Origin of the sequence: Streptomyces sp. NPDC005774 (assembly GCF_042871645.1) — a bacterium.
Classification (GTDB): domain Bacteria; phylum Actinomycetota; class Actinomycetes; order Streptomycetales; family Streptomycetaceae; genus Streptomyces; species Streptomyces pratens.
The window spans coordinates 1-56,546 of the sequence record NZ_JBIAIV010000039.1 but is presented as its reverse complement, the minus strand read 5'-3'; the positions used below and the strand labels follow the sequence as shown (position 1 = coordinate 56,546).

Annotated in this window: 51 protein-coding genes and 3 pseudogenes (1 of these 54 running past the window's edge); 26 read left to right on the top strand and 28 right to left on the bottom strand. The window is 71.4% G+C overall.

The genetic code is table 11. The features are described from left to right. The 7 genes and pseudogenes from ACFYQA_RS28455 to ACFYQA_RS28425 all read left to right on the top strand — a co-directional run. Positions 1 to 87 carry the end of a PQQ-binding-like beta-propeller repeat protein gene (locus tag ACFYQA_RS28455; RefSeq protein ID WP_388923641.1) on the top strand. The gene continues 2,052 nt to the left of window position 1, outside the view, so only the last 87 of its 2,139 coding nucleotides appear in the window; the start codon falls outside the window, past its left edge; it ends in the stop codon at positions 85 to 87. 265 nt (positions 88 to 352) lie between these two features. Then, positions 353 to 2,626 (top strand): hypothetical protein, encoded by a 2,274-nt coding sequence (locus tag ACFYQA_RS28450; RefSeq protein WP_388923638.1) that lies wholly within the window; start codon positions 353 to 355, stop codon positions 2,624 to 2,626. Continuing rightward, a complete protein-coding gene (locus ACFYQA_RS28445) occupies positions 2,619 to 3,704 on the top strand; it encodes a hypothetical protein (RefSeq protein WP_388923635.1) in 1,086 nt (361 codons plus the stop codon). The genes ACFYQA_RS28450 and ACFYQA_RS28445 overlap by 8 nt, the downstream gene beginning before the upstream one ends. Beyond that, positions 3,701 to 6,676, top strand: a complete 2,976-nt coding sequence (locus tag ACFYQA_RS28440; protein WP_388923632.1) for a hypothetical protein — start codon at positions 3,701 to 3,703, stop codon at positions 6,674 to 6,676. The genes ACFYQA_RS28445 and ACFYQA_RS28440 overlap by 4 nt, the downstream gene beginning before the upstream one ends. Further along, the gene (locus ACFYQA_RS28435; RefSeq protein WP_388923629.1) at positions 6,673 to 8,211 is read left to right on the top strand and encodes a vWA domain-containing protein; all 1,539 of its coding nucleotides are present in this window, start codon (positions 6,673 to 6,675) and stop codon (positions 8,209 to 8,211) included. The genes ACFYQA_RS28440 and ACFYQA_RS28435 overlap by 4 nt, the downstream gene beginning before the upstream one ends. Before the next feature lie 140 nt (positions 8,212 to 8,351). Beyond that, positions 8,352 to 9,413: a nitrous oxide reductase family maturation protein NosD gene (locus tag ACFYQA_RS28430; protein ID WP_388923627.1), complete on the top strand. Its 1,062-nt coding sequence runs from the start codon at positions 8,352 to 8,354 to the stop codon at positions 9,411 to 9,413. A gap of 97 nt (positions 9,414 to 9,510) precedes the next feature. Beyond that, a pseudogene (locus tag ACFYQA_RS28425) lies at positions 9,511 to 10,428 on the top strand (methyltransferase). Between the two features lie 113 nt (positions 10,429 to 10,541). Here the strand turns inward: ACFYQA_RS28425 and ACFYQA_RS28420 are convergent. From ACFYQA_RS28420 to ACFYQA_RS28390, 7 genes are all read right to left on the bottom strand, one after another. After that, positions 10,542 to 10,877, bottom strand: a complete 336-nt coding sequence (locus ACFYQA_RS28420; RefSeq protein WP_388923625.1) for a TcmI family type II polyketide cyclase — start codon at positions 10,875 to 10,877, stop codon at positions 10,542 to 10,544. Between the two features lie 28 nt (positions 10,878 to 10,905). Next, complete coding sequence (locus tag ACFYQA_RS28415) at positions 10,906 to 11,388, bottom strand: SRPBCC family protein (protein WP_388923622.1); 483 nt, start codon at positions 11,386 to 11,388, stop codon at positions 10,906 to 10,908. Positions 11,389 to 11,390: 2 nt separating this feature from the next. Then, positions 11,391 to 11,651, bottom strand: coding sequence for an acyl carrier protein (locus ACFYQA_RS28410; protein ID WP_386391888.1), 261 nt, complete (start codon positions 11,649 to 11,651; stop codon positions 11,391 to 11,393). Positions 11,652 to 11,678: 27 nt separating this feature from the next. Further along, on the bottom strand, positions 11,679 to 12,926 hold the full coding sequence (locus ACFYQA_RS28405) for a ketosynthase chain-length factor (RefSeq protein ID WP_388923619.1): 1,248 nt from the start codon (positions 12,924 to 12,926) through the stop codon (positions 11,679 to 11,681). Beyond that, on the bottom strand, positions 12,923 to 14,191 hold the full coding sequence (locus ACFYQA_RS28400; protein WP_388923616.1) for a beta-ketoacyl-[acyl-carrier-protein] synthase family protein: 1,269 nt from the start codon (positions 14,189 to 14,191) through the stop codon (positions 12,923 to 12,925). Before ACFYQA_RS28400 ends, ACFYQA_RS28405 begins: the two co-directional genes overlap by 4 nt. After that, on the bottom strand, positions 14,188 to 14,670 hold the full coding sequence (locus ACFYQA_RS28395) for a cupin domain-containing protein (protein ID WP_388923614.1): 483 nt from the start codon (positions 14,668 to 14,670) through the stop codon (positions 14,188 to 14,190). Before ACFYQA_RS28395 ends, ACFYQA_RS28400 begins: the two co-directional genes overlap by 4 nt. 69 nt (positions 14,671 to 14,739) lie before the next feature. Next, positions 14,740 to 15,879 carry a SchA/CurD-like domain-containing protein gene (locus tag ACFYQA_RS28390; RefSeq protein WP_388923612.1) on the bottom strand — a complete coding sequence of 380 codons (1,140 nt, stop codon included), beginning with the start codon at positions 15,877 to 15,879 and terminating at the stop codon, positions 14,740 to 14,742. 245 nt (positions 15,880 to 16,124) lie between these two features. Here ACFYQA_RS28390 and ACFYQA_RS28385 point away from each other — a divergent pair, with 245 nt between their 5' ends. Next, positions 16,125 to 17,786, top strand: coding sequence for an FAD-dependent oxidoreductase (locus tag ACFYQA_RS28385; protein ID WP_388923609.1), 1,662 nt, complete (start codon positions 16,125 to 16,127; stop codon positions 17,784 to 17,786). A gap of 22 nt (positions 17,787 to 17,808) precedes the next feature. Here the strand turns inward: ACFYQA_RS28385 and ACFYQA_RS28380 are convergent, their stop codons facing one another. Both ACFYQA_RS28380 and ACFYQA_RS28375 read right to left on the bottom strand, forming a co-directional pair. Then, the gene (locus ACFYQA_RS28380; RefSeq protein ID WP_388923606.1) at positions 17,809 to 18,783 is read right to left on the bottom strand and encodes a hypothetical protein; all 975 of its coding nucleotides are present in this window, start codon (positions 18,781 to 18,783) and stop codon (positions 17,809 to 17,811) included. A 242-nt stretch (positions 18,784 to 19,025) separates the two neighbouring features. Beyond that, entirely contained in the window at positions 19,026 to 20,471 is a 1,446-nt protein-coding gene (locus ACFYQA_RS28375) for a glyceraldehyde-3-phosphate dehydrogenase (RefSeq protein WP_388923603.1), read from the bottom strand. A gap of 284 nt (positions 20,472 to 20,755) precedes the next feature. Between ACFYQA_RS28375 and ACFYQA_RS28370 the strand changes: the two genes are divergently transcribed. Beyond that, positions 20,756 to 21,157: an SseB family protein gene (locus tag ACFYQA_RS28370; protein WP_388923600.1), complete on the top strand. Its 402-nt coding sequence runs from the start codon at positions 20,756 to 20,758 to the stop codon at positions 21,155 to 21,157. 97 nt (positions 21,158 to 21,254) lie between these two features. Here the strand turns inward: ACFYQA_RS28370 and ACFYQA_RS28365 are convergent, their stop codons facing one another. The 5 genes from ACFYQA_RS28365 to ACFYQA_RS28345 all read right to left on the bottom strand — a co-directional run bounded on the left by ACFYQA_RS28365 (position 21,255) and on the right by ACFYQA_RS28345 (position 25,959). After that, positions 21,255 to 21,644, bottom strand: coding sequence for a MarR family winged helix-turn-helix transcriptional regulator (locus tag ACFYQA_RS28365; protein WP_388923597.1), 390 nt, complete (start codon positions 21,642 to 21,644; stop codon positions 21,255 to 21,257). Positions 21,645 to 21,732: 88 nt separating this feature from the next. After that, the gene (locus tag ACFYQA_RS28360) at positions 21,733 to 22,764 is read right to left on the bottom strand and encodes a LacI family DNA-binding transcriptional regulator (RefSeq protein WP_388923594.1); all 1,032 of its coding nucleotides are present in this window, start codon (positions 22,762 to 22,764) and stop codon (positions 21,733 to 21,735) included. Next, positions 22,761 to 23,666, bottom strand: coding sequence for a carbohydrate ABC transporter permease (locus tag ACFYQA_RS28355; RefSeq protein ID WP_388923591.1), 906 nt, complete (start codon positions 23,664 to 23,666; stop codon positions 22,761 to 22,763). The genes ACFYQA_RS28360 and ACFYQA_RS28355 overlap by 4 nt, the downstream gene beginning before the upstream one ends. Then, entirely contained in the window at positions 23,663 to 24,640 is a 978-nt protein-coding gene (locus ACFYQA_RS28350) for a carbohydrate ABC transporter permease (protein ID WP_388923588.1), read from the bottom strand. The genes ACFYQA_RS28355 and ACFYQA_RS28350 overlap by 4 nt, the downstream gene beginning before the upstream one ends. After that, a complete protein-coding gene (locus ACFYQA_RS28345) occupies positions 24,637 to 25,959 on the bottom strand; it encodes an ABC transporter substrate-binding protein (protein ID WP_388923585.1) in 1,323 nt (440 codons plus the stop codon). Before ACFYQA_RS28345 ends, ACFYQA_RS28350 begins: the two co-directional genes overlap by 4 nt. A 217-nt stretch (positions 25,960 to 26,176) precedes the next feature. On the opposite strand from ACFYQA_RS28345, the gene ACFYQA_RS28340 reads away from it, so the two are divergent. The 6 genes from ACFYQA_RS28340 (at position 26,177) to crcB (ending at position 31,810) form a co-directional block, all read left to right on the top strand. Next, positions 26,177 to 28,198 (top strand): beta-galactosidase, encoded by a 2,022-nt coding sequence (locus ACFYQA_RS28340; protein WP_388923582.1) that lies wholly within the window; start codon positions 26,177 to 26,179, stop codon positions 28,196 to 28,198. 116 nt (positions 28,199 to 28,314) lie between these two features. After that, positions 28,315 to 29,898, top strand: coding sequence for an arabinogalactan endo-beta-1,4-galactanase (locus tag ACFYQA_RS28335; RefSeq protein WP_388923579.1), 1,584 nt, complete (start codon positions 28,315 to 28,317; stop codon positions 29,896 to 29,898). A gap of 255 nt (positions 29,899 to 30,153) precedes the next feature. Then, on the top strand, positions 30,154 to 30,411 hold the full coding sequence (locus ACFYQA_RS28330; protein WP_388923576.1) for an ArsR family transcriptional regulator: 258 nt from the start codon (positions 30,154 to 30,156) through the stop codon (positions 30,409 to 30,411). A 183-nt stretch (positions 30,412 to 30,594) separates the two neighbouring features. Continuing rightward, the gene (locus ACFYQA_RS28325; RefSeq protein ID WP_388923573.1) at positions 30,595 to 31,038 is read left to right on the top strand and encodes a CrcB family protein; all 444 of its coding nucleotides are present in this window, start codon (positions 30,595 to 30,597) and stop codon (positions 31,036 to 31,038) included. Beyond that, the gene (locus ACFYQA_RS28320) at positions 31,035 to 31,439 is read left to right on the top strand and encodes a DUF190 domain-containing protein (protein ID WP_388923570.1); all 405 of its coding nucleotides are present in this window, start codon (positions 31,035 to 31,037) and stop codon (positions 31,437 to 31,439) included. Before ACFYQA_RS28325 ends, ACFYQA_RS28320 begins: the two co-directional genes overlap by 4 nt. Beyond that, positions 31,436 to 31,810, top strand: coding sequence for a fluoride efflux transporter CrcB (crcB, locus tag ACFYQA_RS28315; protein WP_388923567.1), 375 nt, complete (start codon positions 31,436 to 31,438; stop codon positions 31,808 to 31,810). Before ACFYQA_RS28320 ends, crcB begins: the two co-directional genes overlap by 4 nt. Positions 31,811 to 31,858: 48 nt before the next feature. Here the strand turns inward: crcB and ACFYQA_RS28310 are convergent, their stop codons facing one another. Beyond that, a complete protein-coding gene (locus ACFYQA_RS28310) occupies positions 31,859 to 32,920 on the bottom strand; it encodes a fatty acid desaturase family protein (RefSeq protein ID WP_388923564.1) in 1,062 nt (353 codons plus the stop codon). A 134-nt stretch (positions 32,921 to 33,054) separates the two neighbouring features. Between ACFYQA_RS28310 and ACFYQA_RS28305 the strand changes: the two genes are divergently transcribed. Both ACFYQA_RS28305 and ACFYQA_RS28300 read left to right on the top strand, forming a co-directional pair. Then, complete coding sequence (locus tag ACFYQA_RS28305) at positions 33,055 to 33,843, top strand: FadR/GntR family transcriptional regulator (RefSeq protein ID WP_388923561.1); 789 nt, start codon at positions 33,055 to 33,057, stop codon at positions 33,841 to 33,843. Further along, entirely contained in the window at positions 33,840 to 34,859 is a 1,020-nt protein-coding gene (locus ACFYQA_RS28300) for an asparaginase (RefSeq protein ID WP_388923558.1), read from the top strand. The genes ACFYQA_RS28305 and ACFYQA_RS28300 overlap by 4 nt, the downstream gene beginning before the upstream one ends. Positions 34,860 to 34,928: 69 nt before the next feature. Here the strand turns inward: ACFYQA_RS28300 and ACFYQA_RS28295 are convergent, their stop codons facing one another. The 3 genes from ACFYQA_RS28295 to ACFYQA_RS28285 form a co-directional block, all read right to left on the bottom strand. Continuing rightward, positions 34,929 to 36,128 (bottom strand): D-alanyl-D-alanine carboxypeptidase family protein, encoded by a 1,200-nt coding sequence (locus tag ACFYQA_RS28295; RefSeq protein ID WP_388923555.1) that lies wholly within the window; start codon positions 36,126 to 36,128, stop codon positions 34,929 to 34,931. Positions 36,129 to 36,275: 147 nt separating this feature from the next. Continuing rightward, on the bottom strand, positions 36,276 to 37,415 hold the full coding sequence (gene rho, locus ACFYQA_RS28290; protein WP_388923552.1) for a transcription termination factor Rho: 1,140 nt from the start codon (positions 37,413 to 37,415) through the stop codon (positions 36,276 to 36,278). Between the two features lie 360 nt (positions 37,416 to 37,775). Continuing rightward, complete coding sequence (locus ACFYQA_RS28285) at positions 37,776 to 38,174, bottom strand: nuclear transport factor 2 family protein (protein WP_388923549.1); 399 nt, start codon at positions 38,172 to 38,174, stop codon at positions 37,776 to 37,778. Positions 38,175 to 38,252: 78 nt separating this feature from the next. Between ACFYQA_RS28285 and ACFYQA_RS28280 the strand changes: the two genes are divergently transcribed. Next, positions 38,253 to 39,035 (top strand): class I SAM-dependent methyltransferase, encoded by a 783-nt coding sequence (locus ACFYQA_RS28280; RefSeq protein WP_388923546.1) that lies wholly within the window; start codon positions 38,253 to 38,255, stop codon positions 39,033 to 39,035. Here ACFYQA_RS28280 and ACFYQA_RS28275 read toward each other — a convergent pair. The 4 genes from ACFYQA_RS28275 to ACFYQA_RS28260 form a co-directional block, all read right to left on the bottom strand. Then, on the bottom strand, positions 39,013 to 39,816 hold the full coding sequence (locus tag ACFYQA_RS28275) for a GntR family transcriptional regulator (RefSeq protein ID WP_388923543.1): 804 nt from the start codon (positions 39,814 to 39,816) through the stop codon (positions 39,013 to 39,015). The genes ACFYQA_RS28280 and ACFYQA_RS28275 overlap by 23 nt on opposite strands. A gap of 252 nt (positions 39,817 to 40,068) precedes the next feature. Further along, the gene (locus tag ACFYQA_RS28270; protein ID WP_388923540.1) at positions 40,069 to 41,037 is read right to left on the bottom strand and encodes an acetylxylan esterase; all 969 of its coding nucleotides are present in this window, start codon (positions 41,035 to 41,037) and stop codon (positions 40,069 to 40,071) included. A 238-nt stretch (positions 41,038 to 41,275) separates the two neighbouring features. Next, the gene (locus ACFYQA_RS28265; RefSeq protein WP_388923676.1) at positions 41,276 to 42,031 is read right to left on the bottom strand and encodes a ferredoxin reductase; all 756 of its coding nucleotides are present in this window, start codon (positions 42,029 to 42,031) and stop codon (positions 41,276 to 41,278) included. A 55-nt stretch (positions 42,032 to 42,086) separates the two neighbouring features. Beyond that, positions 42,087 to 42,710 (bottom strand): sulfite oxidase-like oxidoreductase, encoded by a 624-nt coding sequence (locus tag ACFYQA_RS28260; RefSeq protein ID WP_388923537.1) that lies wholly within the window; start codon positions 42,708 to 42,710, stop codon positions 42,087 to 42,089. Positions 42,711 to 43,041: 331 nt separating this feature from the next. Between ACFYQA_RS28260 and ACFYQA_RS28255 the strand changes: the two genes are divergently transcribed. Next, complete coding sequence (locus ACFYQA_RS28255; RefSeq protein ID WP_386391951.1) at positions 43,042 to 43,860, top strand: putative protein N(5)-glutamine methyltransferase; 819 nt, start codon at positions 43,042 to 43,044, stop codon at positions 43,858 to 43,860. Here ACFYQA_RS28255 and ACFYQA_RS28250 read toward each other — a convergent pair. Further along, entirely contained in the window at positions 43,850 to 45,988 is a 2,139-nt protein-coding gene (locus tag ACFYQA_RS28250) for a SpoIIE family protein phosphatase (protein WP_388923533.1), read from the bottom strand. The genes ACFYQA_RS28255 and ACFYQA_RS28250 overlap by 11 nt on opposite strands. Positions 45,989 to 46,297: 309 nt before the next feature. Between ACFYQA_RS28250 and ACFYQA_RS28245 the strand changes: the two genes are divergently transcribed. The 3 genes and pseudogenes from ACFYQA_RS28245 to ACFYQA_RS28235 form a co-directional block, all read left to right on the top strand. Next, positions 46,298 to 46,678: a hypothetical protein gene (locus tag ACFYQA_RS28245; RefSeq protein ID WP_388923530.1), complete on the top strand. Its 381-nt coding sequence runs from the start codon at positions 46,298 to 46,300 to the stop codon at positions 46,676 to 46,678. A gap of 161 nt (positions 46,679 to 46,839) precedes the next feature. Continuing rightward, a complete protein-coding gene (locus ACFYQA_RS28240) occupies positions 46,840 to 48,855 on the top strand; it encodes an FAD-dependent oxidoreductase (protein ID WP_388923527.1) in 2,016 nt (671 codons plus the stop codon). A gap of 32 nt (positions 48,856 to 48,887) precedes the next feature. After that, positions 48,888 to 49,418 (top strand): annotated as a pseudogene (locus ACFYQA_RS28235) (PadR family transcriptional regulator); the annotation flags it as partial. Between the two features lie 261 nt (positions 49,419 to 49,679). On the opposite strand, the pseudogene ACFYQA_RS28230 reads toward ACFYQA_RS28235, so the two are convergent. After that, positions 49,680 to 50,240: pseudogene (locus ACFYQA_RS28230) on the bottom strand (hypothetical protein). A 243-nt stretch (positions 50,241 to 50,483) separates the two neighbouring features. Further along, positions 50,484 to 51,446 (bottom strand): fibronectin type III domain-containing protein, encoded by a 963-nt coding sequence (locus ACFYQA_RS28225; RefSeq protein WP_388923525.1) that lies wholly within the window; start codon positions 51,444 to 51,446, stop codon positions 50,484 to 50,486. A 363-nt stretch (positions 51,447 to 51,809) separates the two neighbouring features. On the opposite strand from ACFYQA_RS28225, the gene ACFYQA_RS28220 reads away from it, so the two are divergent. Next, the gene (locus tag ACFYQA_RS28220) at positions 51,810 to 52,511 is read left to right on the top strand and encodes a glycoside hydrolase family 75 protein (protein WP_388923674.1); all 702 of its coding nucleotides are present in this window, start codon (positions 51,810 to 51,812) and stop codon (positions 52,509 to 52,511) included. A gap of 120 nt (positions 52,512 to 52,631) precedes the next feature. On the opposite strand, the gene dhaM is transcribed toward ACFYQA_RS28220, so the two are convergent. The 3 genes from dhaM to dhaK are packed head-to-tail and all read right to left on the bottom strand — an operon-like array spanning position 52,632 to position 54,714. After that, positions 52,632 to 53,045, bottom strand: a complete 414-nt coding sequence (gene dhaM, locus ACFYQA_RS28215; protein WP_388923523.1) for a dihydroxyacetone kinase phosphoryl donor subunit DhaM — start codon at positions 53,043 to 53,045, stop codon at positions 52,632 to 52,634. Then, complete coding sequence (dhaL, locus tag ACFYQA_RS28210; RefSeq protein ID WP_388923521.1) at positions 53,038 to 53,673, bottom strand: dihydroxyacetone kinase subunit DhaL; 636 nt, start codon at positions 53,671 to 53,673, stop codon at positions 53,038 to 53,040. The genes dhaM and dhaL overlap by 8 nt, the downstream gene beginning before the upstream one ends. Positions 53,674 to 53,721: 48 nt before the next feature. After that, positions 53,722 to 54,714 (bottom strand): dihydroxyacetone kinase subunit DhaK, encoded by a 993-nt coding sequence (gene dhaK / locus ACFYQA_RS28205; RefSeq protein WP_388923518.1) that lies wholly within the window; start codon positions 54,712 to 54,714, stop codon positions 53,722 to 53,724. A gap of 367 nt (positions 54,715 to 55,081) precedes the next feature. Here dhaK and ACFYQA_RS28200 point away from each other — a divergent pair, with 367 nt between their 5' ends. From ACFYQA_RS28200 to ACFYQA_RS28190, 3 genes are all read left to right on the top strand, one after another. Beyond that, the gene (locus ACFYQA_RS28200) at positions 55,082 to 55,357 is read left to right on the top strand and encodes a hypothetical protein (RefSeq protein WP_388923515.1); all 276 of its coding nucleotides are present in this window, start codon (positions 55,082 to 55,084) and stop codon (positions 55,355 to 55,357) included. Between the two features lie 124 nt (positions 55,358 to 55,481). Further along, a complete protein-coding gene (locus ACFYQA_RS28195; RefSeq protein ID WP_388923512.1) occupies positions 55,482 to 55,640 on the top strand; it encodes a hypothetical protein in 159 nt (52 codons plus the stop codon). Between the two features lie 228 nt (positions 55,641 to 55,868). After that, entirely contained in the window at positions 55,869 to 56,021 is a 153-nt protein-coding gene (locus ACFYQA_RS28190) for a hypothetical protein (protein ID WP_388923509.1), read from the top strand. Positions 56,022 to 56,546: the final 525 nt, after the last annotated feature.

The following is a 56,546-nucleotide window of genomic DNA, read 5'->3' as shown; positions in this document are numbered from 1 at the left end:
GCCGAGGAGGGGCTGATCGCGGTCGGACTCGACGGCGCGGTACGCCGGCTGGCCCTCGGAGGGGGACTCCGTCCGGCTACTGGCTAAATCAAGTCATATCTCTCCATCATGTGATGTACGCGCATTTCAGGAAAGAGAATGAAAGATTCTGCCTTTTCCTCGGATAATGGGGAGAGCGCCCCACTACGATCGCTGACACATCATCAGTTCGTAGGCCATGACCAGGGGTTCTGTACCCCGGGGTGGCAGCGGGGACGGCGGTCCGAGGGGGAACCGTGCACAACGACAAATGGCCGGACACAGGGCCGGCACCCATGAACGAGGGCCCTTCTGCGACCCGTGGGCGCCGCGGGTGACACGCGTCCACCACGACGGACCCGAGCGCGGCCGGCCGTGGCCCAGGGATGCCGGGCACCCCGCCGCCGGGCCCCCCGGACACTGCCCCGTCTGCTGGTCGGGCGGTGCCGGACGGCGGTGCGGAGTCTGCGGCCGGGAGCCGGAGACGACGGCGGCCGCCGGTCCGGCGGCACGGGAAGCGGAGATCGCCGCCTGCTGGTCCTGGGACATGTCCGCGGCCGTTCTCGCGACCCGGTGCCTGGCGACCGACGGCCGTTCCCGCGGAGCGACGCCGGGTGGCACCGTCGACCGCCGGCTGAGTCCTCTGATCCGCCCTGCCCCGGCGGCGGCCGTACGCGGTCCAGGCCCCTTCGGCTCCCTCGATCCGTTCGACCCCTTCGGCTTCCTCGACCCGCTCGGCGCGGGGGAGCGGAGGGACGCCGGGGCAGGCAGCCCAGCCGGTGCCGTGTCCCTGCTCACCGCGCTCACGGCCGGCGAGTACGACGCCGTCTGCGTCCTCGGCATCTCCACCGCCGGCCTGGCCCTGCGGGAGCTGGGCCGTTGCCCGCAAGGAACCGGGTGGACGCACAACTCCCCGAACGGCGACGTGCAGTGGCCGGACCTCGTGCCCTGGCTGCCCGCGGCGGCGGTGGAACGCGCCTTCCTGCTGGCCGGCGGTATCGGTCTCACGCCTCCCTACGGAACCCATGGGGTGCCCCGGGCCACCGACGAGGCGTGGGAGCCTGCGGTCCGCCGCGCCCTCGCCACCACCCTGGCCCCCCTTGACACCGCACGCGCACAGGGCCGCGCGGTGCCGCTGGTCCTTGTCGGCCAGGCCCATGGATGGCGCTGGCCGGGCTACGCGGCGCAGGTCCTGACGACCAGGGCGCCGGCGGCGGCCCGGATCCTCCTTGACGCCTCCGACCCGCGCTCCCTGGACGACATCGTCCAAAGCGTCTGCCGCCAGGTTCCGCTGCGGCACGGCTACGCCCTGCTCACCCGGCCCGCCCCGGGAAACTCACCGGACCAGGGGGCGGACACCGGTGCCCGCATCCTCTTCCCGGGCGGTACGACGCTGCCCGAGGAGGGCGAACTGTTCTCCTCCGTCGAGCTGTTGGCGGAAGCGGGCGAAGACGGACGCGGGAACGCGAGTACGCGCGTGGATACGGGCGCACGTTCGGACGGCGATTCCCGTCCGTATGCCGACGCCGATTCCCGCACGCGGGACGGCGTGTTCACCCTTCCGCTGGTGACGGCCAGGGGCGCCCGGACCGAGGACTGGCCGGTGCTGCGCACGGGGCGTGCGCGGGTGCGGCCCGGACGCCGGACCACCGTCACCGTCGCCCTCGACAGTTACGGACAGCTCCGTTTCGCGGCCCCGGAGTTGTTCACCGAAAGCCGGACCGGACGGACGCTGCCGCATTCCACCGACGCGGACGCGTCCTGGCCCCGAGCCGCCGCCGATGTACTGCTCCTGCTCGAACTCGGCGGTGCCCGGGCCGAGTCCGAGCGCCGCGTCCGCTTCCTGTGGTCGGTGCTCCACCGGCTCGGCGCCGCCGGCCCGCCGGACCCCGGGGCGGGCCGCCCCGGCGGGGAGATCCCCAAGGCCCCGGCGAGCCTGCGGATCGGGCTCGTCGGGTACGAGGACCACAAGGTCCTGCCCGTGCGAGCGGAACCGGAAGGCGACTCCGTGCTGAGCGTCTGGGGCCCCGGCTCCGCCGAAGCCGCCGCCGAGGCCGTCCGCCGGTTCCCCGTACGGCCCGTACAGCACGACTACGGCGCGCCGCTGGAGGACGCCCTGCACGCGGCCGCCCACTGGCGGCACTGGCGCGACGGAGCCCGGCACCTGCTGCTCGTGCTGGCCCGCAGGCCGCCCCACCCCGCCCGCCAGCAGTCCGACCTCAGCCTGCCCTGCCCCGGTCGGCACGACTACGAGGAAGCCCTGAACCGGCTGCGTACGGTGGCCTGTCCCGACCTGACCGTCATCGGCGTACGCGATGCGGTGGCCGTGGACACCTCCGGACGCTGGCGTCCCCAGACCCGTGAGCGACTCCGCCACATCTGGCGCGACCTCGGCCGCGACCACCTGTTCACCCTCGGGACACACACACCCGAAGACGTCGCCTCGTGCGTCAACCACGCCCTGGGACGCCCCGCCGAGGCCCACGGGCTGCTGACCGACCCCGCCACCGCACCGGCGGCCCCCGGGACCGCCCGCGGCCATGGCGCGCGCGTCGACCCGTGGGCGGCGGTACCACCCAGCCAGAAGGACAGTGAGCACCATGACTGAGAACAAGCCGGACGAGCCCCGGTTCCCACCGTCGGAAATGATGAGCAAGACCTACGAGCGCAACGCGGTGGACGAGGAGGCCGGCTACACCGGCAGCGAGCCGGCGTACGCAGCTCCGGTCGAGTTCACCCCGGGACAACAGGCGGGGGAGGCGGAGACACGGATCGGAGTCTGGGGCGGCCCGTCCTCGGGCAAGACCACGTTCCTGGGCGCACTGCGGCTCGCCGCGCTCGACCCGTCCGGTCCGTACGGCCGGTGGCAGGTGGTGCCGTCCGACGACGTGTCGGAGACATTCCTGGTGGAGACGGCACGCGAGCTGGCGATCGACAAGGTCTTCCCCGGGGCCACCCAGGTCGTGCGCTCGTACGCCTGGCGTTTTCGCGGGGACCTCAGCGGCACGGCCTTCGGCAGGCGACGTCTGTGGCGCAAACGGCCTTCGAACCGGCTGGAGTTCGAGCTGAGCGTGCTCGACGTGCCCGGCGGCGCCTACCAGGACCTCAGGAGCGACGGCCTCGCCGCCCGGAGCATCGATCACCTGGCCAGGGCCCAGGGACTCGTCTACCTCTTCGACCCGGTGCGCGAGGCGAAGGACAGAGACTCGTTCGCCTTCCTCAACGGCGCCCTGACCCGGATCACCCGTCTCTGCATGCAGGAGAACCGGCTGGACGGCCCCTATCTCCCGCACCACCTCGCCGTCTGCCTCACCAAGTTCGACGACCCGGAGATCTTCCACCGGGCCCGGCGCGGCGGCTGGACCGACCTCGGGCCGAACGGAGTGCCCGTGGTGTCCGACCCCGCCGGCTTCTTCGACTGGCTCGCGGACGACCTGCACGGCAGCACCATGCGCCTGGTGGGGCAGACGCTGCGCGCCAACTTCCATCCCTCACGCCTCCACTTCTTCACCTCCTCGGCGATCGGGTTCGGCACCCTGCCCGGTGGTTCCGTCGACCTGCGGCGCTTCGGGAACGTCAACTTCGTCGACGGGGAGGAGCGCATCGTGGGCCCGCTCAGCCCGTACAACGTCATGGAACCGCTGGTGGCCCTGCTGCTCGGTATGCGGAACGGAGGCCGGCCGTGAACGACGCGTTCACCGTGGAGGCACTGTGGGCCTGGTACGGCAAGAAAGCGGACTCGCTGGCCGAGTACGACGTGATGCACTGCACCGGAGGCGCGCCCCGCCGCGCGACGTTCTCCGAATACATCATCGCGGCGAGCCTGGGCAATCCGCCCTCCGCGGCGGCCGTGCAGGACCGGCTGCCCTGGATCTCCGTAGTGGGTATGCCCTTCACCGACCAGCTGTGGACCGGCATCTCCGTGATGGAGACCTCCACCTTGCGCGACGGCGCGAACCGGGCCGTCACCCCGACCCGCTACCTGCTGATCGACTCCGCCGAACTGGTGCGCCGGAGGGTGGAATACACCAACCTGTGGGACGCCGTCGCCCCCGTGCGGCTGCCCCCGGAGCACGGCGGGAGCGTCGTGCTGGAGGTGCCCCCACCGGCAGGTGAGGGACTGGCGGAAGGCCTGGACACCATCGCCGGCCACGTGCCCGGCACCGCCGCCGGGACCGGGCAGCGGCGAGTGGCTCCCGTGGACTGGGCCGTGTCCGTGGCCGCGCTGCTGCTGTGCGGCAGCCCCGTCGTCATTACCGGGGGAGGCCGGCTCGACGCGCGGGCCCGGCTGGCCGTGTTCGACGCCGTCGTGGGCCTCCTGCCGTACGGGGTGCGCAGCGGGCTGCGCGTGGGCAGCTGCGTCGACGGGGGTGACAAACCGCCCACCCAGCTGGCTTTCGGACCGGAGCACACGCCGTCCGCCCGATGCGTCCGCCTCGGCACCCTCCCACAGGTTCCGGCCGGTCCTCCGGAGGACTACCGGCGTCAGCTCGCCCGGCTGATCGGGGCCAGGGGACTCGACGCGGTCGTCATCGGGCTGCGCGGACTCGACGCGCCCGTCGCGCCGGCCGACCACGGGGCGCTGCTCGGCGCCCTCGACCGGCTGGACCCGTTCCATGCGGCGGTGAGCGCCGTCGAGGCCGGGAAGCAGTCCGTCCGGGTCGTGGCCGAGGGGCTGAACAGCCTGACGGACGGCGAGAACACGGACTCCGACGGCTTCCTGCGGCTCGTCGAGTGCGGGATCGCGTACGCGGTCGACCCCGGGGGCCGGGAGCTGCACGAGGCGCTGCACCGCCACTGGACGCACGAGAGGACCGGACCGCGGGTGTCCGCGCTCATGGCGGAAGTTCTCCTCGACGTGGTGCTGAGCGGTGCCTCGCGCGCGTTGGACAGCGCCTCGTGTCGTGCCAGGCTGGACGCACTGTGGAGGCTGGTCGAACAGTGCCGGAAGGAAGCCGAGGTACTGCGGCTGCTGCCCGGCCCCGAACAGCCGGCCGACGGCCGGCGCCTGGGGTACGCGGTCGACTGTCTGTGCCTGCTGGGCCCGGACAGGATGGCGGACGGCCGGGCCGGCGCCGTGCGCGCGCTGTGGGACACGCGTCGGCTCACCCTGGAAGTGCTCGCGCGGGAATCGGCCGACCCCGCGCGGCTCGTGGACTGGCTGACCCCGCTCGCACCGGCCGCGCACGAGGCCCCCGCCTGGCTGCGAGCCTGGGCCGTGCTGTCGGGGCGCGAGGCGGGGCAGGTCTCTCGGGCCGAACCGCGTCCCACCGCCGAGGACGCTGTCCATGTACTCACCGCCACCGTCCGCGCACGGCGGCCCGACTGGACGGCGGAGGCCGTCGGGTGGCTGTGGCCGCAGCTGTATGCCGTCGCCGCCGAGCCCGGGGACGGCGGACGAACGGGCGAGGACGGAGCCACCTTCAGGTTTCCCCTCCTGGGACGGAACCGGGGCGGATCGTGGAAACCGTCCTCGGCCGGGGCACCGGGGATCCCGGAGAACCCGCGGACTCCGGAGCGTCTGCCGGTCTCCTCGCATCAGGCCGCCTCCGCCGACCGCGCGGACCCGGCCGCCCCGTTCGGCCCTCCGGACGCGCGTACGCTGAGGGACCTGCTCACCGCGGACCCGGACGTGTGGCAGCACTGCAGGGCGCAGGCCGACGTCCTGAGCTGCCTGGTGGGTGTCTCTCCCGTCGGGCCCCCGTGGCGCGAGGCGGCGTGCGTCACCTACGCCCAGAGCCTGCACCGGATCTTCCGGGACAGGAACCTGGAGCCTTTCCTGTACCTGCTCGTGGACGAGCTCGCCGGACTGGTGCTCGACGAATTCCGGGGCCGGGAGGGCGGCATCGTCCTGACGGTTCTCCTCCGGGTGCCGCACGAGGCGGCCGCCGCGGACCTGCGCCGGCGCGTCGCCGCCCGGGAGGAGGAATGGCGACGACGGCAGGAGGACTGGGAGCGGGAGCGTGCCGTCCATGCCCAGCGGCTCTCCGAGCGCGAAGCCGCCCACAACGCCCAACTGCGCGCCGCCCGCCAGCCGCAGGAGAGCCAGGCAGCGCAGAAGGCCGCCCTGGAACGGCCCCCCGGCACAGGCCTCGCGACCGGAACGGGCCCCCGCCCCGCCACGGCGGCCCCCGGCCCCCATGTGGGCCACGGACGTCCACCCGCCCCCGGCGGCGCCGGCCGGAGGGGCGAGGGGCCCGGCACGCTGCAGGAGTTCGTCCGAGCCGCAGCACACGTCGGCTCCTCCCGGGACCTCGCGGCGATGTGGGCGCCCTTCACCCTCGAGCTGGAATCCGCCGCGGGCCGCGAGGCCCTCGAAGCGGCCGGCCGCTGGTGGGAGAAGGCCCAGGACGGGGAACGCGCCACGCTCTTCGGTCATCTGGAAGGCACGCTGCTCACCGAGCACCGGTGCAGCGTCGACGTCACCGCGGACATCCTGCACGAAATCAGGCGTCTGATCATGGTCGGCCTGGCCTCCGGCCACAGCGGCGGCGGATGGCAGGCGGGGCCGGTGCTCCGGGAGGCGAAGCGGGACCTGCGCGCTCGCCGCTCGCGGGTGCGTGAACTGCGGTGGATACGGCTGCTGGCCCACGTGAACCTGACACCGCGAACGCCGCGCAAGCCCAAGAAGTGGAACAAAGGGAGCACCGCCCGATGAGCAACAACCGTTCCCGGCCGGCCCGGCGCGTACTCGCCGTGGTGCTGGCCACCGCCTTCCTCACCCTGGGGCCCGCGCTGAGCCCCTTCGCTCCCGCCCGTGCCGCGGACTCCGGCGACCTGGAGCGGTTCCTGGACTCGGTGGTGGGCACCCGTGGAGCCGGCTACGCGATCGTCGTCGACACCTCACAGTCCATGGCGAACAACGGATCGTACGACAAGGTCCGTTCGGTACTTCCCGCGTTCCTCGAGTCCCTGCACCCCGAGGACCTGGTCTGTCTGATCCCCTTCAGCGAGAGCGCGCGCACCTGCGACATGGTCTCCCGTGACGAGGCGCTCGCGGAACTCGACGAGGCGCTGCCCGCCACCCCCGACGGTCCCGCGTCCAACTTCGGGCGCGCCTTCGAACAGGCACTGGACGGACTGCAACGGGCCGGCACCGACGTCGGCGGCGTGCTGCTGCTGTCCGACGCGCAGATGCACGCGCCCGACGACGTCAAGTACCGGGACTTCACCGCGAGCGGCTGGCCCGCCCTGCGCAAGCAGGCCTCGGGCCTGCCCGCCGACCGCACCCTGACCGGCTACGGCATCGCCCTGGCCCCCGGCGCCGAGGTCGAACAGGTCCTGGCCAAGGTGTTCCCGAGCCACCGCATGCTCGACGCGTCGGGATCCCGGACCCGGGAGGCGATGACGGCGGCTCAGGACGACACCCGTCTGCTCCAGGCCGCCCGGGCCGTGACCGGGGACAAGGGCAAGGGCGTGGCCGTCTCCTGGCCGGACGGGTCCGAAAACGGGCCGGTGCCGGCCGGGTCGGGCCTCCGTCTGCGGCTGACGGCCACCACCGACGCGCTGCCCGTGCGCGTCACCGACCTGCGGATCGAAGGACTCCCCGAGGGCGTCGAACCGACCGGCGGACTGCCCCGCTCGGTCGACCTCCGGCCGGGGGAGAGCCGGGACATCGACGTCACGCTCAACTCCACCACCGCGCAGCGCAAGGGGTGGGGCAGCGGCCCCCGTACCGAGACCTGGCAGTTGTCCCTCGACGGCCGGGTGAGCACCCCGGTGGCGCGGGCCTCGGAGCGGTTCGTCGACCGGCAGGCCCGGCTGGCCACCGCCCCGGCCGGAGAGTCCCTGGCGGTACGGGGGACGGCGCAGGTCACCGTCGACCCGGTGCGCTGGGCCGCCGCACTGGGCGCCCTCCTGCTCGTCCTCGTCCTGGCGGGCGTCGTGCTGCTGCGCCGGTACCGCCCGGTCCGGGGCACGCTGTCCGCCGAAGGAGTCGACACCAGGGAACCCGTGCGGATCCCTCTGCAAGGACGCGGCGAGGTCACCGTGGACCTCTCCCCACTCCTCGAGGGCGACGGATCGGTCAGGATCCGCAGTGTCCCCGGCCCGCTCCGCGAGCAGCCGCCCATCCGGCTGCGCTGTCGCACCGCCGACCGGCCGGAACGCGAGATCGTCTGCTCGCCCGGCCAGACCGTGCTGCTGTGCGGCATCGAGTTCCACTACACGACGCTGCCCGCGCAGCGGAGATGACCGGTGCCCACCGCCCGGCAGAGGCCGCACGCGACGTTCCCCGGAGGTTCCGCGAGGCCCGCCGCCGGGCGGCGCGTCGCCGCTGCTCACCTGGGGGATCAGCGGTGGCGGGGTGTCACATCCCCTTTTAGCTTCGGCACATGACCAAACGTCACCTCACTTACCTCACCTGCAGCGTGGTCGTCCTGGCGTCGGGCATGGCGGCCACGCCGTCGACCGCCCAGCCCACCGTGCACCGGGTGCGGCCCGGCGCATCGATCCAGAAGGCCGTGGACGCCGCGAAGCCGGGGGACACCGTCGTCGTCTCGCCCGGCACCTACAAGGAGAGCGTCGACATCACCACGCCGGACGTCACCCTGCGCGGCTCCGGTGCCCACCGCACCGTCCTGGTGCCCGACACGGACGCCGACCGGGGCGCCTGCGCCGAGGCGGGCCACGGCATCTGCGTGACCGGCACGGACAAGACACCCCTGGAGGACGTCACCGTACGCTCGTTGGCACTGCGGGGCTTCACCGGGAACGGGCTGTGGGCCACCGGCACCGACCGGCTGCGGGTGCGGGGCGTGACCGCCGAGAAGAACGGCAAGTGGGGCATCGCCGAGGAGCGTTCGGTGCGCAGCGTGCTCAGCCACAACGTGGCCCGGGAGAACGGCGACGCCGGACTGTTCCTGGCCAACACCACCGACACCGAGGAAGGCGCCCGGGACGCCCACAAGACGGTGATCCGCCACAACCGCATGCTCGGCAATCGCGTCGGCGTCATCGTGCGACGGCTGCGGAACCTGACCGTCGACCATAACGAGGCCACCGGCAACTGTGCCGCCGTGTTCGTGGTGGGCGACGAGCCCAAGCCCGTCGCGGGCGACCTGCGGGTGACCCGCAATCACCTCCACGCCAACAACAAGCACTGCGCCGCCACACCGCGGCTGCCCTTCCTGCAGGGCGCGGGCATCGTCCTCACCGGAGCCGAGGACACCCTCGTGGCCGGGAACCGGGTCGAGAACCACAAGGGCACCTCCCCGCTGTCCGGCGGCATCGTGCTGTTCAAGAGCTTCGAGGGCTCCGCGAACGAGCGCAACACCGTCCGCGACAACCTGGTCACCGGCAACAGCCCGGCCGACCTCGCCAACCGGGACACCGCCACGACCAACACGTTCAGCGGCAACACCTGCACGCTTTCCGAGCCCGCCGGCCTGTGCTGAACACCCCGCCGTGCCACTGCCCCACCCTTCAGCACCCCACCCTTCAGCACCCCACCCTCCCCCCGACAGCACAACAGAAGAAGCGAGAAGACGACGGATGACGACCGTTGACCCGGCTCCCCCACCACCCATGCGGCTGCGGGAGCTCGTTTTCGGGGCGGCCTGCGCCGGAGCCGTGCGCGCCGCCGTACGCCTGGGCGTGGCGGTCGCACTCGACGGCACCCCCATGACCGTGGACGGACCCAGCCAAGGAGGTGAAGAGCCCGCCGCACACCCTGCGGTACGTCGCCCTGTGGTGCACCGAACCGTGGACCTGGAACGTCTGGCCGCTGCTCGACGAGGCGGTCCGCTCGGGCGGCAACGTCTTCGAGGACGCCTACGGCCGGGAGTTCTTCGACCACCTGGGCGAGGACGCCCCCGAGTCCGCGCACGTGTTCAACCGGGCCATGACGGTGTCCAGCGAGCAGTCCGCACGGGACGTCGCCGCGCTGCTCGACCTGGACGACGTCTCCTCCGTCGTGGACATCGGGGGCGGCCAGGGCCACGTCCTGGCCGGGCTGCTGGAGAAGCACCCGGACCTCCCCGGCACCCTGCTCGACCTGCCCGGCGTGGTGGAGAACGCCGACCCCCGGCTGTGGGAGGGCAGCGCGCCGGCCGGCCGGGCCCGGCTCCTCGCCGGGGACTGCCGCCAGGACATCCCCGCACGGGCGGACCTCTACCTCATCAAGAACGTCCTGGAGTGGGACGACGACAGCACCCCCGCCGGGTCCTGGCCGACATCCGCGCGGCCGCGCGGCCCGGAGCACGCGTCGTCGTCATCGAGAACCGCGTCGACGACACCCCGTCGATGCGGTTCACCACGGCCATGGACCTGCTGCTGCTCCTCAACGTCGGCGGCGCCAAGCACACCCGAAGGAGCATGACCGACCTGCTGACCGACGCGGGCCTGGTCATCGGCGAGGTCCGGCCGGTCAACGCCTACCTGCACGCCTTCGAGTGCGCCGTCCCCGGCTGATCCGCACCGGCCCGTACCGTCCGGCCGACGCGTTCCGTGCAGGCCGACCCCGAGGCCGCCGGCTCCGTGACGTACACGGGACCGGCGGCCTCGGGGTTTTCCGGGCTGTCCGCTCAGGAGCCGGCGCCGCGCTCCCAGTGGTAGAAGCACTGCGCCATGGCGTCCTTGGGGCCGCGCCAGGTGTGAGGGTCGTACGGACTGACGTACGCCTCAAGCTGTTCGCTGATGCCGCGGAACTCGGGGTGCCCGGCCACTTTTGCGATGGCGGGCGCCGGGTCCCGCTCGGACTCGATGAGGTGCAGATACACGTCGTCGCCGAACTGGAAGAGCCGACGCCTGTTCACCCCGATCAGGCGGGGGAGTTCACCCCGGTCGGAGGCGGCGAACACATCGGAGATCTGCGACGCCGAACCGGGCGCCATACGGGCCACGATGAGTGCGTGGTGCATCGACGGTCCTTTCCGGATCGGTCGGCGGTCAGTGGGAGGTGACGGACGCGGTGCTCCTGCGCTCGCCGGTGGCCTGCTCGATCCGGTCCCGGATGAGCGCCAGCTGCGTACGCGAGTTGCGGTTGATGTTGTCCGTCATCCAGGCGTCGTCGACCGGGGCGTCGGGCTTCATCGCGAAGTCCTGCGTCCAGTTCATCCGGACGCCGCCCGGCAGCTGTTCGTACTCCCACAGGATGTCCATGTGGGCGAAGGGACCCGTCTCGACACGGCGGGCGCGCACGGTCCGGCGGGCCCGGTCGGGGGTGCGCTCGGAGACCCAGCTCCACACTTTCCCGTTGTCGTCCGGGTGCATGGTCAGGCGGAACGTCGTGGTGTCGCCCTCGCGGGAGAGCACCTCGACCGACGCGTACTCGCTGAACAGGTTCGGCCAGTTCTCGAGGTCGTTGGTCATCTCCCACACGAGGTCGAAGGGAGCGTCGACGGTGATGCTGTTCTCGGTGTGTCCTGCCACTTTCAGGCTCCAGCCTTGAGGGTGCTGTTGACGAGGTCCAGAAACTCCCGGGGCGACTTGCAGCGCTCCGAGTCGGGGGGAAGCGAGAGGCCGTACCGGTTCTCCAGCTCGCCGACGATGCCGAGCAGGCCGAGCGAGTCGAGGCCGAAGGAGTCGAAGGGGGACTCCGCGGACTGCTTCAGCTCCTGCGGGTCGACGGTGATGCCGGCCGCCTTCTTCATCAGGGCGGCCAGTTCGTTGACGGTCACTTCGGTGGTGATCATGAGGGTCTGCTCCTTCCCCGCCCGGGCCTACCGGGCGGATTCGCCACCGCGGCGCACGATCAGCGCCGCGTTGGAGCCCATGAGTCCCCTGCTGAGGACGAGGGCCGTGCGCAGCTCGGCGGGCCGAGCGCGCGACATGACCAGGTCGAGGTCGTGGCAGATGTCGAACACGTTGGGTGTGGGGGGCACCTGACCGTGTTCCATGGCGAGCACCGCGGCCACCGTGTCCAGCACGGGTGCCGCGCAGTGGGCCCGTCCGAAACCCGTCTTGGGCGCCGTGACGGGGACCCGCCTGCCGTGCGCGCCCAGCGTGTCGGCGATCGCCAGTGCCTCGGCGCGGTCCGCCTCCGGTACGCCCATCGCGTCGGCGAACACCACGTCGATGTCCTCCGGAGCGGCGCCCGCCTCGTCGAGGGCTCCGCGGATCGCCCGGGCCAGGCCCTCCCGTGACTCCTCCCAGCGGGAGGCACCGGTGAAGGTGGCAGCGTGGCCGGCGAGGGTGGCCCGCACCGGCACCCCACGCTCGCGGGCGCGGTCCTCGTCCTCGACGACGAGCAGCGCACCGCCCTCGGCGGGCACGAACCCGCAGGCATTCGAGGTGAAGGGACGGTAGGCGAGATCCGGGTCCTCGACAGTGCTGATCTCGGGATAACCGAGCTGGCAGACCATCGAGTACGGGGCCAGCGGGGCCTCCGCGGCACCGACGATCATCGTGTCGGTGCCGCGCCGGACCGCCCCGGCGGCGTGCGCGAGGGAGTCGAGGCCGCCGGCCTCGTCGCTCGCCACCACCCCGCACGGGCCCTTGAAACCGCTACGGATGGAGATCTGGCCGGTGCTCGCGGCGTAGAACCAGGCGATGGACTGGTACGGACCGACGAACCGAGGGCCCTGCCCCCAGAGTTTCTGCAGCTCACGCTGCCCGAACTCGCCGCCTCCGGAACCGGCCGCGGTGACCACGCCGATGGAGAACGGATCCGCGGGATCACCGCTGCCGAGCCCGGCGTCGTCGAGGGCGAGGGCGGCGGCCGCCATCGCGAAATGGCTGAACCGGTCGGTCTGGACCAGGAACCGGTCCTCGATGAGGGCCGCCGCGTCGAAGGAGCGGACCTCACCCGCCACCCGCAGCGGCAGATGACCGCAGCCCTCGCGGGTGATCCGGTCCAGCACGCCGATGCCTTCGCTGACGGACTTCCAGTAGGCGTCGGTCCGCTGTCCGTTGGGCGCGATCACACCGATGCCGGTGATGGCCGCGCGGCGGAGGCGCTGAGTACTCATGGTGTCCTCCCGCCCGGCCCGGTCAGCAGCACCGCGGACTGGAAGCCACCGAACCCGCTGCCGACGGAGAGCACGTTCCTCAGCCTCCGGGGGCGGGCGGTGCGCGGCACGTAGTCCAGGTCGCACTCGGGGTCGGGGGTCTCGTAGTTCGCCGTCGGCGGTACGGTCTGGTGCTTCAGTGCGAGCACGCAGGCCACCACCTCGATCGCGCCGATCGCGCCCAGCGAATGCCCCACCATCGACTTGATGGAGCTCATGGGCGTGTCGTAGGCGTGGGCGCCGAGGGACCGCTTCACCGCGGCCGTCTCGTGCCGGTCGTTCTGCCGGGTGCCGGAACCGTGCGCGTTGACGTAGTCGATCAGTGTGGGGTCGAGACGGGCCTGGTCGAGCGTGCTGTCGATGGCCCGCGCCATCTCCAGGCCCTCGGTGGTCAGACCGGTCATGTGGTAGGCGTTGCCGAAGGTGGCGTACCCGCCGATCTCGCAGTGGATCTGTGCCCCGCGCGCCCGTGCGTGCTCGTACTCCTCGAGAACCAGCACCGCCGCGCCCTCACCCATCACGAAACCGTCGCGGTGCGCGTCGAAGGGACGGGAGGCGTGCTCCGGGTCGTCGTTGTTCGGCGACGTCGCCTTGATGGCGTCGAAGCACGCCATCGTGATCGGCGAGATCGGCGAGTCGGACGCCCCGGCGATGCAGACGTCGGCCCGGCCCTCGGCGATGGTGTGGAAGCCGTACCCGACCGCGTCGAGTCCCGAGGTGCAGCCGGTGGAGACGGTCTGCACGGGGCCCCGCGCGCCGAACCGCTCGGCGACGACCGCGGCGAGCGTGCTCGGCTGGAACGCCAGGTGCAGCTTCGGGTCGGCGGCCCGGTGGTCCACGTCCCAGCGCGAACCGTGCTCGCTGACCCGGACGTAGTCGTGCTCCAGCCGGGTGGTGCCGCCGACCGCGCTGCCCAGCGACACCGCGGTGCGCCAGCCGTCGTCGCCCCCCGGGTCGAGCCCGGAGTCGCGGACCGCCTCGCCGGCGGCGACCACGGCGAACTGGATGTACCGGTCGGCGTGCTGGCACAGATCCGGCTCGAGACCGTGGCCGAACGGGTCGAAGTCGCACTCGGCGGCGATCCGCGAGCGCAGCCCGCTCGGGTCGAACAGGGTGATGCCGCGGGTCGCGGTGCGGCCGGCCGACAGAAGGTCCCAGAACGCCGTCGCCCCGGTGCCGCCCGGAGCGACCACCCCGATACCGGTGACGGCCACCCGCCGGGTCACTTTATGGCCTCACTGCGTCCGGCCGGCCGATCCTGCCCGGTCCCGGACGCGACCGGCCCGCCCACGGTCAGCTGAGGGCCGGCCTCGGAGCCGGCGTTCTCCTCGGTGTCGACGTGCCCGAGGCTCGGATGCGGGGCGAGCGGGCCCAGGTGGAAGACCATGCGGGCCTCGGCGTCGGAGACGTTGCGGAAGCGGTGCCGCATGTCGATCGGGATCATCAGAGCCTGCTCGGCCCGCAGCGCGAAGGGCTCCCCGTCCAGGTCGACTTCGAGCGCGCCGCTGACGACGTACACGAACTCCTCGGAGTACGGGTGGTAGTGCTCGCCGATGCGCTCACCGGGCTGGATGACGGCCAGACCCATGAAGCCGCTGGTGGAACCCACCGTGGCCGGGGTGAGGAGGGTCCTGAGATCGCCTCCGCGCCTCCTGTTGGGTTCCGTCTCGCTCAGGTCCACGATGCGTGGATGCTGTTGGGACATGGTTGGTACCTCCGGGTGGGGCGGGAGACGTCCGGGCGGGGCGGCCGCGGACGTCACCGCGGTTTGCCGTCAGAAATCCGCTGTGCTGCGGTCGGTGACGGGCAGCATGTCGGCGTGCGACAGGAGCCGGTTGAGGTTGCGCTTCGAGTTCAGCGGGACGTCGACGCCGATCGCAGCGCCGTCCAGGAGCCGTTCCAGTTCCGCAGCCTTCCCCGCGCCCTTGATGCCCAGGGCCCATTCGGGATCGAGGTCGAGGGCGCCGGTGACGTCGACCATGCGGACCACGATGTCGTCGCGCTGGAAGACGGTGCTCGTGAAGATGCGGCTGTCCGGGTCGCCGACCGCGGCCTCGTCCTGGTGGGAGAGGAACCGGGCCAGCTCCATGCCCTGCCCTTCGACGGCCGGGTAGTACAGCGCGTGCCGCCGCAGACCGGTGGGCTCGGGGCCGTCCGCGCGGATGTGGTGCACGGAGGGGAGCGCGGCCCGGGTGAAGAACACCCGCGCCGAGCCGGGGTCGGACAGATCCCGTTCCTGCTCCAGGTGGGGGTCTATGGCTGTTTCGATTGCCCGGATCTCGGGCTGGCCGGCCACGTGGCGCAGTGCCGCGGCCAGGTCGCCCTCGACCTCCATGCACCGCACCACGCGGTTGCCGTGCATGAACACGGAGGTGCGGCGCAGCCTCGTGTCCGCTTCCAGCAGGGCCTTGGGAGACGTGTACCCGGCCAGGTGCTCCGCGACCTTGGACTCGCTGCCCGGCTTGACGGTGAAAGTGAGCGCGTGACGGGCCACCCCGTCGCCCACGCGGACCTGCGCCTGCAGACCGGACCGCGTCTTCGCCCCGGGGCGCGGCTCCGTCTCGCGCAGGACGCTGTAGCGCATGGAGCGGGTGTCGCGGACACAGCTGTGCATCGGGCGGACGATCTCGATGTGCTCCTCGCTGTTCACCCAGGCGAGGAAGGGAAGCGCGCTCTCCCACTCGCTGGTGATGAGCCACTGCGAGGGGTTCTCGATCGACTGGCAGAGCTGGTCCTGGATGTGCCCGGGAATGGACGCGACCTTGCTCCTCATGTGCTCGTAAGCCTCGAGGAACTGTTCCTGTGCCCCGTCGTACAGGTCGAGCAGCAGAATCACCCGCAGCCTGGAGCCGTCGAACGCCGAATGAGCTATGCGTCCCGCCGTGGGTCCCGTCGTACGTTCCGTCGTGGTCATCCGGCGCACCTCTCCTCTTCTTCACGAAAGGCTCTTCAGTGGAGGTCGGAAACGACCCCGTCGCCGAAACGGCCGGGCTCGCCCTGAACCGATCGTCGGGGCGCCCCGCGAAGTGCGCGAGACACACGGCGCAGGTGGGTGAACCGCGCGTCAACCGGGTGCCGCCAGGACACGGAACGACTCGTACCGGGCATGAATGCGGCGTCCTTTCCCCGCCCGTCCAGAGCGACGCTGGAGGCAGTTCAATGAACCGATTGCAAGAGACCGGCGAGACCGGTCACCGCACGCCCGTCCTCATCGTGGGCGGCTCCCTCGTGGGCCTGTCGATGTCCGTGTTCCTGGGGCGTCTGGGCGTGCCGCACACACTCGTCGAACGTCACACGGGCACGTCGATCCACCCGCGCGGGCGCGGCAACAACGTGCGCACCATGGAGCTGTTCCGGGTGGCCCAAGTGGAGCAGCAGATCAGGGAGGTCGCGTCGGTCCTGGCGGACAACCACGGCATCATGCAGACGCCGAGTCTGGCGGACGGCGACGGCGAGTGGCTGTTCAAGGAGATCGACCCCGGGGGCGGGCTGGCCCGGTTCAGCCCCGCCGGGTGGTGCCAGTGCAGCCAGAACGACCTCGAGCCGGTGCTGCTGGCCCAGGCCCGCGAACTCGGCGGCGATCTGCGCTTCGCGACCGAGCTGATGTCGTTCGACCAGGACGGCGACGGGGTGACGGCGCGGGTCAAGAGCCGGGAGACCGGCGAGCACACCACCATCCGAGCGGACTATCTGGTCGCCGCGGACGGACCGCGCAGCCCCGTGCGGGAGCGGCTCGGCATCGGCCGGAGCGGTCCGGGGGACCTGTTCCACAACGTGAGCCTCACCTTCTCCTCACGCGGCCTCGCGGGCGTCGTCGGCGACCGGCGGTTCATCGTCTGCTACCTGACGAACCCGGAGGCCGACGGGGCGCTGCTGCCCGTCGACAACACCGAGAACTGGGTGTTCCACGCCCCCTGGCACCCCGAACACGGCGAGACGCTCGAGGAGTTCACCGACGAGCGGTGCGTCGCCCACATCCGGCGGGCGATCGGCGTGCCGGACCTCGACGTCAAGATCACCGGCCGGGCCGCCTGGCACGCCGCCGAGCGGGTCGCCGAGAGGTACACCGACCGCCGGGTGTTCCTCGCCGGCGACTCGGCCCACGAGATGTCGCCCACCGGGGCGTTCGGTTCCAACACCGGTATCCAGGACGCGCACAACCTCGCCTGGAAGCTGGCCGCCGTCCACGGTGGCTGGGCGGGCCCCGGACTGCTGGAGTCCTACGAGGCCGAGCGCCGGCCGGTCGCCGAGGCGACCAGCGCCCGCGCCTCGAACCGTTCGGTCGAGCACAGCCACCCCGGCTACACGCCCGCGGCGGGCGCCGGCAGCAAGGGCCCGAAGGGCGGAATCCTCAACGTGGCGCTGGGCTACCGCTACCCGCAGGGCGCGGTCGTCGGCGGCGATCCGGCGGCACCGGTCGTCCCGGAGGGCCTGCGGCTGACGGGGGAGCCGGGCACCCGGGCCCCCCACCTGTGGCTGGACCGTGACGGCGTCCGCATCTCCACCCTCGACCTGTACGAGCGGTCCCTGGTGCTGCTGACCGGCGAGTCCGGCGACGCCGCCTGGCACGCCGCCGCGGCGCAGGCGGCGCAGCACCTGCGGGTGCCCCTCGACGCCTACCGGATCGGCACCGGCCCCGCCGCGGACCTGGCGCCGGACGACGGCGTGGACTGGGCACAGGCCCACGGCGTCACCGGGGACGGCGCGGTCCTGGTCCGCCCCGACGGATTCGTGGCGTGGCGCTCCGAAGGGGCCGTGGCGGACCCCGCGAGGGCGTTGCGGAAGGCCGTCACGGACATCCTGGCCCGGGAGCGGGACTGACGGTGCGCGCGGCGAGGCGGCGTCAGGCTCCCCCGACGCCGCCCTGCCGTCCCCGCTCCGCCTTGGCCTTGTGCTGTTCGAACCGCTGGACCGCGGGCCCGTCGTCGTTCCACGGCCACGGGGTCACCGCGCCCTGGAGCGCCTCGAACACATGGTTCGCGTCGACGGCCCGACCGGCCGCGCACAGCGCGTACGCCAGGACGTTCAGGTCCGCCTGGGCCGCCGCGTGCTGGAAGAATCCCGGCTTCGCCCAGAGGGAGGCGGCCTGCTCCAGCGAGGCCGCGATCTGTCCGCTCTCCCACAGCTGACCGGCCGTCATGGCCCGGACGCCGCCCTGCGCCACCAGCCCCTGGTACTGCCGGACGGTCGCGGTCAGCTCGATCGCTGCGCACGGCGCGTTGGCCGGTATCCGGGTGCGCACCACGTCGATGAAGTCGAGGACGGCCGCGCTCGAGCCCCCTTCCTCCGGCGACAGATGGGCGAGCATCTGCAGATAGGCCTCGCGGTGCCAGCGGTCGCGTCCGGTGGCCTCCCGCCAGATGGCGTTGACCTCGCTCTGCGGATACCGCTCGAGGCGGGCCATGCCGAGCAGGGCCACCCAGGGCAGCGGATCCGCCGGCTTCAGCTCCGCGGCCCGATGGCACTGGGTCACCACCTGTGCCGCGTCCTCCAGGTGTCTGTCCCGCAGGCCGCGCATCAGAGCGACCCAGGAGTGGAACACCAGAGCGTCGGGGTTCTTCGGCTCCCTGGTCAGCCAGGCCGAGGCCAGGTCGGACCCCGATTCGGCCGTCTCCCCGGCCAGCACGGCCACCCGATGGCTGCGCCGGTCCCAGTTGTCCCCGGTTTCCTCAAGAAAGGCCGCGACGAGGGTCACCTCCGTCGACTTGACGCTCCCGCCGCGTTTGCCCACCTGCCGGAGGAGGCGCGCGAGGGCGACGTCATCGAGGGCGGGGACGAGGCGGGGACGTTTACCGGTACGACTGCTGAAGAGCGACATGACCGCAGACTAGGAACTGTTTCGGGTTCGGCAACAGATACGAGCCGATCGTTACCGATCCGGACCTCAGAGTGACATGGTTTGAGCATGCCGAAGGTGGCTGAGGGCCTGAACAGGCGCTCAGCTCCTGGTGGTCGGGGAGAACGATGCAGTACGAGGGGGCGGCGCACCGGTTCGCCGGCCCGCCCCCTCGCGCTCTTCCGTCGGTGTGTCCTTCCGTCCGTTCGGCCGTGCCCGGCCGGTCAGGGAGCCGGCGCCGGGAAGGTCGGGTACTCCACGCCGGAGACGTACTGGACGACCCGGACGACCTGGGAGGAGTAGCCGAACTCGTTGTCGTACCAGAGGTACAGGATCGCGTTGTCGCCCTCGACCTTGAGGGCGCCGGCGTCGACGATCGAGGCGTGCCGCGAGCCGATGAAGTCGCTGGAGACCGCGTCGGGGGCGCTGACGAAGTCGATCTGGCGCTTCAGCGGCGAGGTGAGCGACACATCGCGGAGGTACTCGAGTACTTCGGCGCGGTCGGTCGCGCGGCCCAGCTGGAGGTTGAGGATCGCGATGGAGACGTTCGGCACCGGAACCCGGATCGAGCTGCCGGTGATCGTCGCGTCGAGGTCGGGCAGCGCCTTGGCGACGGCGGAGGCGGCACCCGTCTCGGTGATCACCATGTTCAGCGGCGCGGAACGGCCGCGGCGCTCGGACTTGTGGTAATTGTCCAGCAGATTCTGGTCGTTGGTGAACGAGTGGACGGTCTCCACATGGCCGCGCAGTACGCCGTACTCGTCCGCCATCGCCTTGAGCGGCGGGACGATCGCGTTGGTGGTGCAGGAGGCGCAGGAAAGGATCTGCTCGTCCGGCTTGAGGGTGTCGTGGTTGACGCCGTGCACGATGTTGGGCACGTCGCCCTTGCCGGGCGCGGTCAGCACGACCTTGTCCACACCGGGGCGCAGGTGCTGCGAGAGGCCCTCGCGGTCGCGCCACTTGCCGGTGTTGTCGATGAGGATGGCGTTCTTGATGCCGTACGCCGTGTAGTCCAGCTGCGACGGGTCGTCGGCGTAGATCACCTTGATGGTGTTGCCGTTGGCGACGATCGTGCTGTTCGCCTCGTCCACGGTGATCGTGCCCTGGAACTGGCCGTGCACGGAGTCGCGGCGCAGCAGGGAGGCGCGCTTGACGATGTCCTGCTCGCCGCCCCGGCGGACCACGATGGCGCGCAGCCGCAGGCCGTTGCCGGAGCCGGACTTCTCGATGAGCAGGCGGGCGAGGAGCCGGCCGATGCGGCCGAAGCCGTAGAGGACGACGTCGCGCGGCTCACGGCGGTCGATTTTGTGGGCGCCGGTGGCTCCGGCTACGGCCTCGGCGGTGAACTCCGCCACCGACAGTGCGCGGTCGTCGGTCCGGTAGGTCGCGGCGAGCAGACCGAGGTCGATCTGGGACGGACCGAGGTCGAGCGCGGTGAGCGCCTGGAGGAAGGGCAGCGTCTCGGTGACCGACAGCTCCTGGCCGGAGATCTGACGGGCGAAGCGGTGGGTCTTGAGGATCGAGACCACCGACTTGTTCACCAGGGAGCGGCTGTGCAGCAGGACGGTGACGTCCCGCTCGCGGTGCAGCTTCCCGATGATCGGGATCATCGACTCCGCGATCTCCTCGCGGTGCTTCCAGCTGGTGAACGAGTCTTCATTGACAGTCACAGGATTATCTTTCGAGCTAGGCGGCGCTCATATGATAACCATGCCGGTCAGAGGGCTCCGATGGGGCCTCCCTTCCGGCGCCGGGAGGATTGCGAACCGTGCGATCGGGTACGCGTGCAGGACCGTGCCCGGAGCGGATCCTGGTCCGGTCGGCAGAAGGCCGATCGGCCGGTCCGCCTTCTGCCGGTCCGCCGCTCGCGGATCGCTCGTTGCGGATCGCCGATGGTCGTCGCCGATTCCGTCCGGGGCGGGTCCGTACGACCGCCGCTACGAGGGAAACCGCCATGGAGATACCCGCGCACGAGAACAATGCCCCCACGTCCGCCCAGCGGGCTCTGGACGCTCTCGCCGACAACACCCAGGACACGGCGGCGCTGGACGCCCTCGCCGACAGTGATGTACTGATCCCCGTGCCCGACGACGCGGGTGACGAGGCCGTCGACCCCGGCGCGGTCGCGCTGCCGGTGATGGAGCAGCCGGACGGCATCCAGGTGGTGCCGGTCTTCACCTCGGAACTGGAGATGTCGGGGCTGCTGCCGTTCGTCTCCCGCTACCGGCTGGTGCCGCTCGGGGCGCTGGCCGCGCAGTGGCCGGCCGACGAACTGTCCCTCACCATCGACGGCAGCTCGGAGCACCGCCTGACACTGACGTCCGAAGGGGTGCGCACCCTGCTGGCCCGCCCCTAGGGCCAGGGCACCTCAGGTGGATCATGCCGGGCCCCCGCGGGCCCGGCATGATCCGAACGAAGATCCTGGGCGTGCCGCGGACGTCCGGTGCGGCGGACTACTCGCCCAGCGTGCGGGCCAGGGCCGCGCGCTGGAGCGGCAGTACCTCGGCGTGCAGGTCGCGGCCCTTACGGGTGAGCGTGACGTAGACGCCCCGTCGGTCCTCCACGCAGAGGCTGCGGGTGACCAGGCCGTCCTTCTCCAGTCGGGCGATGAGGCGGGACAGCGCGCTCTGGCTGAGGTGGACGCGCCCGCCCAGGTTCTGCACCCTGCAGTGCTCGCCCTCCTCGGGCGACGCGGTCGCGAGCAGGTCGAGCACCTCGAAGTCGGAGGCGCCCAGGCCGTGCGGATGCAGCGCGCGGTCGATCTCGCCGAGGGTGCGCGCGTGCACCGACAGAATCTCCCGCCATCGCTCCTCGAGCCGGATGCCGGCCGTCTTCACTGCCATGAGTGAACGGTAACACTTGTTCGTAATTCAACTAATGGCTGGACGGTGTACGGGCCTGCGCGCGTCACGCCCCGTGGCCGGCGCGCCCCTATGCCGACTCGCGCTTCACCAGTTCCGTCGGGAGGATCACCGTGGCCGGGTCCTCGCCGCCCACCTGGGCGAGCAGAACCCGCACCATCTCGGAGCTGATGCGGTCCCACGGCTGGCGGATCGTGGTCAGGCCGGGGCTGGTGGAGAGGGCGGCCTGGGAGTCGTCGAAGCCGCCGACCGCCACGTCCTGGGGCACCCGGCGTCCCGCGCGGTGCAGTGCCGTCAGCACGCCCTGCGCCATCAGGTCCGAGGCGACGAACACGGCGTCGATGTCGGGCGCCCCGGCCAGCAGGCGCTCCGCGCCCGCCTCGCCGCTGGCCCTGCTGTAGTCGCCGGAGACGATGAGCCGCTCGTCGATCGCGATGCCGGCCTCGGCGAGTACCTCCTTGTACCCGGCGAGACGCTCCACGCCGCCCGGGGTGTCGAGAGGGCCGGTCACCACGCCCACCCTGCGCCGGCCCAGTCCCAGCAGATGGCGCACCATGTCACGGGCGCCGTCCCGGTCGTCCGCGGCCACATAACTCACCTTGGAACCCAGTCCGATCGGCTTGCCGCACGCGACCAGCGGCACGCCCGCGGCCCGCAGCTCCTCGGCCACCGGATCGCCCGAGTGGCTGGAGACCAGCAGCACTCCGTCGACGTGCCCGGCGGCGATGTACCGCACTATGCGCCGCCGTTCGGCCTGCGTGCCGGCGATCATCAACAGCAGCGGGATGTCGTGCGCGGCCAGTGCCTGCGTGCAACCGCGCAGCAGGACATTGAAGTTGGGGTCCTCGAAGAACCGCTCCTGGGGCTCCGTCAGCAGGAAGCCCACCGAGTCGGACCGGCCGGTGATCAGCGAACGGGCGTGCCGGTTCACCACGTAACCCGTCCTGCGGATCGCGGCGTCGACCGCCTGTGCCGCGGACGGGCTGACGTAGTGGCCGCCGTTGAGCACGCGTGAGACGGTGCCGCGCGAGACACCGGCCTCACGCGCCACGTCGTGGATCGTCGGCGGCCTGCGCCTGCCCCCCGTGTTGCCCATGGTCATGACTTTACGGCCCCGGACAGCAGGTCCAGGCTCCAGAACCGCTGGATGACCAGGAAGAGGGCGACCAGCGGGAACACCGCGAGGAACGCACCGGTGATCACCAGGGTGTACAACGCCGGGGTGCTGGCACCCTGTTCGAGGAGCGTGTACAGACCGAGCGTGATCGGGAACTTCTCGTCGTCGCTGAGCATGATGTACGGCAGCAGGAAGTTGTTCCAGATCGCGACGAACTGGAACAGGAAGACCGTCACCAGTCCGGGCAGCATCATCGGCAGCGCGACCCGGGTGAAGATCCGCCACTCGCCCGCGCCGTCCATCCGCCCCGCCTCCACCACGTCGGACGGCACCGACGCCGCGGCGTAGATCCGCGCCAGGTAGACGCCGTACGGGGAGAGGATCTGCGGCAGCAGCACGGACAGGTAGGAGTCCGTGAGGTCCGCCTGGGCGAGCAGCAGGTACTGCGGGACGGCGAGGATCACCGGCGGCATCAGGACGCCCGCGAGCAGCACGTTGAACAGCGTCTCGCGGCCCCGGAAGCGGTAGACCGCCAGCGCGTAGCCACTGACCGCCGACACGCACGTCGACAGCAGGGCGCCGAGGCCGGCGTACAGGGCGGAGTTGCCCATCCACTTCCAGTAGACGCCGTCGCGGTAGGTGTTCAGGTCCGAGAGGTTCTCGGTGAAGCCGGTGCCGGGCCAGAACGTGAACGTGGAGAACAGCTCGCTGCCGGATTTGGTCGACGCGATGACCACCCAGACCACCGGCAGCAGGCAGTACAGCGCGCCGAGCAGCAGTGTCAGGGTGGGGACCAGGGCGATGCGGCGGGGCCGCGCCGGACCCCGGCCGGCGCCCGGGGCGGTGCCGGCCACGGACCCGGCCTTGTTCAGGGTCATGGAACTCATCGAGCCGCCTCCTGCTTGTTGCGTCGGTTCGCGGCCCGCAGGAAGCCGAAGGAGAGCACCAGGGTGGCGAGCGCGATGAGGGCGGCCTGGGCGGCTGCCGAGTGGATGTCGCCGTTGACGAAGGCGTCCTGGTACACCTTCATCAGCGGACTCCAGGTGGTGGACACGGAGTTGGTGAGCGGCTTCAGTGTGGTCGGTTCGTTGAACACCTGGAGTGTCGCGATGATCGAGAAGAAGAAGGTGAGTACCAGCGACGGCGCGACCATCGGGATCTTGATCTTCAGTGCGATCTGCAGGGGGGTGGCGCCGTCCAGCTTCGCCGCCTCGTACACCTCGACCGGGATGGCCCGCAGCGCGGTGTAGATGACGATCATGTTGAAGCCGGTGCCGCCCCACACCGCGATGTTCGACAGGGCGAGGAACAGCGGACCGCCGTCCAGCAGGTCCGGCTGCGGCAGGCCGAACCTGTCGAGCACGAAGTAGAACGGGCTCACGTCGGGCAGATACAGGAAGCCCCACAGCAGCGCCGCGATCACGCCGGGTATGGCGTACGGCAGGAAGATCGCGAGCCGGGTGAAGGGCGCGAGCCGCACCCTCTCGGAGTCCAGTATCAACGCGAACACCAGGGCGAGCCCCAGCATCACCGGCACCACGATGCAGCCGTAGCCGAGCACGCGCAGCGCGCCGTCCAGCAGCTCGCTGTCGGAGAGGGCGGTGGTGTAGTTCTCCAGGCCGGCCCAGACCTCCTTGCGGGCACCCGCGCCCAGGCCGAGCCCGGACACCCGCACCTTGCGGAAGCTGAGCCAGATCGCGTACCCGATGGGCAGCGCGAAGAAGAGCAGGAAGAGAACCGTCGCGGGGATCAGGAAGAGGAAAGGGGCGCTCCGGGTGCGCCTGAGTGCGGAGGTGCGGGACGGGCGGGCGTACGGGGCCCCTTCGACCCCGTACGCCTTCCCACGTGCCGGGGATGTCACGGAGCGACCTCGAAGCCCTGCTTCTTCAGGTCGGCGACCGTGTCCTGCTGCATGCTGTCCACGGCCGCGACGAAGTCGGACTTGTTCTTCGCCGCGGCGCCGAAGGCGTCCTTGAACGTCGTGTACGCCACGTTGACGTTCGGGCCCCAGGCGGACGGCGCGGTGGTCTGCGCGATCTCGGCGGCCTTCTGGTAGAAGTCGGGCTGGTTGGAGAAGTACTCCGGCGGGGTGGTGAAGGCGCCGCTGAGCTGGGCCGAGGTGGAGGCGGGATAGATGCCGCTCTCCTTCGCCAGCGCGTTCAGGGCGTCGCCGTCGGTGTTCAGCCAGGCGGCGAACTTGGCGGCGGCCTCCTTGTTCTCGGAGTCCGTGGTGACGCCGGTGGAGGAGCCGCCCCAGCTGCCGGTGCGATTCTCCTCCTCGGTCCACCGGGGGAGCGGGGCCATGGCCCACTTGCCCTTGGTGTCGGGCGCGGCCGTGCTCAGCGTGCCCGGCGCCCACACGGCGCTGACCCACGCGATCTGCTTGCCGGTGTTGAGCGCCTTGTTCCAGGCGGGGGTGTACATCGGCTGGTTGTCGATCGCACCCTCCTTGACCAGGCCGCCCCAGAACTCGGCGACCTTCTTGGTCGCGTCGTCGGAGATCCCGACCTTCCACTGGTCACCCGACGTGCTCCACCACTGCGCGCCGGCCTGCTGGGCCAGCCCCGCGAACAGGCCCGAGTCGTTGGCGGAGAACGTGGTCAGGTCCGTCTCCGGGGACTCCTTCTTGAGCTCCCGCGCGGTGTCCGCGAACTCGTCCCAGGTCGTCGGCACCGTCAGGCCGTACTCCTTGAACAGGTCCTCGCGGTAGTAGAACATCATCGGTCCGATGTCCTGCGGGACCGCGTACACCGCGTCGGTGCCGAGCGTGGTCTGCTGCCAGACGCCGTCCGCGAACTTGCTCTTCGCGTCGCCCACGTCCTTCGAGATGTCGGCGAGCGCGTCATTGCTGACCAGCGTGGGCAGCGCCTGGTACTCCGCCTGTACCAGGTCCGGGGCCTTGCCCGCCTTGTGCGCGGTGAGGATCTTGGTGACCAGCGTGTCGCCGGACGCCTGCTTCTTCACCGTGACCTTGATCTGTTCCTTCTTGCCGGGGCCCTCGTTCCACAGGTCCACGACCTTGTCCATGCCCGGGGCCCAGGTCCAGTACGTCAGTGAGACCGGGCCGGACCGGGCCCCGCTGTCGTCGTCCGACGACGAGCCGCACGCGGCCAGCGTAGTGGCGCCGAGCGTGACCGCTATGGCGGAACTCACGAGGCGACGGTGCTTCGTGTATCGCATGGAACTCTCCCCTGACCTGGGCCCCCGCCTCTCGCGAAGACCTGCTGCCCCAGCTGCGCTCGGCTCGTACCGTGGCTCGCGCTGCTCTGTGAGCGTTCACAGTAGAGAAACATCCCGGACGCTTGTCAATGGTTGTTGCTGTGCGGTTATGTTGGCTCCACGCCACTGAAAGTGTGTGTGTACGTTCCCAGTAGCTCGACATATCGGGAGACAATCCATGCCGGAGATCACCCCCCTGGGCCTCACCGGGCTCGCCTTCGGTGGGGACTACAACCCCGAACAGTGGCCGGAAAGCATCTGGACCGAGGACGTCCGGCTGATGCGTGAGGCCGGCGTCACCATGGTGAGCGTCGGCATCTTCTCCTGGGCCCTGCTGGAGCCGTCGCCCGGCGTCCACGAATTCGGCTGGCTCGACCGGGTCCTGGACCTGCTGCACGAGAACGGCATCCGCGTCGACCTCGGCACGCCCACCGTGGTGCCGCCCGTCTGGTTCTACCGCGCCCATCCGGACGCGCTGCCGGTGACCGCGGAGGGGGTGCGCTACGAGTTCGGCTCGCGCGGCGCCATCTGTCACAGCAACCCCGACTACCGGGCCGCCGCGGCGGACATCACGACCAAGCTCGCCGAGCGGTACGGCAGCCATCCCGCGCTCGCGATGTGGCACGTCCACAACGAGTACGGCGTTCCCGTCTCCGCCTGCTACTGCGACGGGTGCGCCGCCCACTTCCGCCGCTGGCTCGTCCGCACCTACGGCACCGTCGACGCCGTCAACGAGGCCTGGGGCACCGCCTTCTGGGGCCAGCGCTATGCGGACTTCGAGCAGATCAACCCGCCGCGGGCCACCCCGACGGTCGGCAACCCCGCCCAGGCGCTGGACTACCGGCGGTTCGCCGACGCGACCGTGCGGGAGAACTTCGTCGCCGAGCGCGACATCCTGCACCGCCTCTCGCCCGGCATCCCGGTCACCACCAACTTCATGACCGCCCTCAGCCAGTGCGACTCCATGGACTACTGGGCCTGGGGCCGCGAGGTCGACTTCGTCACCAACGACCACTACCTGATGACCGACGGCCGCCGCACCCACGTCAACCTGGCGATGTCCGCCGACCTCACCCGCTCCGTCGCCGGCGGCGCCCCCTGGCTGCTGCTCGAGCACTCCACCTCGGGCGTCAACTGGCAGCCCCGCAACCCCGCCAAGGCGCCGGGCCAGATGGCCCGCAACTCCCTCGCTCATGTGGCCCGAGGCTCCGAGGGCGCCATGTTCTTCCAGTGGCGCCAGTCCAGGCGTGGAGCCGAGAAGTTCCACTCGGCGATGCTCCCGCACGGCGGCACGGACACCCGCGTATGGCGCGAGGTGGTCGAACTCGGCGCGAACGCGGACACATTGAAGCCTCTCCGTGGCACGCGTACCGAGGCGGACGTCGCCGTTCTGTGGGACTGGCACTCGTGGTGGGCGCAGAACCTCGACTGGCGCCCCACCGAGGACCACGACGCCCGCGAACGCGCCGACGCCTTCTACGAGGCGCTCTACGACCGTCACCTCACCGTCGACTTCGCCCATCCGGAAGCCGACCTGTCGCGCTACCCCCTGGTCGTCGTCCCCGCCCTGTACCTGATGACCGAGGCGGCGGGGAACAACCTCAAGGAGTACGTCGAGAACGGCGGCACCCTCGTCGTCTCGTACTTTTCCGGCATCGTCGACGAACACGACGCCGTGCACGACGGCGCCTACCCGGGGGCCCTGCGGGACGTCCTCGGCCTGACCGTCGAGGAGTTCTCGCCGCTCGACGCCGGAGCCCGGGTACGCCTGACCGGCCCCGACGGCTCCGAACTCGGTGCCGACGTGTGGTCCGAGTTCGTGGTGCCGCGCGGTGCCGAGACCGTATGGACCTACGCCGACGGCCTCACCGCCGGCCACCCCGCCGTCACCCGCCACCGCCTCGGCGAGGGCAGCGCCTGGTACGTCTCCACCCGCCTGGGCGCCGAGGGACTGGACACGCTGCTCGGCTGGGCAGTCGAGGACACCGGGATCACCCCGCGCGCCGACCTGCCCCGCGATGTCGAAGTGGTGCGCCGCTCCGGGGAGTCCGGAACCTTCCTGTTCGTGATCAACCACACCGCCGGCGACACCAAGGTGTCGCTGGACACCCCCGGCACCGAACTGCTGACGGGTGAACGCGCCGCGGGCCGCCTGGCGGTCCCGGCCGGAGCCGTCCGGGTCGTGCGACTCGACGGCTGAGCCACGACTCCCCGCCGCCCGCGTGAACAGCGCACACCGCGGGCGGCGGGAGGCCCCCGCCCCACCTCGGGCGGGGGCGCTCCTCCCCCCCCACGTCGAAGGGACGACGAACACCGATGTTCCATCCCAGACGCACACCCGCACGCACACGCTTACGCGTACTCCGGGCCCTGCTGCTGCCGCTCGCCGCGGGGCTCGCCCTCACCGCACTGCCCGCCCAGACCGCGACGGCGGCGAGCACCCTCACCAACGGCGGCTTCGAAGCCGACGGTTCGGGGGCCGCGGCCCCGGCCGGCTGGTCGGAGTACGGCGCCACCGGAGCCTCGTACACCGAGTCCGGCGGCCGCAGCGGAAGCCACCGCCTGTCCCACTGGTCGTCCTCGGCCTACCAGGTGGAGACGTACCAGTACCTGTCCGGCCTGACCAACGGCGACTACAGGCTGACCGCCTGGGTCCGCTCCGGCGGCGGCCAGAACGCCGCATACCTCGCCCTCAAGAACTGCGGCGGCACCGAGCAGCGCACCGACCTGCCGGTGTCCGCCGGCGACTGGATACGGATCGTCGTACCCGTCAGGGTGACGAACAACCAGTGCACGATCAGTGTCAACAGCGACGCCGGCGCGGGCAACTGGATCAACGTCGACGACCTGACCTTCGCCCCGGGCACCTCGGGCCTGGCGGTCAAGGGCGCCGACATCTCGTCCCTGCCCAAGAGCGAGGCCAAGGGCGGCGTCTACCGGACCGCGTCCGGAAGCGCGGGCGACGGCGTCGCCATCCTTCGGTCCTCCGGCATGAACTACGCCCGCCTGAAGGTCTGGGTGAACCCGGCCGACGGATACAACAACAAGGCACGCGTTCTCGCCATGGCGAAGCGAGTCAAGGCCCAGGGCATGAAGCTGCTGGTCGACTTCCACTATTCGGACGCCTGGGCCGACCCCGGCAAGCAGACCAAGCCCGCCGCCTGGGCAGGACACTCCTACAGCCAGTTGAAGACGGACGTGTACCAGCACACGTACGACGTCCTGGACGCCCTCAAGACGCAGGGCACCACCGCGGACATGGTCCAGGTCGGCAACGAGATCAACGGCGGCATGCTCTGGAACGAGGGGTCCACCAATAACTGGACGCAGCTCGCCGGCCTGCTCAACTCCGGCTACGACGCCGCCAAGGCGGTGGCCCCGTCCACGACCGTCGCGCTGCACCTCGCCGAGGGAGGCGACCTCGACGGGACCCGCTGGTGGTTCGACAACGCGGTGTCCCAGGGCGTGAGGTTCGACGCTATCGGCCTGTCGTACTACGGCTACTGGCACGGCACGCTCCACGACTTCCAGACCACCCTGGACGACGCTGCCGCCCGCTACGGCAAGCCGGTCTTCCTCGCCGAGACGGCCTACCCGTTCCGCCTCGACAGCGAGGACGGGCTGGAGAACATCATCGACCTCACCGGAGAACTGGTCCCCGGCTACCCGGCGACCACCGCGGGCCAGACCCGGTGGATGAACGACGTGGCGAGCATCGTGGAGGCCGTCCCGAACGGGCGGGGCCTCGGTGTCTTCTACTGGGAGGCGACCTGGACCGCCCGTACCGGCAACGGCTGGGACCCGGCCGACCCGGCCTCCGGCAACGGCTGGGAGAACCAGGCACTGTTCGGCTACGACGACCGGGCGCTGCCCGCGATGTCGTGGTTCGGCCACCGGTGAGCGTGTGAGGTCCTGACGTACGCCGGGGCCCGGCCGCACACACGACGGTACGTGTGCGGCCGGGCCGCCCGCCGTCGTGCCGTGAAACGGTGGTTCCGTAGAGTCGCTGCACCGTGCAACCACCCTGTGGCCGAGGCGGGTCGACTGTCCCGGCAAGGGTTCCGGAGCGCCTGACACGGGAGCGCCTGACACGGGGGCGCCGGCTGCGGGACAGTGGAGGTGCCCGGAGTAGACGCCGGGGTGGAGGTGGACGACATGATCAGGACTCCCGACGACGGGACACGGCTGCACATCCTCGCCTGGCTGAGGGAACCCGGCCGCGTCGAACACGGCGCCACCCCGGAGGCCGTCGCCACCCGGTTCGGCATGACCCGCCCGGTCGCCCTCACCCACCTCCGGTTGCTCACGGCCGTCGGCCTGCTGCGCACCGGCGGTGCCGCCGGGCGCCCGTACTACCGGTGTGACGAGGTGCGGATCGCCGAGGTCGCGCGGATGTTCGAGAAGGGTTGGTAGTGCATACGATCGAGGGTCTTCCCGGCCGAGGGCGTTAAGCTGGTACTCGCCCGCGAGCACCTCGCGCGGCGCGGCGGTGGGGCCCGCCGTATCCGAACCGCGGAGCCGCCGCCAACGGTCCCTACTTGTGAAGACGCGCGCCCACACACCCTGGGCCGCTCGACGAGTAGGAGACGTACGCCCGTGACACCCCCGCCCGCCGAGGCCCTCCGCGCACGCCCCTCCTTGCGCGCGCACGCTCCTGTGGTCGCCGTGGTGGCGCTCGGCGGGGGAGCGGGCGCCGTCGCCCGTCATGCGGCCGCGCTGTGGTGGCCGACACCGGCGCACGGCTTCCCCTGGACGACCCTGGGGGTCAACATCACCGGCTGCGCCATGATCGGCGTGTTCATGGTGATCATCACCGAGGTTCGTACCGCCCACCCCCTCGTCCGCCCGTTCTTCGGCACCGGATTCCTCGGCGGTTTCACCACCTTCTCGGCCTATGCCGTCGACGGCCACCACCTGTTCGCCGACGGCAGCGGGAGCCTCGCGCTCACCTACCTCGCCATCACCCCGCTCGCGGCGCTCGGCGCCGTGTGGGCGGCCGCGTCCGCGACCCGTCGTGTTCTGAACAGGAGGCAGCCATGACAGGGCTGACCGGCAGTGCGCTGCGCCTGACCGTGTTCATCGGTGAGAACGACACCTGGCATCACCGGCCCCTCTACTCGGAGATCGTCCACCGCGCCCACGCGGCGGGACTGGCGGGCGCCAGTGTCTTCCGCGGCATCGAGGGTTTCGGCGCCTCCTCGCTCGTCCATACCTCCCGGCTGTTGTCCCTGAGCGAGGACCTGCCGGTGGCGGTCGTCGTCGTCGACACCGAGGAGCGGGTACGGGCCTTCCTGCCCGAGCTCGACGCAATCGTCACCGAAGGCCTGGTGACCCTCGATGTCTGCGAGGTGGTCCGGTACCCGGGCCGCGAAGGTCCTTCCGGCACTCCTGGCGCTCCCGGCGTTCCCGGGACGACCGGGACGAAGGGCGAGAGGCCGTGAACTGGCTGCTGGTCGTTCTCGGCGCCATGGCCGGAGCGTCCCTGCGCTACCTCTCCGACCGTGCGGTGCAGTCCCGGCACGATTCGGTGTTTCCCTGGGGGACCTTCACGGTGAACGTCGCCGGCTGCCTGATGCTCGGCCTGCTCACCGGCGCGGTGACGGCGGGCGCCGCGAGTTCGCAGCTGCAGCTCCTGCTCGGAACCGGTCTGTGCGGAGCCCTGACCACGTACTCCACCTTCTCCTACGAGACCCTTCGTCTCGCCGAGGCGGGGGCCGCCCGCTATGCCGCCGCCAACGTCGCGGTGAGCGTCGCGGCCGGTCTGGGCGCGGCGTTCGCCGGTGCGGCCCTGGCCGATACGCTGTGGGCGTGACGGCCAGGGCCGCTGCTCCGTCGCCGCCACCACCGGGCCGCAGTCCCGTCAGCGGGCCTCGCGCAATGGTTCCCCCACGCTCCTGAGGTGGCGCAGCGCCGTGACGTACGAGGCGAACAGCCCTGTCCGGCAGTACGGGATGCCCAGCTCGGCGCAGTACCGCTCGGTGATGACCTGGGCCCGGCCGAGGGCGGGCGTGGGCATGCTGGGGAAGAGGTGGTGCTCGATCTGGTGGTTCAGCCCGCCCATGAAGAGGTCGACCATCGGACCGCCCGTGACATTGCGGGAAGTGAGGACCTGGCGGCGCAGGAAGTCCAGCTGCCGGCCCTCCTCGATCATCGGCATGCCCTTGTGGTTGGGGGCGAACACGGAGCCGAGGTAGATCCCGAACAGGCCCTGGTGGACGGCGACGAAGGCGAGTGCCTTGCCGGGGGAGAGCACCGTGAACAGGCCGCCGAAGTACACGGCGAAGTGGGCGACGAGCAGGGTCCCCTCCAGTACCGGCCGCTTCACTGCCGGGCCGCGCAGGGCCTTGAAGCTGCTGAAACTCAGATTGAGGCCTTCCAGTGTCAGCAACGGGACGAAGAGCACGGCCTGGTGCTTGCCGATGAACCGCGCGGGACCCTGTGCCCGGCCCGCCTGGCGGCGCGACCAGACCAGCAGGTCGGGGGCGACATCCGGGTCCTTCTGCTCGTGGTTGGGATTCGCGTGGTGACGGGTGTGCTTGTTCATCCACCAGCCGTAACTCATGCCCAGCAGCACGTCGGCCACCAGCAGGCCACCCGCCTCGCTGGGGCGACGGCGTGAGAACACCTGCCGGTGCGCCAGATCGTGGGCGGCCAGGGCGAGCTGCCCGAAGACCACGGCCAGGGCCGCCGCGACGAACAACTGGCTCCAGCTGTCGCCCAGGACGAGGAAGACGACGACACCTCCAGCCAGGGCGAGGCCCACCGTACCGAAGCGCAGGACGTAGTAGAGAGGGCGGCGCCTGAGCAGCCCTTCGGCGGCCATGCGCCGCGACAGTTCGGCGAAGTCACTCCCCTTTTCGCCTGCCCGCGCGGTCGGGGTTCTTGTGAGCGCCGTCGGATTGAGCACCGTTGGATTGGCCATGCATGTGATTATGTGAACGGACGTCCCGCCGCAGAATGATGTTGCCCACCGGAGTGAGGGTGTGGGTAGCCCCAGCGCGGGTGTCGCCCCGTCCGGCTTGACACCCCTCGCGTCCGCCCCGCACCATCACTCCCGTGAACCTGTCAGACAGCCAGACAGGTGGGGCCGGGCCGCGGCGTGTCAGCGCGATGGAAGCGGTTCTCTTCCACCTGCGCGACGCCATCGAGCGCGGCGAGTACGCCATCGGCGACAAGCTCCCCTCGGAGGCGGAGCTGTGCCGCACCCTCGAGGTCTCCCGGCCCGTGCTGCGCGAGGCGCTGCGGGCGCTGCAGACCATGGGCCTGACCGCGTCCAGGACCGGCAAGGGCACCTTCGTCGTCGCCGACGCGGTCGGGGACCCCACTTTCGGCGACTACACGGCCGGCGACCTGCTGGAGGTGCGCCGCCACGTCGAGATCCCGGTCGCCCGGTACGCGGCCCGGCGGCGTACCCCCGAGCACCTCGAGCTCCTGCGCCGGCTGCTGGACCGGATGGACCGGGAGACCGACACCACCGTCTGGGCCGCCATGGACACGCACTTCCACCTCGCGGTGGCCGAGGCCACCCAGAACCCGGTGTTCCGCAGGGTCATCGAGGAGATCCGGGACGCGCTGGCGCGTCAGTCCGCCTTTCTCAACCAGCTCGGGGACCGGCGCGAACAGTCCAACCGCGAGCACCGGGCTGTCGTCGAGGCATTGGCCGACGGCTCGGAGGACGCCGCCGCCGAGGCGATGTCGCATCATCTCGAGCGGGTCGGGACGACCCTCACGGCCATCGTGCGCCCGGCGTGCGCGGCCACCCGGACGGCCACCCGCGCGGTTCCGCACACGCATACCCCCACGGCCCCCCACGGGCCCGCCCCCACGGAAGACCGATCCCGATGAACAGCACGTTCCCCGCGGCCGCGCCCCCGGTCCGCGAACCCCTCCACGCCCCTGTCGCCCACCTCGTCCGCGGCGGGATCGTGGAAGGTGTCCACTACGGTTCCGTCGTCGTCCTCGGCGCCGACGGCGAGGTCCGGCTCGGGCTCGGTGACATCGAGGCCGCCTGCTACCCGCGCTCCGCGCTCAAGCCCGTCCAGGCCGTCGCCATGGTGCGGGCCGGTCTCCCGCTCGAGGGCGAGCTGCTCTCCCTCACCGCCGCCAGCCACTCCGGCGAGGAACGGCACCTCGCCGGCACCCGGCGCGTCCTCGCGGGCGCCGGACTCACCGAGGACCACCTGCGCAACACCCCGGACCTGCCGTTCGGCCGGGCCGTACGCGAGACCTGGGTGCGCGAGGGCCGCCCGCCCTCCCGGCTCGCCCAGAACTGCTCGGGCAAGCACGCCGCCATGCTCCTCACCGCACGGCTCGGCGGCTGGTCCCTCGGCGACTACCTCGACCCCGGCCACCCCCTCCAGCGGGCGATCGCCGAGACCGTCGAGGACCTCACCGGGCAACGTGTCGCCCGGGTGACCGTCGACGGCTGCGGCGCGCCCCTGTTCGCCGTCTCCCTGTACGGCCTCGCCCGCGCCGTCGCCCGGATCACCACCGCCCTGCCCGGCACCCCCGAGGCCCGGGTCGCCGACGCGATGCGCGACCACCCCCAGATGGCATCGGGCTCGGGCCGGGACATCGCCGCCCTGATGGGGGCCGTGCCCGGGCTGCTCGCCAAGGACGGATTCGAGGGCGTGCAGGTCGCCGCCCTGCCCGACGGCAGTGCCGTCGCCGTGAAGATCTCCGACGGTGCCGACCGGGCACGCATCCCGGTGACCGCGGCCGCCCTCACCCATGCCGGGATCGACCCGGCCGTGCTCACCGCGTTCGCCGGTGAACCGCTGTTCGGCGGCGGTCTGCCGGTCGGCGGCATCCGCCCCGTACCCGCGCTGGAACCGCTGCCCGGGACCGCCGCACGACGCTGACGGCCTTCCGGAGCGTGGAGCGGCGGGCGGCGGTGTGCCGGGGCAGTGGTCGACGTCGGCCGCGGCCGGTCAGTCCGGCACCGCCGGCCCCCACCTGAGCCGCAGGAACAGGGCCACCCCCACCGCGCCCAGCAGCGCGGCGCCCGCGACCGGCCATGTCCCCGGCCGTTCGGTCCCCCGGCCCCGCGCCGCCGGAACCGCGGCGGTGGTGGGCTGGGCCCGGGGTCCCGGCAGCGGCTTGCCCCTCAGGGCGTCCAGCGACCCCACCGCATCGACCCGGCCGGCCGCGTCGAACCCCCAGTCCAGCAGCGTGCGCGCCTCCTCGTACACGGCGTGCCCGCCGCCCCATTGAGGGTCCAGCACCGTCACCACGAGGGTGCGTCCGTCCTTGCGGGCGGCCGCCACGAGCGTGTGGCCGGCGCTGCTGGTGTAGCCGTTCTTGATCCCGACGATCCCCGGGTACCGTTCCACCCCGTCCGAGCCGGTGAGGAGCCGGTTGGTGTTGCGGATTCCGTACGAGCCGCCGTCGCGGCCCGGGAACATCGCCTCCTCGCGGGAGCAGTACCGGACGAAGTCGGGGCGGTGCAGCCCGGCCCGGCCGAACACCGCCAGGTCGAACGCCGACGACACCTGGCCCGGGGCGTCGTAGCCGTCGGGCGACTTCACCCGCGTGTCGTGGGCGCCGAGGGCGCGGGCCCTGTCCTGCATCCGCTCGGCGGTGACCTTCCAGCCGCCGTTGAGCGAGGCCAGCACATGCACGGCGTCGTTCCCCGAGCTGAGGAAGACTCCGTTCCACAGGTCGGACACCCGGTACGTGAGGTCCTCGGCGACCCCGACACGGCTGCTTCCGGGGCCGATACCCGTCAGTTCCTCCTCGCTGACGGTGTGCCGGATGCCGGCGGGCAGGGCGGGCAGCACGGTGAGCGCGAAGAGGGTCTTGAGGGTGCTGGCGGGCGGCAGCCTGCGGTGTGCGTCGTGTGCGGCGAGCACCTCACCGGAGTCGGCGTCGGCCACCAGCCACGACCGGGCGGACAGCTCCGGGACCTCGGGTGCCCCGGCGCGCGGGTGGACCTGGGTGCCGGAGCGGTACAGCAGCGCCGCCGGGGCCGCGGCCCGCGGTTCCGCGGCGGCTTGTGCTCCGGAGCCGGGCGACGGCGCGGGGCCCGCGTGTGTGCCGGCGGTCGCCGCGGCGGGGGCGAGCGCCAGCAGGCCCGCTGTGCAGAGGGCACACGTGGACACGGCAGCCCGCGAAGCAAGTCCGATAGTCATACCGCAAACGTAGGAAGGGGACCCCGGACAACCGCGGTGACCGGGCCGGAGACCCTCCGTAAGCACCCGGATGCCGCACGGCGCTGCGACGGCTCTTCGTGGTCGGGGAGAGGCGACTGCCGGACACCGTCAACTGCCGGGCACCGGTCAGTGGCCGGGCAGAGTGGGCTGGACGCGCCGGAGGAAGGTCGCGTTGTCGGGGGTCTCGCGCATCCGCTCCAGCAGCGTCTCCAGGCCGGACTGTCCCTCCCGGGACTGCAGCACCCGCCTCAGACCGCGTGCGACCGACAACTCCGCGGGGGTGAGTAGCAGTTCCTCACGGCGGGTGCCGGACGGGACGATGTCGACGGCCGGGAACAACCGGCGGGACGCCGCTTCACGGCTCAGCCGGAGCTCCATGTTGCCGGTGCTCTTGAGCTCCTCGAAGTAGAACTCGTCGGCGCGGGATCCGGTCTCCACCAAGGCCGAGGCCAGAATCGTGAGTGAGCCGCCCTCCTCGGCCCGGCGTGCGGCACCGAAGAACCGCTTCGGGCCGATCAGCGCGGAGGTGTCGACACCTCCGCTCATGGTGCGGCCACCGGCGGCGGCCGCGTTGTTGTACGCCCGGCAGAGCCGGGTCAGCGAGTCGAGCAGGATGACGACGTCCTCGCCCGCCTCGACCAGCCGCTTGGCCCGCTCGATCACCAGCTCGGCCAGGGCGATGTGCTGCTTGGCGGGCCTGTCGAAGGTCGAGGCGTACACCTCGCCGTGCACCGAGCGCCGCATGTCGGTGACCTCCTCGGGGCGCTCGTCGAGCAGCACCACCATCAGGCGGCATTCGGGGTGGTTGCCCGCAACGGCCGCCGCGAGCTGCTGGATCAGCACGGTCTTGCCGGTTTTCGGCGGGGCCACGAGCAGGCCTCGCTGCCCCTTGCCGACAGGGGTGAGCAGATCGACGACGCGCCCGGCCAGACCGGACGCGGGGTGTTCCAGGCGCAACCGCTCCTGCGGGTGAAGCGGCGTCAGGTCCCCGAAGTGGGGCCGGCCGCGCAGCGCTTCGGGGGTGCGGCCGTTGATCCGGGTGATCTCGGTCAGGCCGCTCCGTTCGTCGGACAGGCCCTCGGTCAGGTCGCCCTTGCGCAGGCCGTACCTGCGAAGCGTGGCGGGGGAGACGGCGAGGTCGGAGGGGGAGGGCAGACAGGCGCCGGTCCGCAGGTGCCCCTTCCCGGCCGCGTCGATGTCGAGGACGCCGCTGACGGGCCGGGGCTGCTGCCGGACGGAGGGGCGGTCGAGCGTGGGGGTAGTCATGGGGTCGGTCCTTTCGTGGACGACTGGGAGGGAAGGAACACGCGCAGGGAAGGGGAGGACCGCGCACAGGAGGGCGCGTCCAGGGCCCGGGGCGGTGGGAACAGCACCTCGGCCATGGCGGTGAAGCCCGCTCACAAGGTGGTGTGGAAAAGCCGGACGGCCGGCCCGAAATGACGGGCGGAACGGCGTACCGATGAGAAGTCCGAGGAAGAACTGGCACCGACGCCCGTATCGGGGCGCTAAACGAGTGCTCCGTGCACTGTACCACGGGATCACGGGGTATGTGCGTGCGAGGGGGGAAGCCGGAAAGGGCCCGCCGGAGGCGACCGGCGGGCCTCGGGGCAGGGCCGGGGGAGCAGTTCAGGCCGAACGGTCCTGCGCGGCATGTGCGATCTGGTCGAACTTCGCGCCCATGGCCGCCTGGAGCGCCTGCGCGCCCGACAAGGGCCGGACCATCACGGTGAGTCGGTCGATGCGGCCGTCGTCGTCGACATGGATGATGTCGCAGCCCTCGACCTCACGGTCGCCCACGCGAGCGGTGAACACGAGGACGTGGTCACGGCCGTTCGCGTCATTGACCTCCCGCACGTAGCGGAAGTCCTCGAAGACCTCCGCCACCGCGTGCAGGATCGCCGCGGTGATCGGCCTGCCGGTGTAGGGCTTGAAGACGACCGGACTGGAGAAGACGACATCCTCCGCCAGCAGCGCTTCGGCGGCGCCCATGTCGTGCGCCTCCACGGCCTCACGGAATGCCCGCATCACAGCTCCTCACAGTCAACGGATTGCAGTGCACACGAGGTTAGCCCCACGGCCGGCTCCTGGGTCTAGGCTGATCCGATGTTCAGCCCCGAAGGCCCCCGCCTGCGCGAACTCGCCGTCCAGGTGCTCTCGTCCGTGGAACGCGGATACGACCTCCTCGCGCCGAAATTCGACCACACCCCCTTCCGTACGTCCGACTCGGTGCTCGACGCCACCGCCGTGGCACTGCGGAGGCTGGGGCCGTTCGACGCCGGGCTCGATCTGTGCTGCGGCACCGGCGCGGGCATGGACGTCCTGGCGAGGGTGTGCCGCCGGAGCGTCACCGGCGTCGACTTCAGCGCGGGCATGCTCGACGTCGCGCGCGAGCGGACCGGGCCCGAGGGCCCGACGGCCGGCTGGGTGCGGGCGGACGCACGGGCGCTGCCGTTCGGACCGGCCTTCGACCTGGTGGTGAGTTTCGGGGCGTTCGGCCACTTCCTGCCGTGTGAGCTGCCAGGGCTGTTCACCCAGGTCCACCGGGTGCTGCGGCCCGGGGGACGGTTCGCCTTTCCGGTGGTCGCCCCGCCCCGGACGGGCTCGCTCGAGCACGGGATGCTCCTGGGCTTCGACATGGTGATGCGGGTGCGCAACGCGGTGTGGCGTCCGCCGTTCGTCATGTACTACCGCGCCCTCCGCTTCGGTGCTCTCCGGCGCGAGCTGGACCGGGCCGGATTCCGGGTCGCACTCCATCCGCTGCCCGAGTTCGGGCGGCGGCCGGACGGCAGCCCCCGGGTCCGCCTGGTCGTCGCCGAGCGGCCCGCGGAGCGGCGGGTCGCCCGCGGGCCGTCCGCCATGCCGGTCAGACCGCGGCGGGCAGAGTGAACTCGTAGACCAGAGCGTCCTGTTGGGCGTCCACAATCAGCTCGGTGATCTCCAGGGGCCGGGCGTACTGGTCGTGCACCCGCCGGGTGACCCGAACGGACGGCGTCCCCGCGATCCGGGTGATCGTGTCGCGGTGGTGCAGTGTCAGCCCGGCCCTGCGCAGCCAGTCGTAGGCGCGCCGCAGTTCCGCGGCGGTGGTGCCGTCGGCCCGGTCGCGGTAGCGCGCCAGCTCCTCGACCTCGGCGAGCGCGACGGTGGAGAACGAGGTCACGGCCGTCCGCAGTTCGTGCCCGTCGGCCGACGCGGACCAGTAGCGGTGTACCAGGGTAGGCCGGGAGGGTGCCAGGGCCAGCGCCTCGGCATGCCCGGGAGGCGGAGACTCCCAGGACACGGTGGCCCGCGCCATCGCGTCCCGGCCGACGTGCCGCGCGCCGACCGGGAAGGCGAGCGCCGCGGGCGTCTCCACCGGCGGGCCCTTCAGGGTGGCATGGCTGCCCCGCCGGTCGGTGGCGACCAGGCCGTCGCGGCGAAGCACCTCCAGCGCCTGTCGTACGGTCTCCCGGCTCACCCCGAACTGCTCGGCCAACTGCCTCTCACCCGGGAGCCGTTCACCGGGCGGAATGGCTCCGTCGCGCAGCGCGCCGAGCAACTCCGTCGCGATCCGCCGGTAGAGCGGCTCATCTTCGGGGTGCGCAGGGTCGTGCGGTGCGGTGGACGGGGCGGTGGGTGGAGAAGCCTGCGGAGGGCCGTGCGGAGGGTCGTGCGGGGTGGTGCGGGCCATGCCGCGCCTCCTGTTGGTGACGTTCCGTAGTTGTGTGGGCTCGTTGCGCCATCACATCTATCATTGGTCTAAACCAGCAGGGAAGAGCGGTCCATGAGTTCGGCCGAAACGGGACCGGGACGAGGCCCGCCGCGCGGTGCCGTGCGGGAGGGCGCGTGCGGTGCGGCGGCGGCCGAGTCCCCTTCCCCGGGAGCCGAAGGGAACGCGGGAGCCGCCGAAGCCGTCCTGTCCGAAAGTCCGCGGTCCGGTCCCTCAGATGTGCGAACGCATCCAGCGGAGCTGAGCAGCCTCCTGGAAGGGGCCACCGCCCTCGTGGTCATTGAAGTCGTACACCTCGATCGACTTGTCGTCGTGCGTCCAGGCGTTGAACGCCGCGAAGACCGTCGAGGGCGGGCAGGTCTGGTCCTCGAGGCCCGTCGAGAACAGCGCGGGTGCCGAGCCGTGGGCGGCGAAGTGCACGCCGTCGAAGTAGGACAGGGTGCGCAGAGCGTCCCCGGTACGGCCCCGGTGGGTCCTGAGGTAGAGGCCCACCTCCCGGTACGGGTGCCGGTCGGTGAGCGTCGCCGCCCGCGGGAAGTCGCACAGGAACGGTACGTCCGGGGCCACCGCCGCGAGGTCCGGGACCAGGCCGCCCACCGCGAGGGCGATGCCGCCGCCCTGACTCGAGCCGAGTACCGCGGTGCGCGCCGCGTCGGTCAGGGGGTGGGAACGGGCGGCCTCCACCGCGCGCACCGCGTCCGTGAACACCCGGCGGTAGTAGTAGTTCTCGGGCGCGTCGATGCCGCGCGTCATGAACCCGGGGTACGCGGGCGCGCCGCCCACCGGGTCCGCCGTGTCACCGCCGCCGCCCCAGGCGCTGCCCTGGCCCCGGGTGTCCATCACGAAGTGCGCCCGGCCCGTCGAGGCCCACAGCAGATGCTCGTGGGGCAGCCCGCGGCCACCGCCGTAGCCGATGAACTGCACGACCAGCGGCAGCGGCGCCTCGGCCCCGGCAGGCAGCGTCAGCCAGCCCTTGACCGGATGGCCCCCGAACCCGGCGAACGTCACGTCGAAGACCCGCACCGTGGACAGGCCCGTGTCGACCGGCTCGAAGCGGGCGTCCAGATCGTGCTCGCGCGCTTCCGCGAGGGTTCCGGTCCAGAACGCCTCGAAGTCCTCCGGTGCCGTGGACGCGCTCCGGTACTCGCGCAGCTCGTCGAGGGGAAGGTCGAACAGGGGCATGAGGAACCGCCTTTGTGCCGGGACAGTACGAAGCGATCACACCGTACGTGGGCCGTCGGAGCGCCCGCCAGACCCTGCGCCGGACTCGGCCCATGCGTACGCGAGGAAAGAGAGGCGCAGGTAAAAGGCGTGGAAAGCGTTTGCCGTAGCCGGGTTCGGAACGGCAGTCCCGCCGGGTCCGGTCCGGTCCGGCCGGCTGGCGTGGTGGCGGTGGCGCTGACCCGGTGAGCGGTGCGGGTCAGCCGAAGCGCTCGATGCGGATGCGGTCCACGGGCTGTCCGGCCGCGACGAGCAGCCTGGAGGCGTGCTCGGCGAAGGAGTTGGAACCGCACACATAGGCCTCCCACCCACCCGGAGGGGTTTCGGCCAGGAGCGGCGCCACATGTGCGGCCGCCATACGTCCCACGGCCGTGCCCTCCGGCGCGCTCCGGGTGAACACCCGCAGGGTCTCCGCGCCGAACTCGCCCCCGTAGATCAGCTCCTCGGGACTGCGCGCCGACACCAGCAACCGCAAGGGCAGAGACAGACCCCGGGCCCTGTGGTGCCGCACCATCGACATCAGCGGGACGACGCCCGAGCCGGCGCCCACCAGCAGCGCGGGCCGGTCGCCCGGCCAGGCGAAGAAACCGCTCAGCGGGCCGCGGACCTCGACCCGGTCACCGAGCCGGGCCACCGAGTGGAACCAGCCCGACACCTCGCCGCCCGCCACATGGTCCAGGGTCAGCTCGATGTGCCCGGAGTCGTCCGGCGCGGACGCGATCGAGTAGTGGCGCTGGGCCACATAGCCGTCCTCGGCGGTCAGCCGCAGCAGCAGATGCTGGCCGGGCACATGCCCCGGCCAGCCGGGCACGGCGAAGCGGAAGGTCGCGGCGCGCGGGGTCTCGCGACGGATACCGGTCAGTGTCGCCGTCCGCCATACCGAGGCCGTCTGCGCGCTCACTCCGATGCGTCCGGGCACGGCGAACCGTGTCGGAGGGGTGAACGGCGCCGGCAAGGCCTCCGCCTGCCGGCTCCCGGCCTCCTGCGGCTGTGCCGCCCGCTCGGTCACCTCAGCCATTTCCGTCGTCTCCGTCACCGGAGTACCGCTGTTCCTCCCAGGGGTCGCCCCGCGGGTGGTAGCCGTTGCCCTCCCAGAAACCCGGCTCGTCATGGTCGAGGAGCCGCAGGCCCGCGATCCACTTGACGCTCTTCCAGAAGTACAGATGGGGCACGATCAGCCGGGCCGGGCCGCCGTGCTCGGACGGGAGCGGCCGGCCGTCGTACTCCCAGGCGATCCAGGCCCGCCCGCCGGTCAGGTCCGCGAGCGGCAGGTTCGCCGTGTAGCCGGTGTGCGAGTAGGCGACGACATGGGTGGCGGACCGATGGGGCCGGACGACGTCCCAGAAGGTGTCCAGGGAGACACCCCCGAACTGCACTCCGAACTTCGACCAACTCGTCACACAGTGGATCGCACCCTCGTACGCCGAGGCCGGCAGGGCGTGGGCCTGCTCCCAGGTCCAGGTGCGGGGCTCCGCCACCAGCCCGTCGATCCGCAGCGCCCAGTCGGCGGGCGCGAGGTCGGGCGTGACCTCGGCGGAGAGTACGGGCCATTCGTCGCCCGCGTCGTACTGGCCGGGCGGCAGGCCGGGATTGTGCACGCGGGGGCGGCCGGTGAAGCCGCGGGTGATGTTCACGTGATCGGCGATTCCGTTGCGAGTGGTGCTCAGGTGGTTCCGGGCTCAACCGTACGGGGTGTCCGGGAATGCCCGCACACCTGTCTCGCCCGCTCGCCCGCCGGCCGTCCGTTCCGCGAGCCCGCCGGCCCCGGGAAAAGTGCCGGACGGGCGGTGGCGTCCTCGGGTACTGTTGCGCTCCGGCTGCGGAGGGTCCCAGCCGTCGACGGCCGAGGGGGTGAGCCCCATTACCGCTGTGTCAGGTCGGGTGCTCTCCCCACGAAGCGACGCGGATCGCCCCCAGTAGGTGACCGCGGGAGCGCCCTTCGGCTCTCGAAAGGCTCCTGCTGCCATGCCGTCCCCCTCTTCCTTCTCTTCCCCGCCCGTCGCTCCGTCCGCACCCGCCGCACCGGATTCCGTCGTGGCCGCGCTGCGCGCCGCGGGCTGTGTCTTCGCCGAGGCCGAGGCCGAACTGATCCTCGCCGCTGCTCCCACCCCGGACCATGTGACCGGCATGGTCGAGCGCAGGGTCCGCGGGCTGCCCCTCGAACTCGTCGTCGGCTGGGCCGAGTTCAGCGGCCGACGGATCACCGTGGCTCCCGGAGTCTTCGTGCCCCGGCGCCGTACCGAGTTCCTCGTGGCGCAGGCCCTCGCGCAGGCGCCCGACGCGGCCGTCGTCGTGGATCTGTGCTGTGGTTCGGGCGCCGTCGGCGTCGCCCTGGCCGACGGCCTCGGCACGGTCGAACTGCACGCCGCCGACATCGACCCGGCCGCCGTGCGCTGCGCCCGCCGCAATGTCGCGGACGTCGGCGGCCTGGTGCACACGGGAGACTTGTTCGAGGCACTGCCCGGTAGGGTGCGCGGCCGGGTCGACATCCTCGCGGCCAATGTGCCGTACGTGCCCAGCGACGAGATCGGCCTGCTGCCCGCGGAGGCCCGGGACCACGAGCCGAGGGTCGCGCTCGACGGCGGCGCGGACGGGCTCGACGTGCTGCGCCGGGTGGCCGCCGGGGCCTCCGACTGGCTGGCGCCCGGTGGCTGCCTCCTGGTGGAGACGACCCGCCGCCAGGCGCCCGCGGCTGCCGCGGCCTTCACCGGTGCCGGACTGCGGACCCGCCTGGCCGTCCCGGAGGAGGAGTACGCCCATGTCGTGATCGGCGTCAGACCGTAGCTCCGTCCGACGCGGCGGGACGGCCCGGGGACGCGGGGCCACCGGGCAGGGTCGCGCGGGCGATGAGCAGGGCCACGTCGTCGAAGTTGTCGGGCTCGTGCAGGGTGCGCAGCAGCAGGTCGCACATCTCCTCGAGGGAGCGGTCGGACCCGTGCAGCAGCGTGAGCAGGCGGTCGAGGCGCTCGTCCAGCGAGTGGTGCCGGGTCTCGACCAGGCCGTCGGTGTACAGCACCAGCCGGTCGCCCGGATCAAGGCCCACGACGGTGGTCGAGAACGTGACGCCACCCACCCCCAGCGGCACCCCGGTCGGCAGGTCGAGCAGTTCCGGGGTGCCGCCGGCCCGGACCCGCACCGGTGGCAGATGCCCCGCGTTGGCGATCAGGAACTGCCGTTCACGGGGATCGTGGACGACGTACACACAGGTGGCGATGGCGTCCTCGAGATCGCCGATGACCCGGTCGAGGTGCTCCAGGAGCACCGCGGGATCGAGACCGAGCGAGGCCAGCGTGTTCGTCGCCGTGCGCAGCCGCCCCATGGTGGCCGCCGCGGGGATGCCGCTGCCCATCACGTCTCCCACGACGAGGGCCGTCCTGCCGCCGTCCAGGGGGATCACGTCGAACCAGTCGCCGCCCACCTCGCTGGTGGCCCCCGCCGGCTGGTAGCGGGAGGCGACCTCGAGCCCGCCCGTCACCGGCGGATGGCTGGGCAGCAGGCTGCGCTGCAGAGTGAGTGCGGCGTCGCGGGCGCTCTGGTACCAGCGGGCGTTGTCGATCTGTATGGCCGCGCGGGCGGCCAGCTCCCGGGCCAGCAGCAGGTCGTCCTCGTCGAACGGCAGCGGGTTGCCGGTGCGCTTGAGGTCGAGCGCACCGAGCACCTCGCCGTGCGCGATCAGCGGCACTGCCAGATACGAGTGCACGCCCGCCCGGCCCAGCAGTTCGGCGGCCTCGGCGGACCGGGCGACCCGGGGCAGGTCCTCGTCCTTGACCTGCGGCAGCATCACGGGCAGGCCGGTGCGTACGCACTCGGTGACGAACCGGTCCGGGCCGTACCGGGCCACCCGGCCCGGCGGATCGGCAGCCAGTAGGGCGTCCCCCGAGCCGGCGCCCGTGCCCTGGACCGCCAGCGCCCGGATCACCGCCGACTCGGCCGGACCGAGGGTGCTCCGGCGGCCCAGCACCACCGTGTCCAGCAGGTCCACGGCGGCCACGTCGGCCAGCTCCGGCACGGCCACCTCGGCCAGCTCACGGGCCGTACGCTCCAGGTCGAGCGTGGTGCCGATCCGAGCCGAGGCGTCGGCCACGACGGCCAGCCGGCGCCGGGCCCGTTCGGCCTCGAGGCCCGCCCGGTGCTGCTCGGTGACGTCCACCACGGAAAGGGCCACGCCGAGCACCGAGCCGAGCGCGTTCTCCAGCCGGAACAGGGAGGCGGTCCAGGCGTGGTCCTCGTCGGGATCGGCCGGGGTCCGGCCGAGCATGAACTGGTCGACGACCGGTTTCCCGGTGTCCAGGACCCGCCTCGCCGCGGCCTCGACGGCTTCGATCTCCAGTTGCGGAAGCACCTCGGACATCGTGTGGCCCAAGTGTTCCTCGACCGGGACGCCGTTGATCCGTTCCAGTGCCGGGTTGACCGAGACGTACCGCAGATCCGTGTCCAGGACGGCCAGCCCGATCGGGGACTGGGCGACGATCCGGGTGGACAGCGCCACGTCCTGCTCCACCCGCCGCACGGTCGACTGGTCCACCGCGAGGCCGAGGGCGTAGACGCCGCCCTGGTCGTCGGTCAGCCGCACGTTGCGGAACTCCACGAGCCGGGTGCTGCCGTCCTTGCGCCGGATGGGGAACGCCCCGGCCCAGCTCTGCCCGGTCCGCATGACCTCGGAGAACAGTGTGACCACCAGATCCAGATACTGTTCGTGCACCATGATCCGGGCGGCGTACTGGCCCAGTGCCTCCTCGGTGCCGTACCCGAAGAGTTCCTCGGCCTGGGGGCTCCACAGCACGATCCGGCCCTGGGGGTCCAGCACCACCGAGGCCATGCGCAGCACGTCGAGCAGGCCGCTGGGACGGACCGGCCCAGGGGCCGCTCCGGCTCCGTCGTCCTCGACCGGGGGAGACCCGGCTGAACTCATCGCACGCCCCGCCTTCGCAGATTTCCGCGGCACACAGTGATGTGCCGACATCACTTGTTCTACCGTGCGTGGGGGCGATTTTCCGCCTCTCCGGCTGTCTCCTCCACCTTCTTTCCTTCCTGCGTAGGGTGCCCCGCGATCCCGTGGGTACGCCGGTCGTGCGCGGGGAGTGCATCTGTGCGTGTGTGTGCTTGGGCGGGGGAGGGCGGGGTACGCCGTGTGGCAGGCCAGGCCAGGCAAGGCACGGCAAGGACGTGGCCGAGGCATGGCAGGACGCGGCAAGGCGTCGCGACGAAAGGAGCGATCACGATGGGCAGCGAGCGACCGTACCCGGAATCCGTCTCGGTCGAGCTCAGCGGGTGCGACAGGCACGACGCACAGATCGTGTTCGACACCCTGGGCGCGTACTTCACGTCCGACCGGCGCTCCGGCGACGTGCCGGAGGAGTCCTCCGGGACCCGCCCGACGGTGTGGCTCGGCACGTTCGACGTCGCCGACCCGCACGAGGGCGGAGCCCGCCCGGACGACCCGGTCCGGCTGGCGTCCTCGGTCGAGGCCGACCTGCAGGGCGGTTGCTGGGCGGTCGACCGGTTCTGCACCACCCTGGAATCCCTGTTCACGGTGCACGACCTGAACACGGTCTCCGGCGACCAGGAGAAGGAGCTGCACGTCCGCCTCGAAAGCCGGTGACTGCCGACGGGAACGGGGCGACGGGACGTCAGCACGGCCGGGCGCCTCCGGCCGTGCGCGTCGCCGTGCCGGTGTGCCCTCCACCACGTTTTTGCAACTAGTTGCAAAAACGGGTGCGCGTCCTCTACAACAGAGGGACGACACCGCGCACGGAGGGCCCGATGAGCCGTTACCCGCACCTGCTGACCCCCCTCGACCTGGGCTTCACCACCCTGCCCAACCGGGTCCTCATGGGCTCCATGCACGTAGGCCTGGAGGAGGCGGAGAACGGCTTCGAGCGCCTCGCCGAGTTCTACGCCGCCCGTGCCCGCGGTGGCGTCGGTCTCATCGTCACCGGCGGTATCGCACCCAACGACGAGGGGCGGACCTTCGAGGGCGGCGCGAAGCTCACCACCGACGAGGAGGCGGAGCGGCACCGCGTCGTCACCGAGGCCGTGCATCGTGAGGGCGGGCGCATCGCCCTGCAGATCCTGCACGTCGGCCGGTACGCCTACCACCAGGACCTGGTCGCCCCCAGCCCTCTCCAGGCGCCGATCAGCCCCTTCACGCCCCGCGAACTCACCGACGCGGACATCGAGCGCACCATCGACGACTACGTCCGCACCGCCCGCCTCGCCCGGCAGGCCGGCTACGACGGCGTCGAGATCATGGGCTCCGAGGGCTATCTGATCAACGAGTTCATCGTCGCGCAGACCAACCGGCGCACCGACCGCTGGGGCGGCTCGTACGAGAACCGGACGCGCTTCCCCCTCGAGATCGTCCGCCGGGTACGCGAGGCGGTCGGCGAGGACTTCATCGTCGTCTACCGGCTCTCCATGCTGGACCTCGTGCCCGGCGGCTCGACCCTGGACGAGGTGATCACGCTGGCCCGCGCCGTCGAGGCGGCCGGCGCCACGATCATCAACACCGGCATCGGCTGGCACGAGGCCCGCATCCCCACCATCGCCACCTCCGTACCGCGTGGCGCCTACACCTGGGTGACCAAGCGGCTGATGGGCGAGGTCTCGGTCCCGCTCGTCACCACCAACCGGATCAACACCCCCGAACTCGCCGAGCAGCTGCTCGCCGAGGGACACGCCGACATGGTGTCGATGGCCCGCCCGATGCTCGCCGATCCCGACTTCGTGGCCAAGGCCGCGGACGGCCGGCCCGAGGCGATCAACACCTGCATCGGCTGCAACCAAGCTTGTCTGGACCACACCTTCAACCTGCAGACCCCCTCCTGCCTGGTCAACCCGCGCGCCTGCCACGAGACCGAGCTGGTGCTCTCCCCGACCAGACACCGCAAGCGCGTCGCAGTCGTCGGCGCCGGTCCGGCCGGCCTGGCCTGCGCCGTCAGCGCCGCCGAACGCGGCCACGACGTCACCCTGTTCGACGCCGCGAGCGAGATCGGCGGTCAGCTCAACGTCGCCCGCAAGGTCCCCGGCAAGCAGGAGTTCGACGAGACCCTGCGCTACTTCCGCACCCGGCTCGCCGAACTGGCCGTCGACGTACGTCTGGACACCCGGGCCACGGCCGACGACGTGGCCGGCCACGACGAGGTCGTCGTCGCCACCGGAGTCATCCCGCGGGTCCCCGACCTCCCCGGCGTCGACCACCCGAGCGTGCTCGGCTACCTCGACGTCCTGCGCGACGGCGCCCCCGTCGGCGACCGGGTCGCCGTCCTCGGCGCGGGCGGCATAGGCTTCGACGTCGCCGAGTTCCTCACCGACGGCGGCGACAAGGCGTACGAGGACCCCGAGACGTACTTCCGCCGGTGGGGCGTCGACATGGACCACCGCACGCCCGGCGGTCTCACCGCACCCGAGCGGCCCGCCCCGCCGCGCACCGTCCACCTGCTCCAGCGCAAGACGACCAAGGTCGGCGCCGGTCTGGGCAAGACCACCGGGTGGATCCACCGCACCGAGCTGAAGCACCGCGGTGTCACCATGGTCCCCGGCGTGCGCTACGACCGTATCGACGACACGGGCCTGCACCTCACCGTCGACGGCGAGAGCACCGTCCTTGAGGTGGACACGATCGTCCTGTGCACCGGCCAGGAACCGCGCCGGGACCTGTACGAGGAACTGGTCTCGGCCGGACGCCCCGTCCACCTGATCGGCGGCGCCGACGTGGCCGCCGAACTGGACGCCAAGCGGGCCATCAAGCAGGGCACGGAGGTGGCGGCGGCTCTCTAGGAGAGTCCTGTGCCGTCCCTAAAATGGGGCCCATGTCACTCCCGCACGCGATCCTCACCGCCCTGCTCGAGAAGCCGTCGTCGGGGCTGGAGCTGACCCGTCGCTTCGACAAGTCGATCGGATACTTCTGGTCCGCGACGCATCAGCAGATCTACCGCGAGCTGGGGAAACTGGAGGCCGAGGGCCTGATCCGGGCGCTGGCCGCCGGACAGCCCGCCCGCGGGCAGAAGAAGGCCTACGAGGTCCTGCCCGCGGGCCGCGCCGAACTGGCCCGCTGGACCTCCACGGCGCAGGACCCCAAGCCGATGCGCGACGCGCTGCTGTTGCGGCTGAGGGCGGCGGCGGTGGTCGGAGCCGGGGGCCTCGAGGCCGATCTGCGGCGCCATCTGGAGCTGCACGAAAGGCAGCTGGCGGAGTACCAGGAGATCGAGCGGCGGGACTTCCCGCCCGGCAGGGACGCCCCGGACGACCGGCTCCGGCATCTGGTGCTCCGGGCCGGTATCGACCTGGAGACCTTCTGGACCGGGTGGCTCGGGCACGCGGTCGCGGAGTTCGCGGAGATCGCAGAGTCCGCGGAGAACACGGAGCTCACGGAAAACGCGCAGAGCACAAAGAACACGCAGAGTGCGAAGAGTACGAAGAGCACGGAGCGCGAGGAGGACACAGCGCTGCCGGACGCTGAGCGGGCCGACCCCCCGCGGGCCCCCGCCCGCACGGAACCGTCCGACTCCGGGCGCGCGGAATCGGACGGTTCGGGCCCCGGAGAGGCGTGACGCCGGCCGCCCGACCGGAGCGCGTCGGACGTGGTGGCGACCGGCGCCGTCTCAGAACCGGTCCGGCTTGTTGCGCCGACGCAGGTACCAGGCCGTGGCGACGAGACCGGTACCGACGAGACCGGTACCGACGAGCGCGCCGCCCGCCACCAGCGTCACCGTTCCGTAGTCCGTGGAACTGCCGCCGATGCCACCCATCACCCCGAGGGACGGAGAGGGCGAGGCGGTGACCGACGGACTGGGAGAGGGAGGGGCGGCGGGGGAGACGATGATGGACTGGGTGCCCGCGGTGGTCCCGTTCGAGCACATCACGATCACCGTGTGGGCGCCCGAGCCGACGTCCGGCCAGGCGGCGGACTGCCCCGACCCGGTTCCGGACAGGGCGACCTGACGGCCCTGGGAGAAATTCGACTGGTCGGCGGCGAGCAGGGACGCGGTGCCCTAACTGTCGTTGAGCTGGGCGCACGCGGTGGTCGTGATGGAGACGGTCGAACCGGTCGCGCTCACGGAGATGCCGGGACCCGAGGCGGCCGGGCCGACCAGTGCCAGGGGCAGCGCGGCGGCGGCTGCGACGGTCAGGCCGGAGCGGGTCAGGAGCTTCGAGTAGCGCATGTGAACTGCCTCCCGGCGGCACGGCCGGCGGTACATCCCTTGCGCCGCCGAGGGCCGGGGAGCGTCCGTGCTGCCACGCGCCCAGCCAACGCGCACCCGGCCCGCGGCGCATTCCGGCCGCCGCCGGGCAGGTGACGACGGCCCTCGCCCGGTGAACCCGCCCGTCGAGTGACGCCGGACCGGGCCCGGCTCGGCCCGCCCGAACCCGGCTCGGCCTGCCTGCCCGGCGGGGCCCGGTCCCGCTCAGCGCCGAGGGCCCGTTGTCACCGTGTGCTCCGTGGAGAAGCCGCCCCAGGTTCCGTCCGGCAGCCTGGCCCGGATCCGCACTCGATGGCTGACCCCCGCCTCGCGTCCTGCGTAGAAGCTGTATGTCGCCCGGTCGCGCGGCGCCTGGCCGCCGTATACGACGGAGGTGGCCGGGTGGCCGTCCAGGTGTACCTGGTATTCCGTGATCACCCCGTCCACGCGCGGCGGTACCCAGCTGAGGTCGATGTGGTACGCCCCCTCGGACCGGTGGCTCGAGGCACGGAAGCCGGTGGGCGCCGCGGCGCGGCCGGTGCCGCTGCCCGGGGTGGTCAGGCGGAGGGGAGCACCGGGAGGAGACAGGTTGCCGGCCGCGTCCCGCGCCCGGACCGTGAAGGAGTAGCGGGTGCCCGGTCGCAGCCCCGTCATCACGGTGGCGGTCTGACTTCCGCCGACACTGTGGATCTTCGTTTCCCCCTGGTGGACGTCGTACGACAGGACGCCCCGGTCGTCCGTCGAGGCGGACCAGCTCAGCTGGACGGCCCTGCTGCCGACCGCCTTGCCGCGGAGGCCCGAGGGACGGCTGGGCGCGGACCGGTCGGCCGCCGTGGCCGTCGGTGTGGTCGCCCGCACCTCCCGGCTGCGGGGCCCTAGCCGCCCTTCCGCGTCCCGCGCCCGCACGGTGAAGGCATACGTGGTGGAGGGCCGAAGCCTGGTGACATCCACCATGTGCTCGGAACCGGGTACTTCTTTGACCTTTGCGGTGCCCCGGTACACCTCGTACCGGCTCACCCGGGCGCTCGCGGCAGCGACGGTGTTCCACATGACATGCACACTCGTGGCGCTGCCGGCCTCGGCCGTGACGCCCGCCGGAGCCCCGGGCGGCTGCCCGCCGTCCCCGTCCCCGGTCCCGGATCCGCCGCCACCGCAGGAGACGACCAGGAGAAGCACGAGCGTGAGCACGCCGCAGAGCAGGAGCGGTGAACGGAGCGCGCCACCACGCCACGTGAGGGGACGGCGGGAGGGGAGGGCAACGGTGACAGGAATGCCTCGCACGACTCTGCCTCCCGATGGCGCACAGGAATGGTCCGGACCAATGCTCGATTCCATGGTGACGTGAATGACGCGACCGCATCAAGAGGGCGGTGTGGTGGCTCGGGCGGCTCGGATCGCGTACCGTCACCGGCGCCGACTCGGGCACCCGGCCCATTGTCGGGCAGCCGAACGTGCACCGTACGGCCCTGTTGCGGTGGCCACGCCAGGGGGCCGGGGTGAGATGGGGCTGAGTGCCCGTCAGTGTCCCCCACGAGAGGCCCGCAAACCGTGATCCCTGTCCAGTCGCTCGCACTGGCCGTGGCCGGCGTCACCGTGCTCGCCCCCACGATGCTCCACAGCACCCCCTTCCAGCAGGCCCGCACGGAACCACCGGCCGTACGACAGGGTGGCTCCGTCAGCGCAGCCGACCTGCTGGCCGAGGTCGGTGACTGCACCCCCGTCTCCCACGGCAAGTACCGGAGCGACCAGGGCGCCTCCGCCACCATTCCCGTCTGTGGCACCGACGAGGTCGTGTTCTGGAAGGCCGACATGGACATCGACTGCGACGGGCAGCCCGGCATCCGCTGCAACATCACCACCGACCCGTACTTCTCCGCCTCCACCGCGTTCGCGCAGTCCGACGGCCGTCCGCTGAACTCCGAGACCCTGCCCTACGTGGTGGTGCCGGTGCCGAGCACGCTCTGGGACTACCGGGCGCACGGCGTCCGGGGCGGCTCGGTGGTGGCCGTCGTGTACGGCGACCAGGTGCAGTACGCGGTCGTCGGCGACACCGGCCCCGCGGACATCATCGGTGAGGCGTCCTACGCGACGGCCGAAGCGCTCGGCATCGATCCCGACCCACGAAGCGGCGGCACGTCCTCCGGTGTCACCTACATCGTGTTCAAGGACAGCCGGGTGACTCCCATCGAGGACCGGAAGGCCGCGGTGGCGGCGGGGGAGGCACTGGCCCAGCAGTTCGTGAACGGCGGCTGAGCCGAACCACCACACTCGGCGGCCTGAACCCGAGCCCGCCGGGGCCGGCGGGAAGTGACGGGCGGGGGAGTGACGGGCGGCGAAAGTGCCCGCCCGTCACTCCCGCCGCAACCGTGCTCGTCAGGTCTTCCGGTACGTGTACGCCTCCGCCGCCGCGGCCTCCACCGCCGCGAGGTCCGCTCCCGTCGACGCCGTGACCACCGCGGCGACCGCGCCTTCCACGAACGGCGCGTCCACCAGCCGGGTGTGCTCCGGGAGCTCGTCGCCCTCGGCGAGCAGCGCCTTCACGGTGAGCACCGCGCTGCCGAGGTCGGTCAGGACGGCGACCCCGGCGCCGCGGTCGACGGACGAGGACGCGGCGACGATGAGTTCGGCGCTCGTACCGAGACCGCCGTCCTCCGTGCCGCCCGCCGGGGCCACGGGCACCGTACTGCCGGCGCCCGCCAGTTGCTTCGCCAGCTCGGCCACCGACGCCGCCACCTGAGCACTGTGCGACACCAGGACGATGCCCACCAGCTTCCCGTCGTCACCCACCGGACACCTCCCCGGCCTCGTAGGCACCGGAGGCGTCGGAGGCCTCGGCCAGGCCTGCGATCAGCAGGGCCGCCGAGGTGGCTCCGGGGTCCTGGTGTCCGATGCTGCGCTCGCCCAGGTAACTGGCCCGGCCCTTGCGGGCCCGCATCGGTGTCGTGGCCACCGCGCCCTCCTCGGCGGCGGCCCGCGCCGCGGCGAAGGAGTCGCCGAGCGTGTCCACCGCGGGTACCAGTGCGTCGATCATCGTCTTGTCGCCCGGCGCCGCGCCCCCGAGCTGCCGCACCGCGTCCACCCCGGTGCGCAGTGCCTCGGCCAGCTGCTCCCTGCTCACCTCGGGGGCGTCACCGAGCGCCTTGCCGGTGCGGCGGAGCAGCGTCCCGTACAGGGGCCCGGAGGCGCCGCCCACCGTCGAGATCAGCAGCCGCCCGGATTGGGTCAGCACCGCCCCGGGCGTGGCGGGCGGCTCCTTGTCCAGCGCGGCCCGCACCGCGCTGAACCCGCGCTGGAGGTTGCTGCCGTGGTCGGCGTCCCCGATGGGCGAGTCGAGAGCGGTGAGCCGCTCCGCCTCACGGTCGACGGTGGTGGAGGTGACCGCCATCCAACGGCGGAAGAAGTCGGCGTCGAGCACTGGAACTCCTTGTGTAATAGGCACTGTGACCAACCACCCCGGTGTCCCTCACATGCCCCAGCGCAGTCCCGGGGTCCTCACCGGCGCGTCCCACAGCCGCAGTGTCTCCTCGTCGATCTGGCACAGGGTGACCGAGGCGCCCGCCATGTCGAGCGACGTCACGTAGTTACCGACGAGTACCCGGGCGACGGGGACACCACGCTCGCCGAGCACCCGCTGCACCTCGGCGTTGAAGCCGTACAGCTCCAGCAGCGGGGTCGCGCCCATACCGTTGACCAGGACCAGGACCGGATTGCGCGGGGTGATGTCGTCCAGGATCGCGCCGACGGCGGCCTCGGCGATCTCACCCGAGGTCATCATCGGCCGCCGCTCCCGGCCCGGCTCGCCATGGATGCCGATACCCAGCTCCAGCTCACCCGCCGGCAGATCGAAGGTCGGGCTGCCCTTGGCCGGCGTGGTGACGGCGGTCAGGGCCACACCGAAACTGCGGGAGTTCTCATTGACCTGCCGGGCGAGAGCCTCCACCCGCTCCAGCGGCTGTCCCCCCTCGGCCGCCGCGCCCGCGATCTTCTCCACGAACAGCGTCGCACCGGTGCCGCGCCGGCCCGCGGTGTAGAGACTGTCGGTCACCGCGACATCGTCGTCGACCAGCACCTTCGCGACCTGGATGCCCTCGTCCTCGGCCAGCTCGGCGGCCATGTCGAAGTTGAGCACGTCACCGGTGTAGTTCTTCACGACGAACAGCACTCCGGCCCCACTGTCCACGGCAGCCGCCGCCCGCACCATCTGGTCGGGCACGGGAGAGGTGAACACCTCTCCCGGACAGGCCGCCGAGAGCATCCCGGGACCCACGAACCCGCCGTGCAGCGGCTCGTGCCCGGAACCCCCGCCGGAGACCAGGCCCACTTTCCCGGCCACGGGAGCGTCCCGTCGGACGATCACCCGATTCTCCACATCCACCGCAAGCTCGGGATGGGCCGACGCCATCCCCCGCAACGCATCAGCGACCACGGTCTCCGGTACATTGATCAACATCTTCACGGGTGTCTCCTAGGGAGCTTGGCGGGTGAGTCTTCGACCTGCGTTTTTGCTGGTCAGAGCAGGTAGGGGAAGTTCTCGATCTTGACGGTCCGTGGCGGTCGTGAGCGGGCTGTGGCGGTACTGATGCTGACTCAATGCTGACTTTGATGACGGGCCGTCAGGTCTGCTGGATGCTTGGTTGCGGGCCGGCTGAAGTCCTCTTGTCTGAAGTATTGACAGTATTGACCTTGCGGGAGTGAAGGGCACGTACGCGGGCGCTCAGGTGCGCCCGGAAGGTGGGACGGTCTGCAGCCTTCGCCGTGCGGCGGGCCGCAATGAGGACGGGACATGCGCGGCCGCCGGGGCGGTGAGGGGGAGGGGCTCCGTCGTGAAGTCCAGGAAGAGAACGCTCGAATCTCTTGGTGGCCTGGTGTGCGGAAACCTCGGCTCCGACGATCCCGGCAGCTCATCGGAACCGAAGTACTTCCCTTACCGGCCCAGCATGTACATCGCCGAGTTCTTCGCTGGGCTCGGCACGGACTGGGTGCACGACGGCTCGACCCGGCACCGTTGGGTGGCCGACGTCCTTGAAGCGATGCCGGCCGAGCCGCACGGCGGTCCTGCTCAGCCCCGGAGTCCTTCTGCAGGCTCATCGACTACCTGATGAGTCCTGCTGACGCCCTCAATGAGGGACCGGACCGGCCGAACGTGGTCCGGGGGGTGCCTCTATGGGTTTGGTCAAGGAAATCCGGGTGCGTTTGTGTTCGGGCTGAGGTCAGCATTGCCTGGTGTCTGAGCTGCTGTGGGATGACGTGAAGGGCTTCTTCGACCTTGAGTGGGAGGGGTGCCTGCCGGATGTGTGGGTCACGGGAACTTGTGCCGCCCGAAAAGTCATCGTCGCAGGCGGCAGCGATGGTGTGGCGCTGACTGGGAGCATGTCAGGGTGATCGTGTTCCTGGTGTACAAGGTGACCCGGAAAGCAGGTCATGCCCGCCATCGAGCCCCGGCCACACACTCGGTGCACTGCTTCGGCGGCCCCAGGTCCTGGCACGCAACGAAGTCCTCGACTGCCGGCCTCGTCCTCGAAGCGTCTGTGACCAGCGGTCCGCTGTGGCATGCAGGGAACCCGTCTGCCGGAAGCAACTTGCCTGCGGCGGGTCGCTTTCATCAGTCCGTTGGGTTCAGCGGCCTGCGGGCTCCGGATAGCGCCGGCGGCGCCGCACGACAGTATCGCCGCCTGCGACCAGCTCTTCCGCCTGCGCCTGACCCATCCCGAACTCGTCGTCGCCTGGGCGGACTCCGCCTACGGCGGAACCCTCGTCGGCTAGTCCCACTCCTTCCTCGGCATCACGCTCAAGACGGTGCCCCGCCGCAAAGGCCAGGACGGATTCGCCGTCCTGGCCAAGCGGTAGAGAGTCGAGCGGGCCATCTCGTAGATCATGAGAGCCAGGAGAAACGTCCGCGACTATGAAGGCTCGTCTCCCACAGCGAGGCCCACATCACCTGGACCTTCATCACCCTCATGGTCCGCCGCCTCACCCGCCCTCCCCGGCCACCGCGCACGTCACCGCACCCCGTCGAACCGGCCGGGACGAACGCAGACAGGCCCAAGCCCATACGCCTACGGAAGCAGTCGCGCACCATCCGCCTCGCCCTCGCTGCCTTGTCTTAGCGGGTAAGCCGGTCGCTCATCACTCTCAAGGACTGGGTCGGTGATGTCACCGCAGCTCATGGTCCTGTCCGGGACAGGACCTGGACCAATGGCCATGAGTTAACGATCTACATGTGATGATCTTCGGGTGGAGCGAGCTGAGGGTGGGGCCGCGAGGCGGCTGACGGATGACGTGTCGATC

Coding starts and splice junctions, on each gene's coding strand:
- ACFYQA_RS28435 (WP_388923629.1), top strand. CDS start 6,673: ATGAGCAACAACCGTTCCCGGCCGGCCCGGCGCGTACTCGCCGTGGTG.
- ACFYQA_RS28275 (WP_388923543.1), bottom strand. CDS start 39,816: ATGGCCCGCACCACCCCGCACGACCCTCCGCACGGCCCTCCGCAGGCT.
- ACFYQA_RS28300 (WP_388923558.1), top strand. CDS start 33,840: ATGAACAGCACGTTCCCCGCGGCCGCGCCCCCGGTCCGCGAACCCCTC.
- ACFYQA_RS28330 (WP_388923576.1), top strand. CDS start 30,154: ATGATCAGGACTCCCGACGACGGGACACGGCTGCACATCCTCGCCTGG.
- ACFYQA_RS28380 (WP_388923606.1), bottom strand. CDS start 18,783: ATGTCGCTCTTCAGCAGTCGTACCGGTAAACGTCCCCGCCTCGTCCCC.
- ACFYQA_RS28250 (WP_388923533.1), bottom strand. CDS start 45,988: ATGAGTTCAGCCGGGTCTCCCCCGGTCGAGGACGACGGAGCCGGAGCG.
- ACFYQA_RS28270 (WP_388923540.1), bottom strand. CDS start 41,037: ATGCCCCTGTTCGACCTTCCCCTCGACGAGCTGCGCGAGTACCGGAGC.
- ACFYQA_RS28280 (WP_388923546.1), top strand. CDS start 38,253: ATGTTCAGCCCCGAAGGCCCCCGCCTGCGCGAACTCGCCGTCCAGGTG.
- ACFYQA_RS28390 (WP_388923612.1), bottom strand. CDS start 15,879: ATGACCACGACGGAACGTACGACGGGACCCACGGCGGGACGCATAGCT.
- ACFYQA_RS28245 (WP_388923530.1), top strand. CDS start 46,298: ATGGGCAGCGAGCGACCGTACCCGGAATCCGTCTCGGTCGAGCTCAGC.
- ACFYQA_RS28360 (WP_388923594.1), bottom strand. CDS start 22,764: ATGACCATGGGCAACACGGGGGGCAGGCGCAGGCCGCCGACGATCCAC.
- ACFYQA_RS28295 (WP_388923555.1), bottom strand. CDS start 36,128: ATGACTATCGGACTTGCTTCGCGGGCTGCCGTGTCCACGTGTGCCCTC.
- ACFYQA_RS28355 (WP_388923591.1), bottom strand. CDS start 23,666: ATGAGTTCCATGACCCTGAACAAGGCCGGGTCCGTGGCCGGCACCGCC.
- ACFYQA_RS28385 (WP_388923609.1), top strand. CDS start 16,125: ATGAACCGATTGCAAGAGACCGGCGAGACCGGTCACCGCACGCCCGTC.
- ACFYQA_RS28430 (WP_388923627.1), top strand. CDS start 8,352: ATGACCAAACGTCACCTCACTTACCTCACCTGCAGCGTGGTCGTCCTG.
- ACFYQA_RS28310 (WP_388923564.1), bottom strand. CDS start 32,920: ATGGCCAATCCAACGGTGCTCAATCCGACGGCGCTCACAAGAACCCCG.
- rho (WP_388923552.1), bottom strand. CDS start 37,415: ATGACTACCCCCACGCTCGACCGCCCCTCCGTCCGGCAGCAGCCCCGG.
- ACFYQA_RS28370 (WP_388923600.1), top strand. CDS start 20,756: ATGGAGATACCCGCGCACGAGAACAATGCCCCCACGTCCGCCCAGCGG.
- ACFYQA_RS28240 (WP_388923527.1), top strand. CDS start 46,840: ATGAGCCGTTACCCGCACCTGCTGACCCCCCTCGACCTGGGCTTCACC.
- ACFYQA_RS28285 (WP_388923549.1), bottom strand. CDS start 38,174: ATGCGGGCATTCCGTGAGGCCGTGGAGGCGCACGACATGGGCGCCGCC.
- ACFYQA_RS28335 (WP_388923579.1), top strand. CDS start 28,315: ATGTTCCATCCCAGACGCACACCCGCACGCACACGCTTACGCGTACTC.
- ACFYQA_RS28410 (WP_386391888.1), bottom strand. CDS start 11,651: ATGATCACCACCGAAGTGACCGTCAACGAACTGGCCGCCCTGATGAAG.
- ACFYQA_RS28345 (WP_388923585.1), bottom strand. CDS start 25,959: ATGCGATACACGAAGCACCGTCGCCTCGTGAGTTCCGCCATAGCGGTC.
- ACFYQA_RS28255 (WP_386391951.1), top strand. CDS start 43,042: ATGCCGTCCCCCTCTTCCTTCTCTTCCCCGCCCGTCGCTCCGTCCGCA.
- ACFYQA_RS28365 (WP_388923597.1), bottom strand. CDS start 21,644: ATGGCAGTGAAGACGGCCGGCATCCGGCTCGAGGAGCGATGGCGGGAG.
- ACFYQA_RS28395 (WP_388923614.1), bottom strand. CDS start 14,670: ATGTCCCAACAGCATCCACGCATCGTGGACCTGAGCGAGACGGAACCC.
- ACFYQA_RS28405 (WP_388923619.1), bottom strand. CDS start 12,926: ATGAGTACTCAGCGCCTCCGCCGCGCGGCCATCACCGGCATCGGTGTG.
- ACFYQA_RS28340 (WP_388923582.1), top strand. CDS start 26,177: ATGCCGGAGATCACCCCCCTGGGCCTCACCGGGCTCGCCTTCGGTGGG.
- ACFYQA_RS28445 (WP_388923635.1), top strand. CDS start 2,619: ATGACTGAGAACAAGCCGGACGAGCCCCGGTTCCCACCGTCGGAAATG.
- ACFYQA_RS28320 (WP_388923570.1), top strand. CDS start 31,035: ATGACAGGGCTGACCGGCAGTGCGCTGCGCCTGACCGTGTTCATCGGT.
- ACFYQA_RS28420 (WP_388923625.1), bottom strand. CDS start 10,877: ATGCACCACGCACTCATCGTGGCCCGTATGGCGCCCGGTTCGGCGTCG.